We start from the raw sequence: 45852 nt of genomic DNA, 5'->3' as shown, positions 1-45852 counted from the left end.
GGTGGAGTTAGGGATTAGGGAGTTGGTTGCCTTAATCCCTAACCCTTAATCCCTAATCCCTATTTTCTTGTTTTCGCTTTGACTATTACCATCATACCGGCGGCAAGGCTGCTGTTGTCTTCTTTGGACAAATCGGTAAAGTCGATGCGGACCGGGATGCGTTGCTGTATCTTCACGAAGTTGCCGGCCGAATTATCCGTGGGCACCAGGGAATACTTGGAACCGGTGGCTCCGGAGATGGCGGTGATCTTTCCTTTGAATTCTCTGCCGCTGATGGCATCCACGGTGATGACTACCTCTTGTCCCAAATGCAGATTCTCAATCTGGGTTTCCTTGTAGTTGGCTATAATCCACTTTTGTGTGTCAGGCAGAATGTAGGTGATGGTTTGTCCGGCAGTGATGAATTGTCCCTCTTCAAGGGTGCGCCGTCCCAATTTTCCATCACAAGGAGCTACTACTACGGTGTAGGAGAGGTTCAGTCGTGCCATTTCGAGTGCGGCTGTTGCCCGTTGTATGGCAGCTTCGGTATTTTCACGGCGATGTGACACTTCGTTCACACCCGACAAGGCAGCTTTCTGCTGTCGTTTCACGGCTTCCAGCTTTTTGTGGGTAGCTGCATATTCGGTTTCTATCTGTTCCAGCTGAATGGGGGTAGCAGCGTTTCTCCTCACCAGGTTCTGGTATCGTTGGCGGTCTTTCTCCAGCTTGGTAAGGCGGATTTCTATCTCTGCGATGGAGGCGTCGTAGACGGATGCTGTGGTTTGCGTGGTTTGTAGTGTGGCACCGATGACTGTGGCGCCGGCTTGCGCATCCTTGAGCGCAGCTTCGGCTTCCATCACTCTAATCTTATATTCCCGGTCGTCCAATATAAGTAAGGTGTCTCCTTTGTGTACTTCCTGGTGTTCAGTGAAACAAATTTTCTTGATATAGCCCGATGCGCGCAGATTGACGGGGGATATGTATTGCTCAATCTGTGCATCGTTACTGGTTTCTGTCCGTTTATAGTCCAGAAAGAGGCAGACCACTTGAATCATGCCCCAGATAAGGATGGCTATTCCCAATAGGCTGACAACGATTTGCCAGCGGCGCAGCTTCTTCAGTTTCCGTGCTTTCTCTTGATGGGTACTTGCTGTTTTATTGTTCTCTGTTGTTTCCATATCATTATATTGTTTACTTATCTATTATATATACATCCGTCCGTCCTTGAATACGGTTTTTATTCATCTTCCCCTTTAAGGGATTGAGAGGCTCAACGTCTCCAACTGTCCCGTCAGCTTCAGCAATGTCAGGTTGGTTATCCGGTAATTGTAGTGGGCGCTGATGTAGTTGTTTTGTGCTTCGCTCATCCGCATTTCGTCCTGCAACACTTCGGTCATTGAGGCAATTCCTTCCCGATAACGGTCCATGGTGACGGTATATACATCTTCGGCAAGCAGGTAATTGTCCTTTTGCTTCTTGAAATTACGCTGGCTGTTCATCAGGTCATTGGTAGCATTCAAATATTGTGTTTGAAGATTCTTTCGTGTATTCTCTTGGGTGAGCTTGATGTTCTCTATATCAATGGTTGCTTTACGTATCTTGTAGCGTTTGTCCAGCCCGTCGAAAATGGGGATACGCAGGGAAAGTCCCACTCCATAGGAGCGATACCAATGGTTGGAAGGGCCGGAGTGGAACCAATGATAAGCTTTGTCCGTATAGGCGGAGAACATCCAGCTCCCCGTCAGGTTCAAGGAGGGGATGTAGCCGTTGCTGACTATTGTCTTTTGTTGTTCAGCGAGTTGTTTCTGTGATTGCAGCAGTTGGAGTTCATATAGTGTTTCGGATAGTCCGGTGAGTGCTGCAGGCGTAATCGTTTCTGTATTCACCGGTACCAGTGCTATCCTTTCTTCTGCCGGATAGTCGATGATGTATTTCAGCAGGTTCAGTTGCTGTTCCATCATGGCTTGTGCGTTGTCGTGTTGCACCTTGAGATTCTCCAGGTTGATGTTGACGCGTTTCACGTCTATTTCCATGGCCATACCATTGTCATAGAAGGCTTGAGTGATGTCTTTCAACTCTTCCAGGCGGGTGATGTTGGCTTTTATCAGGATAATCTGTTCTGCTGTAACTTGTCCTAGATAGTACATTTGACTAATTTGGAGAATGAGGTCTTCTCTTGCCTTTTCATAAGAAAGCCGATTCATCTCATCCATGGTTTTGGCTATGGACAGAGTGGTGTAGAGTGTTTGGTTATAAAGTGGTATCTGCAGCTGTAATCCGAAGTTGGCGTTGTATTGCAAGGTTTGGGTTACATTGTAGGGATTGCCATACGCTGAGCCGTCAGTGACGGAGACGGGTGGATCGATGTTGTCGTTATAGTTGGCAAAACCATTGATTTGGGGCAGCAGTTTGGCCCGGTTTTCAGAGATGCCGTATTTTCCTTTTTGTATTTCCTTCCGTTTGCTTTGCAAGGACAAATTGTTTTCGATACCTATTTCGAGGCAGTTCTCCAAGGTCAGGGTATCTTGTGCTCTTGTATTTAGTGCAAGCAAACAAAGAAAGGAAAATGTGAACAGTTGTCTTTTCATAATAGTCACTTGATATTTGCACACAAAGTTAGTGGCTTAAAATGCAAGAGGACTATCCATATATCAACTGTTTGTATTCATATTTTCCTTTTTTGTAAGCATGAACTCAAAGAATGAATATAAACTAATAAGGATTGCATTAACCTTAATATATTACTTGTAGGATTTTTTTGGTAATAGTGGAAACATCAAACTGGTATAATGGGCAATTGCCTATTATACTAGCTATGCCAGTACAATAGTGTTATCCTTTTTTAAGTTTTTTATATTCCTTAGGAGGCATTCCCATTATCTTATTGAATAACCGTGAAAAATAATAGGGGTCTTCAATACCTATTTTGTAACAAACCTGGTTGATTTTTATATTAGTAAAGTCCAATAATGAGCAGGCTTGTTGTATCTTAAGCATGTTGAAATACACTAAAGGGGCATATCCGGTCCGTTGGCTGAATAGTGCAGAAAAATAGGAAACAGAATATCCTGTATGTTTGGCGATTTCTTTTAGAGTGAGTTTCCTTTCGATATTTTCTTTCATATAGTGTATTGTTTCAGTGATTATGTCTGTAGTATTTGAATCTTGCTGAATCGCTTCCCTATATTGTTGGAGATATCTTAATGTGCCAAGATAGTGGTGAAAAATGGAACAAGCGTACAATAGGTTCTCATGACTATAACCCATTTCCAGAGTATGCAGAATCTCTTCAAACATATCTATCCGGTTGTTTATTCGTGAGTGTATTCCCGGTTTTATCTCCATTGGATATGAGCTTTGTATGGAAAAATAAGGGGCAAGCTTTCCTTTGAAATGAATCCAATAGATGGTCCATGGAGAATCATCTGCTGACCCATAGGAGTGGGGCGTTCCGGCAGGTAGAATGAAATATTCATTGGCATTTACGATGTACTTTTTGCCATTTAGCTGATACCATCCGGTTCCTTCATAACAATAGATAAATACATATTGTGAAATGGATTCTTTCCGTTCGATGAAATGAAACTTGGCTTTAGGGTAATAACCTATATCTGTAATATGCAAGCAAGCTGATATAGGATTTTCTTCCATTTCATGCACAATAAATTGTGGAAGGACTATTGCCCTCTCACCGCTGAATCCATCTTTTTTTTTAATCATAGTATTAATATTGAGAATTTTATTGTTGTCTGATTATTCTTCTGTATAAATGAAGTGTATATGGATTAATGATATAGCAAATATATATATTATATAAATACATCCTTTTGATTATTGCGATATTTTAACTAACTATAGGAGTGATGTTTTTCTTTTTTCATATTCGTTGATTGATGGAATTTTTATTTAAGTCATAAAATGGTCCAGGTTTATACTTTTTTTCTCTATTTTTTGCATAGGGATTATTTGCTTTCTTTGCAGCAACTTTTTAAGGTATAATATGAAAAAGAATAATGTTTATCTTTGGTTGATTTGCATGGTCTCGGCCATGGGGGGATTACTTTTTGGTTATGATTGGGTAGTAATTGGAGGTGCTAAGATTTTTTATGAGCCTTTTTTTAACTTGGAAGGGTCACCAGCACTTCGAGGCTGGGCAATGAGTAGTGCTTTGGTGGGGTGTTTGGTTGGAGCGTTGCTTTCTGGAAGTTGGAGCGATCGTTATGGCCGGAAAAAAATGTTGATTATCGCATCAGTCTTGTTTGTGTTGTCAGCTTATGGGACAGGTGCAGTCGATAATTTCAGTTGGTTCATTCTTTATAGGATTATAGGTGGATTGGGTATTGGAATTGCATCTAATATTTCTCCTGTATATATTGCGGAAGTGGCACCGGCTTCAGTTCGTGGAAAATTTGTTTCGTTGAATCAATTGACAATTGTATTGGGTATACTGATGGCCCAATTGGCTAATTGGCAAATCGGAGCATATTATACAGCAGGGGCGGAAACTCTTAGCGTTGAGAGTGTGTCATGGGCCTGGCGATGGATGTTTTGGGGAGAACTGATACCTGCCGGATTGTTTTTTATTCTTGCGTTTATGATACCTGAAAGTCCACGTTGGCTGGCAGCGAATAAGAGAATGGTTCAAGCTCAAACAATATTGTCGCGTATTGGCGGAAATCATTATGCTATGCAGACTTTGTCGGAGATGTCACAATTGGGTGTGGAGCAAAAAGAAAAAAAGTAGCTGGAAGCAGCTTTTTCATCCTTCAGTCAGGAAAGTCTTGATTATTGGTATAGTGTTAGCTGTCTTTCAACAATGGTGTGGTATTAATGTCATATTTAATTATGCGCACGAAATATTTTCTGCAGCCGGTTATGAGGTTTCTGATGTGTTGATGAATATTGTGGTGACGGGGGTAACTAATGTTATTTTTACATTTGTTGCTATATATACAGTTGACAGATGGGGAAGGAGGAGCCTTATGTTTGTAGGTTCCATTGGGCTAGCGCTTATTTATGTAATTTTAGGGATATGCTATCATTTAGAGATAAGTGGTTGGCCTATGTTACTACTTGTTGTATTGGCGATTGCGTGCTATGCCATGTCATTGGCGCCCGTTGTTTGGGTGGTACTCTCTGAAATATTTCCGGTAAAGATTCGTGGAATGGCAATGGCTCTTTCAACATTTTTCTTGTGGGTTGCGTGTTTTTTGCTTACGTATACATTTCCTATTTTTAATGATTGGGTAGGAGCGGCTGGTATATTCTGGTTGTATGGTGGTATTTGTTTGGCTGGTTTCTTGTTTATCCGGTCGAACTTGCCTGAAACTAAGGGGAAAACATTGGAAATGCTGGAAAAAGAATTAACAAAATAAAATACAAAAATATGACTGAAGATGTAAAGGTTTGGGAGGAAGATGTGATTCTCCCCACTTATGCTATTGGCAAAGCTGAAAAGAATCCTATGTTTCTGGAAAAACGTGTGTATCAGGGAAGTAGTGGAGTTGTTTATCCGTATCCGGTTATTGAAAAGATAGAAGATGTTTGTAGGGAACAAAGTTATCACGCTGTTTATTTGGAGAATGAATATATCAAAGTGATGATTCTGCCTGAATTGGGAGGACGTGTCCAAATGGCGTACGATAAGATTAAACAGCGTCATTTTATTTATTACAATCACGTAGTTAAGCCGGCTTTGGTAGGACTGACAGGGCCATGGATTTCTGGAGGTATTGAATTCAACTGGCCACAGCACCATCGTCCCAGCACTTTTTTGCCGGTTGACTATTCTATTGAGAAAAGGGAAGATGGTAGTGCTATAGTGTGGGTTAGTGAGAGGGAACGTATGTTTCATCAAAAAGGCATGGCTGGTTTTACATTGCGTCCGGGGTGTGCCAGACTCGAAATTCAGGGGAAAGTGTATAACCCAACTCCATTTCCTCAGACTTTTCTGTGGTGGGCTAATCCAGCAGTTGCCGTGAATGAATACTATCAGTCGGTATTCCCGGGAGATGTAAATGCGGTTTTTGACCATGGTAAACGTGACGTCTCCCGTTATCCCATTGCTACAGGGACTTATTACAAGATGGACTATTCTGCTGGAGTAGATATTTCTCGATACAAAAATATACCTGTACCTACTTCTTATATGGCTATACATTCTAAATATAATTTTGTAGGAGGATATGAGAATGATTCACGTGCAGGAGTATTGCATGTGGCTAATCATCATGTGTCACCGGGGAAGAAACAATGGACATGGGGTAATGGTGATTTTGGTCAAGCATGGGATCGTAATTTGACAGATGCGGATGGTCCGTATATTGAATTAATGGCTGGAGTTTATACAGACAACCAACCAGATTTCACATGGTTGCAGCCTTACGAAGAAAAGACGTTCGTCCAATATTTTATTCCATATCGGGAACTGGGAGTAGTAAAGAATGCTTCTGAAGAGGTAATGTTGAATATCGAAATAGAGGATGACTGTGCTTTTTTAAAGGTTTTTACAACGTCAACACAAACGAATCTTCATATAATTGTAGTCCAAGCAGAAAAAAATATTTTGGATATTGTTAGGGATGTTACTCCTGAAAAGGATTTGAAAGAGAAGGTTGAGATAGTATGTTTGAAAGATATATGTGTTACAATCTTTGATCGGAAAGGAAAAATGTTGCTAGAGTGGAAACCGGAATCTGAAGAAATAAAGGAACTTCCGGAAGCTGCTGAAGCTGCTTTGGAGCCTAAGGATATCCAAACTACAGAAGAATTGTATCTGACGGGGCTACACCTTGAGCAGTATCGCCATGCTACATATTTGGCTACGGATTATTATCAAGAAGCTTTGCGCAGAGATCCGAGCGATGTTCGCAATAATAATGCTCTAGGACTATGGTTACTGCGTAAGGGACAGTTTGCCAAAGCAGAACCTTATTTACGGGAGGCAGTGAAGACATTGACTGCAAAATCTCCGAATCCTTATGATGGAGAACCTTTGTATAATTGGGGACTTTCTCTGAAATATCAGGGTAGGTTTGCCGAGGCTTATGATTGTTTTTATAAAGCTTGTTGGAACGCGGCGTGGCAAGATGTAGGCTATTATTCGTTGGCTCAAATATCCGTGGCGCGGAGAGATTGGGAGAATGCCCTATACGAGATAGATAAATCCTTGATGAGAAATTGGTGCAATCTGAGGGGTAGACATTTGAAGACGATCGTTCTGCGTTATTTAGGAGAGAGAGAGAGGGCTTTGGCACTGATAGAAGAATCGCTCTCTTATGACCATTTTAACTTTGGATGCTGTTTTGAAAAATATCTAATGACTGAAGATGAAAAAGATTTGCATTCATTGCTGTTGCAGATGCGTCGTGAGGGGCATAATTATGAAGAGCTAGCTTTGGATTATGCTTCATGCGGTTGCTGGGAAGAAGCCATAAAGGTGGTGGATGTCGCTATTGATTTTTCAGTATTGCAACCTACTCTATTGTATTACTATAAAAGTTGGTTCTTGCACCAATTAGGCCGAAAAGAAGATGCTGTGGCGGTAGCAGTATGGCTGAACAGCAATCTCCAGATTATTGTTTCCCGAATGCATTGGAAGCTATATTGGCTCTTCAAGCTGTTGTTGGACTTATCGAGACAGCACCTAAGGCATTATATTATCTTGGTAATTTGTGGTATGATAAGCGTCAGTATGCAGAGGCTGTGGCTGCATGGGAAAAGTCGATTGAACAAGATTCGGAATTCCCTACTGTTTGCAGAAATCTATCATTAGCATATTTCAATAAGTTGGATAGGAAACAAGAAGCTGTAGGTTTGCTGGAAAAGGCTTTCTACTTGGATACCAATGATGCTCGTATATTGATGGAACTGGACCAGTTATATAAACGCTTGAATCGTCCTCATAAAGAACGTCTGGCTTTATTGGATGCTTATAAAGAGATTACATTTTCACGCGATGATCTTTATTTAGAATATGTGACTTTGCTGAATCAGTTGGGACGTTATGAAGAGGCTCTTCACTTGATTGATATTCGTCAATTTCATCCTTGGGAAGGAGGTGAAGGTAAGGTCCCGGCTCAATATCAGTTGTGTCGTGTACAATTGGTAAAAGAATATTTGAAATCTAAAGAGTATAACAAAGCTTTGCAGTTGATAGATGAATGTTTCATTTATCCTCATAATTTGGGTGAAGGCAAATTGCAAGGAGCACAAGAAAATGATTTTAATTATTATAAGGGATGTATATTGCAAGCGATGGGGCAAAATAATGAAGCACAGATTTTCTTTCAGAAGGCTTGTGTAGGAAATAATCAACCTGTTGCAGCAATGTATTACAATGACCAAAAGCCTGATAAAATATTCTATCAAGGGTTGGCATTATTAAAGTTAGGTAATGAAGGAAAGGCATGTGGGTGTTTCAACCGTTTGATTGATTTTGGTGAAAAACATCTGTTTGATATCTTTAAGATGGATTATTTTGCAGTTTCTCTCCCTGATTTGCAGATTTGGGAAGACGATATGAATAGAAAAAATCGTGTTCATTGTAACTATTTGATGGGCCTTGGTCATTTGGGCCTTGGTCATGTAGAGAAGGCGAAAACTTATTTTGGGATTGCATCTGAATTAGATAATAACCATCAAGGTGTACAGATACATAGTGAGATGATAAATGAATAGTAACTTTTTAAGATATGAATAAGATGGATAGGTTGAGAGTAGGTTTGTTGTTATTGTTTTTATGTCCTTTTTTAGTAGAGGCCAAAGAGGTTAAATTAGCTTCTCCTAATAAGGGGTTACATGCCGAGGTTTCCATAGATGAACATGTCTCTATACGTGTTCTGCAAAATAATGATATTCTGTTTGCTGTTCGTAATATTTATTTAAAAACGGATCAGGGCTACCTTCCTGGTAAGTTTCCGAAGATACGCTCTGTCAAGAAAAAAACTGTTGACAGGATGGTTGTTCCTGAGATAAAGGAGAAGCGTTCTGTTATTGCGGAGCATTACAATGAGGTATCTTTGTTGTTCGCTGATAAAACAAAATTGGAAATTCGTTTATATAATGAAGGAATGGCTTATCGCATGTCAACTAATCGTAAAGGAGAATTGACTATTGGAGATGAAGCGGCTGATTTTGTGTTTGATCCCTCTTCCACGGTGTTCTTTCAGCAGGATTCCAACATGAACAGTGATTATGAAGCTCCATATGTAGAACAAAAGATTCAAGATATAGAACAAGGCGTTGCGGGAAACTATCCAGCGTTAGTGAAGAATCCGTCGGGGACGAACATACTTTTGCTGGAATCTGATTTGCAGGATTATCCTTGTTTGTGGCTTGAAAAAGGAAGCCAGAATCTGAATGCGCACTTTTGGAATTATCCTAAGACATATAATGTCAATGGTGACTCAAAGGGCAGAAGGAGAATCATTTCTTGTGAGGATTATATAGCTAAAACAAGTGGAAAAAGAACTTTTCCCTGGCGTGTGTTTGCTGTAGCCCAAGAAGACAAGGATTTGATGAATAATCAGTTGGTTTATCTATTGGCACCTGAATGCCAGATAGAGGATCCTTCGTGGATTAAACCTGGATGGGTAACTTTTGATTGGTGGGCACGTCGTGGCTTGTATAATGTTGATTTCAAGGCGGGTATTAATACTGCGACTGCAAAATATATGATTGACTTTGCAGCAGATTTTGGGATTCGTTACTTCTTGTTTGATGACGGCTGGACTTATAAAGAAGATTTAACAAAGACTATTGCTGGCCTTGATATGAAAGAAGTAGTAGACTATGCAACCTCGAAAGGTGTAGATGTAATGCTTTGGGTGACTTATGATTTGTTTGATAATCAGATGGATGCAGCGTTGGCTCAATTCTCTGAGTGGGGAATTAAAGGGTTGAAGATTGATTTCATCAACCGTTCGGATCAAGAAGCTTCAAACTTTTATTGGAAAGCTGCGAAAAAGGCGGCTGAGTATAAAATGGTACTTGATTTTCATGGAGCCTATCGTCCAGATGGCTTACGAAGAGCTTATCCTAATGTTTTGACTAGAGAGGCTTTGGTCGAGTTTGAACAAAACGGTGGAACCTATAAGGACAATCCCGATAATCGTCTTATGCTTCCTTTCATTCGTAATGTTGCTGGTCCGATGGACTATATTCCCGGTACAATGAATAATGCGACGAAAAGATCGTTCCGTTTTAATCATGACACTCCGATGGGACAAGGAACTAGCTCATTTCATGGCAATGGCTGTCATTTCAGAGAGCCCTATGCAAATGCTGCCTGATCCCCAATCTGATTATTATCGGGAAGCGGAATGTACTAAGTTTTTGGTTGATATTCCAGTGGAGTGGGATGACTTAGTGACATTAGACAGTAAAATAGGTGATTATGTGGCCATGGCCCGTAGAAATGGAAATTCGTGGTATGTAGCGGCTGTTACAGACTGGACGTCAAGAGAGATGAGATTGGATTTGAGCTTCCTACCTAAAGGCAAAAAGTACAAGATGGAGGTATTCAAAGACGGTATCAACGCAGATATTCGTGCTATCGATTACAAACATGAGTTCTTGGAAGTCGAAGGAGGAGATGTATTGGATGTATCTTTGGCGTCTGGTGGCGGATGGGTGGCAAAAATATCAGCTTTATAATGGATTAATAGGTTTATTTGTAAGGATATGAATGGATTATATAGATGTGTGAAGTCTGTTTTTGTAGTTCTGTTGATAATGTTGTGTGCTACGGCTTGCTCGAAACAAGGACGGTCTCACCCGGAAAAGTGTGTATTTGCTTTCTATTATAATTGGTATGGCAATACTGAGTTTAATGGTAAAGAAATACATTGGGAGCATGGTGTAATAAAGAATGCCGATTATAAAGGCAATGCTGATGATATCAAGGGAAAAGATAACCTTGCAACCAATTTTTATCCGGAACTGAAAAATTATAGCAGTACTGATCCTAAGATTATTGCCCGTCATCTGGATATGATGCAAAGGCCAAGATTGATGTGGTGGTCGTTACATGGTGGGGAGTGGATGACTTTGGCTCTTCTGCTTTGCCTATTCTATTCGATGAGGCTGCAAAGCATGATATAAAAGTTTGTTTTCATATAGAACCCTATAATGGACGTGGTGCAGAGAGCCTTCGTGCAAATATTGCAGATTTGACAAAACAGTTTGGTTCGCATCCGGCACTCTACCGAATGGATGGACAGCCTTGTTTCTTTATTTACGATTCTTATTTAACTTCTGCTTCCGAATGGGCCCGGGTCTGTCTTCCGGAAGGCGACCTTACTATTCGTGGAACAGAGTTAGACTCTAAGATTATAGGTTTGTGGGTAAAGGATAAGGAACAAGATTACTTCTTGGATTCCGGTCTTGACGGCTTTTATACTTACTTTGCCGCAACCGGATTTACGTATGGTTCTACCCCTGTAAACTGGAAAGGGATGCAAGAATGGGCAACCCAAAATGGAAAGATTTTCATTCCATGTGTAGGCCCTGGTTATGTAGATACTAGAGTGCGACCTTGGAATACGGCTACCACTCGTGACCGTAAGGATGGGAAATATTATGCGGATATGTTTCAAGCAGCAGTAGAATCCGGAACTTCTTACATTGGCATTACGTCGTTTAATGAATGGCATGAGGGCACTCAGATAGAACCGGCGATGCCTTTCAAGAGTGATAAATTTGAGTATTTGGATTATTCTCCGTTTGAGCCAGATTATTATTTGACTCGTACGGCAGAATTGGTATCGGAATGGAAATGAGAAAAATGAGAAGATTTTTGTTTTTGATGGCTATTGTTACTTGCCATCTTAGTGTTGCCGTGAATAGAAATATTGACTATGTGGAATATGTAAATCCATTGATGGGTTCGCAATCAGTACATTCTTTCTCTACAGGCAATACTTATCCGGCAATTGCTACTCCGTGGGGAATGAATTTTTGGACTCCGCAGACGGGAAAAATGGGAAACGGATGGGCTTATACTTATACTGATACTAAAATTAGGGGATTTAAACAAACTCATCAGCCATCTCCTTGGATTAATGATTATGGGCAGTTTGCAGTGATGCCTATGGTGGGGCGACCGGAATTTGATGAAGAACGTCGTGCCAGTTGGTTCGGGCATAAGGCTGAAGTAGCAAAACCCTATTATTATAGTGTCTATTTGGCGGAACATGATGTGGTGACCGAGATAGCTCCTTCGGATAGGGCTGCTGCTTTTCGTTTTACATATCCCGAGAATGATTGCTCGTATGTGGTAGTTGATGCTTTCGATAAAGGGTCGTATATCAAGGTGGAACCGGATAAGAGAAGAATTGTTGGCTATTCTACTCGTAATAGTGGTGGCGTACCTGATAATTTTCGTAATTGGTTTGTGATAGAATTTGAACGTGATCTGGAGTTTGTGAACACTGTGGCTGAAAACAAATTTTCCAAGTCATTAGAGCAGAGTGGTAATCATGTCGGTGCTATCGTTGGCTTTAAGACTTCCAAGGGAGAGCAGGTTCAGATGAAAGTGGCCTCTTCATTTATCAGTCTGGAACAGGCGTTGCTAAATTTGCAAGAGGTAAAAGGATGTGCTTTTGACCAGGTCTGCAAATCTGCAAAGGACAAATGGAATGATGTGTTGGGACGTGTTGAAGTAAGTGGTGGCACGGATGATGAGTTAAAGACTTTTTATACTTGTCTGTATCGTTCTACTTTGTTTCCCCGGAAGTTCTATGAATTGAATGAGCGGGGAGAAGCTTATCATTATAGCCCCTATAATGGTAAAGTGTTGCCTGGGTATATGTATACAGATACCGGTTTCTGGGATACTTTTCGTTGCCTTTTTCCATTGTTGAATTTGATATATCCTTCAATCAACAAGGAAATCCAGGAAGGGTTGCTCAATGTTTATAAAGAGAGCGGTTTTTATCCTGAGTGGGCAAGTCCCGGGCATAGAGATTGCATGGTAGGTAATAACTCGGCTTCGGTGATTGTCGATGCTTATCTGAAAGGTGTAAGGGTTGATGATGTGGGGACTCTTTATGAAGGCTGATAGCTACTGCCAATAAAGAACATCCGACGGTAAAATCTACCGGACGTTGGGGATGCGGGTACTATAACCGTTTGGGGTATGTACCCTACGACGTCGGTATCCGGGAAAATGCAGCTCGTACACTTGAGTATGCTTATGATGACTGGTGTATTTACCGCTTGGCAAAAGCTTTAGGGCGACCTCAATCCGAGATTGATTTATACGCAAAGCGTTCTATGAATTACAAGAATCTTTTTGATGCGGAAACCTCTTTGATGCGGGGACGTAATGAGGACGGTAGTTTTGCAACCCCATTTTCTCCTTTCAAATGGGGCGATGCTTTCACGGAGGGGAATGCATGGCATTATACTTGGTCTGTGTTTCATGACCCTCAGGGTTGATAGAGCTTATGGGCGGTAAACATCGGTTTGTGGCCATGCTGGATTCTGTATTCATGGTTCCACCGTTGTTTGATGAAAGTTATTATGGTAGTGTTATTCATGAGATACGGGAGATGCAGGTTATGAACATGGGTAACTATGCTCATGGCAACCAGCCGGTACAGCATATGATTTATTTGTATAATTATGCCGGCACCCCCTGGAAAGCGCAAATGTGGCTTCGTCGAGTGATGGACAAGTTTTATGTGCCTACGCCTGACGGTTATTGTGGAGATGAAGATAACGGGCAGACTTCTGCTTGGTATGTTTTTTCGGCTCTTGGTTTTTATCCGGTATGTCCGGGTTCAGGTCAGTATGTATTGGGAACTCCGCTTTTCCGTAAGGCTGTGATTCATCTGGAGAATGGAGCCGACGTGACGATCAATGCTCCGGAAAATGATATGACCAACTGCTATATTGATGAACTGAAGATTGATGGGAGGAAATATGGGAAGAATTATCTGGAGCATGACAAGATGGTGCAAGGTATGAGGATGGACTATCGTATGTCTGCTCAGCCCAATATGAAGAGAGGTGCGATGGATTCGGATGTTCCCTATTCATTCTCATTAGAAAATAAATAAGGTTTAAAGGATAATATTGTTTTCAGAGTTGCATGTATTGAAATGATTTGGCTCTTTTTTTTTCTGTGTAGGAAAAGAAAGAGCCAATCTTTGATTTTGTATATTTTGAAATGCTTTTACTGTACTGATATAAATGTTGAATAGATGTTTTTTAATATCTTATAAGCATTCTGTTATAATTGCTTTTTAGTCTTCTTGTAAAATAGTGCTTGTTGAATATTAATGTTTATTATCGCTATGTTATAGATTGTTTGATTGTTCATAATAAGATTGTCTATCTTTAAAAAAAATAGTCTATTGTGTTGCGTATTATGTTTGTCTATTTTTGCACTTATTAAAAGAAGTCATTTCTAAACAATTTTAATGATATATAATTTGCTTAATTTTTAAATCTTATTTTATGAAATGTTTTAATTTTATAAAACAAAACAAATATAGATATTTGTTTTGTTTAGCATGGATTTTATCCGTTATGCCCATGTTTGCTCAAAATATGAGTGTAAAAGGGTATGTGTATGATAAAACAACTGGCGAACCTTTGATTGGAGCAACAGTCCTTCAGAAGGGAACGCAGAATGGTGTTGTAACTGATGTTGATGGTAATTTTGTACTGGCTCTTCCAGTAAATGGAACTTTGGTGGTGAATTACATTGGTTATGAATCAAAAGAGATTAAAGTGACCTCTGCTGTGAAAAAACTGAAAATAGCAATGGAAGAAAATTCTCTAGTTTTGGATGAAGTCGTTGCAATTGGATATGGTTCTGCGAAGAAGAAAGACTTGACGGGTTCTATTGCTTCTGTCAGATTGGAAGATTCTCCACGAATGACCCTTCCTAATATGAATGTACTGGATGCTTTGAAGGGGCAATTACCAGGTTTTGATATTGGTACAGTGACTAATGCAGGAGGAAATCCAAGTATTAATATTCGTGGACAAAATTCAATAAAAGCTTCAAATGATCCGTTGTTGGTTGTGGATGGTGTTGTTTTTGTTGGCAGTTGGAATGAATTAAATCCGAATGACATTGCTTCTGTTGATGTCTTGAAAGATGCAAGTTCAGCTGCTGTTTACGGCTCAAGAGCAGCTAATGGGGTGATTCTGGTAACAACAAAGCGGGGTAAATCAGGAAAACCTACTGTACGTTTTGGAGCAACTGTTGGTTTTCAGACTCCTACTGTCAAGCCTGATATGCTTTCTCCAGAGGGGTACCTTCGTTTGAAGAAGGATTTGAATATTTCCAATGGTGCTTCTGATGCAGACTTGACATTGGAGAATATGTTAACTCCATACGAGTATTCAGCTTATCAAGAGGGCAATATTATTGATTGGTATGATGAATGTGTTGATATGGGTTTGTCGCAGGATTATCAAGTGAGTGTATCAGGCGGAACGGAAAAAACGAACTATTATATATCAGGACAGTATTTGGACCAGAAAGGTGTAATGTATAATGATAAATTTAAGAAATTTTCTGTGACCTCTAAAGTTGAATCTCAGGTAACTGATTGGCTGAAAATAGGTTTGAACTTGTCTGTTATTAGCAAAAACGCTGATGGAGTAGCACCTGATATGAGAAATGCTATTAATAATACTCCTTATGGATATAAATATGTACGTTTTGAAGGATTTGAAAATCAGATGGAACGTTCACCTCAAGGGCATACTACTACAATAAATCCTTTGTGGCAGACTACACAATTCAATGAGGACCGGAATCAAAATTATCGTAGTTCCGCATTTGCACGTGTTGAATTGCCTTGGGTAAAAGGTTTGTCTTATACTTTTAATTATTCTTTAAATCGTTGGGAGGGGCATTCTGCAAATTTTCAGGATGAACGCTATTTTATGAATACCCTGAATGAAGGTGACTTATATGACCAAACTAAATATTTAGTAGATGCGAATGGTTATAAAAATCATTCTACTCGTACAGACTGGTTTTTGAATCATTTGATTAATTATAATCGTACTTTTGGCAATCACTCTATTGATGCTACGCTGTTGGCAGAACGTCAGAGGCAAACGACGACCTCATCTAAATTAAGTGCAAAAGACTTTGCGGCTGCTGGAACAACAGTATTGGGCATTCATGCTCTGGAATTGGGCAATCCGGAGAAAAGAGGGGTTGAATCAGGCAAAAGTGTACTTTCACAGCTGGCATATATGGCTCGTATGAATTATGCTTATAAACAACGTTATCATTTGTCTGCTTCTATACGCCGTGACGGTTATTCAGGTTTTGCTGAAGGAAATAAATATGGGAATTTCTTTTCAGCTGCTGGGGCATGGACAATCAGTAATGAAGACTTTTTTAAAGATAATGTTAAACTGATAAATTATCTGAAATTGAGATTGTCTTACGGACAAAATGGTAATCCGTCTGTAGGTTCTTATTCTACTTTTTCAAAGATGGGCTCGGGACTTTATCTGTTTGGTGATCAGACAGCGAATACTTCTGCTGCAAGTGGATTGGCTAACAAGGCTCTTGCATGGGAAAGAACTGGTGCATGGAATGTAGGTTTTGACTTTTCTATGTTGAATGACCGTTTGAGGGGTAATGTAGATTACTATAATTCTAAGACTGTGGATCTATTGTTGAACCGTGCAATTCCTATCATGAACGGTTTCCAGAATGTATCTGATAATATTGGTAAAGTTAAGAACTGGGGACTTGAGTTTTCTTTAAATTCAGTAAATATAGAAACGAAAGATTTTTCTTGGTCAACAGGTTTGAATTTTTGGATGAACCGTAATAAGATTGCCTCTCTCTATGGCCTTGACGGAAACGGGGATGGCAGAGAAGATGATGATATCGCTAATAATTTATTCATAGGTAAGTCATTAGGTGCTGTATATACTTTTGTTTTTGACGGCATTATTCAGGAAGATGACTTAGAATATATGGCGATTTATGGAGGTGTTCCAGGTGATGTCAAATTCAAAGATTTAAATAATGATGGAGTCATTGATGCAAATGGTGACCGTAAAATAATTGGTTATACGAAACCTAATTTTACAATGACGATGTCTAATACATTTACCTATAAGAATTTTGAACTCTATTTCTTGTTGAATTGGATTTCGGGTGGTGGTAAGGACAATTATTACATCGCTAATAATATTTATGCAAATTATGTAGGAACATTTGGTGGCGGTGGTACTGCAAACTGGTTGGATAAAGAATATTGGATGCCTGAGCATCCGTCTAATAAAGTGCCACGTCCTAATTACAAGAATCCTTATGGTTATCAATTCCCTCAACGTCATGATTTCTTGCGTTTGCAAGACCTTTCATTGGCATATAATTTTGATAAGGAATTGTTGAAAAAGACTCCGATTCAGAACTTGAAACTTTATATGGCTGCAAAGAATTTGTTGACATTTACTGGATGGGAAGGACAAGATCCGGAAACAGGTCAGGCTTACGCCCATGGTAACCCGGCCATGCGTAATATAACTGTGGGAGTGGAAGTAGTATTTTAATTTTAAAAAGTAGAAAGTATGAAAAAAGTTATATATTTGGCACTTGCACTATGTACATTGGGTGCTTGTAACGATGGCGAATTCTTGAAAGAAGATGCCGATGATTTCTTGACTGTTGACAATTCCTATTTGAATGCTGCTCAGTTTAGGACAGGTTTGAATGAATTTTATAGAATAGTTCGTCAGAATTATAATTTTAGGGATGATCCGGCGCACTTCTTCCAGTTTGGTTCTGGAACAGATGTTATGTTTAGACAGAATTCTGATACGGAACTTTTTACAGATTGGGGATATGTGAATTCGACAACAGATGTATTTCGTATTGTGTATGGCCGGCATTTTGGAATGCTTTATAATGTGAATATGTTGTTGAAGCAGACTGAAAATCCCAATGTACGTTGGAGCAACGAGGCTGAGAAATTGGCTATACAAGCAGAAGCTCGATTCTTCAGAGGATATTGTTATCGATATTTGGGATGCATGTTTGGGGGTGTTCCCATCTTGACAGAACCGGTTGGCACTCCTTCTCTTGCTTATACGCGTGATTCACGTGCCGATGTGTATCGTCAATGTGTTGAAGACTTTGAATTCGCATCTCAATATTTGCCGATTTCCGTATCAGAACCGGGAAGAGTAGTCAGAGCAGCAGCTTGCCATTATCTGGCAGAAATGTATATTGCTCTTGGAGATGAAACTGATGATAAAACCATGTATTCAAAGGCTGTTGATGCTGCTTCTATGGTGATAGACCAGAAGGTGGGAGAGTATCATTTGATGACAGAACGCTTTGGCTGGCGCAAAGATGTGGAAGGGAAGGATGCGTTTTGGGATTTGTTCCAAATGAAAAGTGTAGATGGATTTTCTAATTATAGTTACCAGACGGGCAATAAAGAATCAATTTGGGTAATTCAAGTTGATAAGTTTAAGCAAGGTGGTTTGAACGATGGATTGACAACACGTACGGATCAAGAACGTGTATTCTGGCCTGCTTTCTGGGGAAGTACCAAATTCGGTTATGATGGACAAGCACGTGATTGGACTGGACGTGGTATATCTTGGTTGCGTCCAACAAATTATTTCGTATATCAATTGTGGGGCAATTCTGGTGCAGAAGACCAACGTAATGCGGAATATAATATTAATCGTATTTATAGAGCTCCCAAGCCTATTCGCAATGGTGTTGAGGTGGATGATCCGACTCATGTGTATGAAACAGCGGTGACATTGGCTGATGGAACGGACATTGTGGTAAAACTACATCCCGGTGATATTATTAAAAAAGAGTGGTTGGTTACCAGAAATGATACCATGGAACGCTTCTTCCCCCGTATCATGAAATGTGGTTCCGATTGGCACTATGCTGCTGAACCTTCTAACGGTTTCGTTATGGAGTGGTATGCTATTCGTATGGCAGAAACTTATTTGTTGAGAGCGGAAGCTTATCTGAAAAATGATAATAAGGTTGCTGCTGCAGCTGACATAAATGTGGTAAGAGCACGTGCTAATGCTGCTCCTGTGCAAGCTAATAATGTGGATATAGATTATCTGTTGGATGAAAGGGCACGTGAACTTTATGCAGAAGAATTCCGTACTCTGACATTGTGCCGCATGGGCCTGCTTTATGACAGAACAAAGAGATTTGGTTATGAGGTTTCCAGCAGGACAGTTGGGGAAAAGAATAATTTATGCCCGATACCGCAGTCTGTTATTGATGCAAACTCTCAGGCTGAATTCCCTAATAACCCAGGATTTTAAATAGATATTTAATTATTAATTGGTATGTTGATATCGGAATTTATTGTGAAAGCAAGCTTTGTCTTCATACCAATTATTTCATACGACAATATTTTAGATATTATGAAAAAGAATATAAGTTTGCTATATGTTATATTGCTTTCGTTTTTAGTTGGAGCATGTAGTCATGATGATGATTACGTTAGTTATTTCATAGATTTGAAGGATACTCCAGAGCAATTTGAGTATTTGGAGGAGAATTGCGTATTGGAAATCCCTTTATACATCGATTCTGAGGTAGATGTAAAAAGTGCTTATTATAAAGTGGGCGTAAAAGGCAGTGATGGTAAAGTTAAAATAGGTGATAAGGTGGATATTCCGGTATTGGGTGATGCTGTATTGATAGCTAAGGTACCGGTCGTAAAGAATATGTCTCATGTCTTTTTTGCCGTGTTTGACCAAAATAATCAATTGTATAAGCGTACGGTGACTGTAACAGAAGTGAGAAATGCCCCGATTGTGAATTTTAAGAATGGGGTGGATACTAAAAAAACTGCCTGTGTTGGAATTCCTTTCAAGATTAGTGGAGAGGTAGAAAGCGAATATGAATTGGCTTCTGTTTGGGCTGTTCCGGTTGTGGATGGTGTTGAGCAAAAGGTTGTTCAAGGAACCTTGTCTTCAGGCAATTTTGAACTTACTATTCCGGTAGTAGCTGGTTTGAATTCTGTTTTAGTAAAAGTGGATAACGTGCATGGCGGTGTTGCTACAAAAGAATTTAAAGTGCTGAATGTGGTCAATGAAGATTTTATGGATGTTGCATTCACTAGTGATTTGGCAGAATTGACCAGAATATCCATCGGAAAAGAGAAAACGATTGAAGGAGTGATTGCCTCTGGTTCTGATATTGTTTCTGTAAAATATGCTTTGAAGGAGAATGGAGTATTGGGTGACTATACTGAATTGTCTTTGCAGGAGAATGAAGGTAATGAAGCTAAGTTCTCTTTCCAAATTAGAGGTGAAGAAGGTGTGGAAGCTGTGAATATTGTAGCTGTAAATCAAAGTGATGTGACTACATCCGAAGAGCGTAGAGTGAAAGTGTTCAGTGTATCTGCTATGTCTTCTTTGACTGACGTTGTGATGTCAACGGATCCGGCAGATAATGCTTGTTTCCTTGCTTTGTATGAAGAAAGCCCGGTTTTTGGGAAAGAAACAGCATTCTTGAATCAGAATAGAATAGATTTTTATTTGGCCAATGTAGATAATGGCAGGGCTCAGCCGCTGTCTCCTCATGCTTACGCTGCAGGTGCTAGTTACTATAATTCGTCTAAGCCTTATATTGCAGGTTTTACAGAGTTGACTTATTCTTTCTTGTCTAATTGGAGAGGAAAAATAACAAAAGAGGGATTCGATGCCATTCAATCGGAACAGGATTTGTTCGATTATTTGGAATCAACTATTATAGCTCCGAGTCCTGACGGTGAAAACTATAAAATTTATACAGCAAGTCGACGTGTTGGGCCTAATATGAATGATGTAAATAAGACTGGTGGTTTCCTTTTAGGTTGGGGCACCCATTCTCATCCTACGGTATCTCCGGCTACGGGTGTCAACAATGTTGCTTTTGCAATTTTCTGGGTGAAGAAAAATTGCAAAGAAGGATAATGGACATTGGACTGTTACATTTGATGTTAAGTATCCTTTGAGTGATGAACGTGCTTTTAACAACGACGCTTCTTTTGCACCGTATGCTCCTTATCCTTTATAAATGTATAGGAAGATAAGTGTATGGGAGGGGCTAGTTAAAAATGAAATTACTGTTTTAATTTTTTGTAGTTGTTTTTAGTTAGCCCTTTTTTCATTTTATGATACGGAAACATCACTGGTGTTAAGTGATAGTGTTTTGACTTTAAAATAAGGATAATATGATGATTTTAAAATACTTTCTTGCCTTCTTTTTCGCTGTTATGCCATTTCCTTTTTTTGCTCAGAAATCGGTTCAATTGAAGGTTATGACGTATAATTTGCGTTTTGGGGAATTAGCTTCCATAAAAGAAATTGCAGATTTTATTGTAACTTGTGAACCGAATTTTGTTGCTTTGCAAGAATTGGATTGTATGACTAAACGAAAAAGGACACCACATCAGCACAATGTAAATTTTGTAACAGAATTAGGTTATTATACAAAAATGTTTCCTTTGTATGGAAAAACAATCCCTTATGCAGGGGGGCTTTATGGTATTGGAATGCTGACAAGATTTCCATATATAAATGTGCAGAAGGTGATGTTACCTAAGCAAAAAGAGGAACATGAGGCTAGAGCATTGTTGATGGCTGAAATAGAATTATCTAGTGGAGATACAATTATAGTGGCTTCCACTCATTTGGATTATACATCGATGGCTTCACGTAGCAAGCAATTGGAGGTAATCACTCAGATTCTTAAAGAAAAACAGTTACCTGTTATATTAGGAGGAGATTTTAATGCTACTCCTGCTTCGATGGAGATTAGAACTTATTTTGAGGATTGGCAGCCGTTATCTATTAATTCTCAACTTACTTCTCCTGCAAAGGAGCCTAAAAATAAGATAGACTATTTATTTGGCTATCCTCAAAAAACTGGAAATTAATTTCTTCAAAGGTTTTAAAGACGTCTTTGTCCGACCACTTACCTATTGTTTCTGAAATAGAATTGATTTATTGATAATTGTTATGAGTAGTAGATCCGTTTTTTTATTAAATTTTTTGTTGATAGGTTTTTCTGCTTCCGCCCAAATAATAGAATTGTCTGATAAGGACTGGATGCTGGAGACAGAAATTATGTCTTATCGTATTGGAATACGTGGTGAGCGTTTGAACGCTTTTTATTATGGTCCTAAAGTGGAGGGTGAAGAGCGGAAAACTGTTCGTTGGAATGAATTTCCAGAAGTTCCTGTTCGTGGGGTAGGGGCTTGGAATAATCCGGTAGTTGAAGCTGTTTTTAAGGATAATGTACGAGACTTGGACTTGAAGTATCATTCATCGGAATTATTGAAAGATGGAGAATACGATGTTTTACGTGTTTTGTTGAAGGATTCTTACTATCCTTTATCTGTTTATGCTTGTTATAGGGTATTGCCAGAACATAATCTGATAGAAAAGTGGATTGAGGTAGCTAATATAGGAAAACGGGATGATATTTTGATTGAGAATTTGCAATCTGGGTCAATGTGGTTACCAGCAGCTTTATATGAGCTGACTCATTTATCTGGCTCTTTGGGTAATGAGTTTCAGCCTCAGACAACTTTATTAACTCAAGGAGTTAAAACCATCCAATCTAGAGACTTCAAGTCTTATGGTTCTTCCTATTTTGCAGTTCGTCCACAAGGAGAATATGATGAGTTTTCAGGAAGTGTGTGGTTTGGGCAATTGTTGTATAGCGGTACATGGAGAATGGACTTTGAACGATTGTCTGATGGTGCTTTGCAGATTGCCGGTGGTATTAGATTTTGGGATAGTTGGTTAAATCTTACTCCGGGAGAATCGTTTACTACACCTAAAATATGTTTTGGATATACTCAAAATGGAACTTCAGCAGTTTCTCAGATTTTTACATCTTATACAAGAGAGGTTCTTCAGCAAGGAAGTAAAGAACGTCCAATAATCTATAATAGCTGGTATGCTACAGGTTTTGATGTGAATGAAGAACAACAACTTGCCATAGCCAAGGTTGCTAAGGAAATAGGGGTTGAAATGTTTGTGATAGATGATGGTTGGTTTAAAGGCCGTGTGAATGATAGAGGTGGTTTAGGTGATTGGACTGTTGATAAAAACAAATTCCCCAATGGACTGAAGCCATTGATTAAAAAAATTAATGATATGGGTATGGACTTTGGTATTTGGGTAGAACCGGAAATGGTTAATCCGAACAGTGATTTATATCGTGCCCATCCTGATTGGATTTTCTATTTCCCTAACCGTCCTAAAACACTGGGACGTAGCCAGTCTATGTTGAATTTGGCACGTGAAGATGTTTATCAGTATTTATATAAATCGCTTTCTACTCTTTTGAAGGAGCATAACATAAAATATCTTAAATGGGATATGAACAGGCACTTGACTGAACCAGGATGGCCTTCTGTGCCTACTAAAAAACAACGTGAAGTTCGTATTCGCTATACTGAAAATTTGTATAGATTGGTTGATGAGCTGAAAAAGGAATTTCCTCATGTTTTATTTGAAACGTGTTCAAGTGGAGGAGGAAGAGTCGATTTAGGTATGCTTTCTCGTATGGATGTTGCTTGGGCTAGTGATAATATTGACCCATTGGATCGCATTTATATTCAATATGGCTATTTAAGTGCTTTTCCCGCCAATTCAATGGTTAGCTGGACGGGAGGTGAAAACTGGCATAATATGAATTATTCATTGGATTTCCGTTTTGATGTGGCTATGAGCGGAGTATTGGGTATTGGAAATAATATAACTTCTTGGAAATCGGATGAAATAGAAATCGCGAAGAAGAAAATAGCTTTATATAAGGGAATTCGTCCTTTGGTGCATAATGGGCTTCTGTATAGATTGTCATCTCCTTTTGAATCAACTCATTCGATATTGGAGTATGTGAGTCCTAAAGGAGAAGAAGCAGTTGTCTTTTGTTATAACGTTTCAGAGCAGATAGACGTGAGTACTCGTTGCCCTGTTGAGAGGAAGCGTTTACGATTTAAAGGACTTATTCCTGACGGTTTTTATCAGGTGGATGATAGTGATAAGAAATACAGTGGCAGTTATCTGATGAACACTGGTATTGATTATTCTTTGCATGGAATTTGTAAAAGCAAGATTATACGTGTGAAATTATTAAAATGATGATATTGTTATGAGAATATTGAGTAGTATTGTTTTCTGTTTTTTAAGTATATTATTGGCTCATGCCGGAAATGCTAAACAAGTTTTCTATTCTCCTGATAACTCCGTAGGTTTTTCGGTTTATGAGGTGGGTGGACAATTGAAATATGAAGTTTCCTATAAAGGGAAACCGGTCATTCTGGAATCATCTCTTGGTATAGACCGATGGAAGGGGAATATGGAAATAGAACGTATTGATTCTGTTTCTGTAAATCAAGACTGGCAACCGGTTTATGGAGAACGCGCGGTAGTAAATGACTGTTATAAAGGATATACTTATACATTAAAAGGGAAGGGACGTGGCGATAAACTTGCTTGATTGTCAGAATTTACAATTCGGGAGTCGGTTTCAGATACAAATACTTGCATGGTTCTTATTTACGCATTGCGGAAGAATTTACAACTTTTACCGTGCCGGAAAATACTTATTGCTGGTTTGCGCCTTTTGCTCAGGCAGAACATAAGCGTATGCTGGTTAAGGATTGGCCGGGTGAGGCGGAACGTCCATTGACTCTTCAGTTGGAAAATGGGCTTTATGCAAGTTTGGCCGAGGCAGAAATGTTGATTATAGCAGAACCAAATTTGTGGTACGTAAGGGCGAAAGCAACGTGATTCGTTGCAAGATGTATGATGCGGTTGAAGATATAGCTCCGTTTGAAACTCCTTGGCGGGTTGTGATGGTAGCTGAAAGTCCCAAAGACTTGATTAATAATAATGATTTGATTCTGAATTTGAATAAGCCTTGCCAGATAGAAGATACAAGCTGGATTAAGCCGGGACGTATTATTCGCACTGTTTCCCTTACTACCAGTGGAGCTAAAAAGGTGGTGGATTTTGCAGCTAAAAGAGGATTGAACTACATTCATTTTGATTCGGGTTGGTATGGCTCGGAAATCTCGAAGGAGTCAGACCCCAGAAAATCGGATGTAGATCCGCAACGTTGTCCGGTCAATGATCTGGATATGCCCGAAGTGGTAAGATATGCAAAGAGCAAAGGTGTAGGTGTCTGGGTATATGTCAATCAGCGTGCTTTGTCTGCCTATTTGGATGAGATATTACCCTTGTATGAATCTTGGGGGATAGCAGGTATTAAGTTTGGATTCGTACATGTGGTTCATTCAGGTGGACAACCTGGCTGCACGATGCGGTAAAAAAGTGTGCAAAGCATCATTTGATGGTGGATATTCACGATGAATATCGTCCTACAGGGTTTAGTCGTACTTATCCTAATCTTTTGACTCAGGAAGGTGTCAGGGGTAATGAGGAGTTTCCTGATGGTGTGAACAATACAACTTTACCCTTTACCCGATTCCTTTGCGGAGCAGCGGATGCTACGGTTTGCTATTATCATCGTAAGGAGTTGAAACCGGGCTTGGCGAAGAGTCTGAATGCACGTTCATTGCTGAACACGGCTTGTCATCAAATGGCATTATCTGTGATTAATTATAGTCCTTTGCAGTTCTTGTATTGGTATGATACTCCGGAAGATGTGAAAGATGAACCAGAGTTGTGTTTCTTTGACAATCTGCCTACTACTTGGGATGACTCTAAAACACTTGATGGTGCCATTGGTGAGTATATAACGATGGCTCGCAGAAAAGGCAATGTCTGGTATGTGGGTTGCCTGACTAACAATGATGCAAGAAAACTAAATGTTCCTCTTGACTTCTTAGAAGCAGGTAAGAAATATGAATTAACCATGTTTACCGATGGTGGAGAGAAAGTGAAAACCAGAACACATGTAGCTATTGATACCAAAAAGGTAACGGCGAAAACTAACTTGAAGTTGTCTCTTTTGCCTCGTGGTGGTGTGGCGATGATTATCAAAGAACTTAATGACTAGTTTCGTTATGAAAAGATATGTTTTAGGAGGTCTGCTTGTTCTGTTATGTTCGTGTACTTCTCATTCTAAGTTTGAGGTAGAGCCATTACTGGATTATTGTGAAGGGCAGGTAAAGAAAAGCTTGAACAGCTTGAATGATACAACTCGAATGCCACGCAATATATTATCAGGTAAAGAAGAGCATACATGGAATTGTACCTCTATTCATGATTGGACAAGTGGTTTTTGGCCCGGAATACTTTGGTATGCGTATGAGTATTCTCATGATGCAGAGATAAAGAGGCAGGCAGAACGTTATTCGTCTGCTTTATATCCGGTGCTTGACCGTAAACCGGGCAACCATGATTTGGGATTTATGATGTATTGCAGTTTGGGCAATGCTTATAGATTGACGGGTGAACAAAAATATAAGAAAATGTTGCTGCGAGCAGCCGATTCGTTGGCAACTTTGTATGATGAACGGGTAGGTACGATTCATTCATGGCCGGGAATGAGACAGCAAAAAGGATGGCCACACAACACAATCATTGATAATATGCTGAATCTGGAACTGCTGTTTTGGGCTGCTAAGAATGGAGGCAATAAAAAGTTGTATGATATTGCATTCAGCCATGCGGAAGTGACTGCGAACAATCAGTTCAGGGATGATTACAGTACATGCCACGTGGTGGTATATGATACGCTCAGCGGACAAAGAATCAGTCAATTGACTCATCAGGGATATGCGGATGAATCTTTATGGGCACGTGGGCAGGCATGGGCAATCTATGGTTTTACCATGTGCTATAGGGAAACGGGAAATGTTGCTTTTCTTGATGTAGCTCAAAAGGCTACGGATATTTACCTGCAAAGACTCCCGGTGGATTACATCCCTTATTGGGATTTTGATGCACCTGATATTCCAGAAGAGCCGAGAGATGCTTCGGCTGCTGCGGTGGTGGCTTCGGGATTGCTTGAATTGAGCTCATACATCAAGGATAAAAGGAAGGCTGGGCACTACTTTGATGCTGCCATAAAAATGCTGGAAGCTTTATCATCTCCAGCCTATTTGAGTGGAGAGGTGAACAATGCTTTTTTGCTGCATTCCACCGGGCATAAGCCTCATGGTTCAGAGATAGATGCTTCGATAATCTATGCCGATTATTATTATGTAGAGGCATTAATTAGATTGAATAGGATTAACAATAATTGCAAGGTCGTTGGATGATGAAGAACAGATTTCTTTTACTGATAAGTTTGTTTCTTGTGCAGTCGGTTGTTGCCCAACAAGATGCTGGTTTCTATTTTTATTCTCAAGAGGACATGAATAATATCAAGTCTTCTTCGAAAACAGAATGGGGGAAAAAAATCTTAAAAAGGCTTGATAAGACGATTGCGGAAAGAGAAAAACATTCTCTGGAAATACCGACTTTGGAAGGGGGACATGGTCATCACTATTTTTGTCCGGTTCATAATACTCAGTTTGTGTTTGACTGGGATAGCCCTAAAGAACACTATTGCACCGTGTGTAAAAAGAAATGGAGTGGAGTGGATAAATATGACTGGGCTTGGATAAATTTTGTTCATGCTGCTAATTTAGACTACTTGAAGGCTAATATGTATCTATATTTGGCAACAGATAAAAAACAATATGCCCGTAATATAGCATCAATGTTGTTGGACTTATCCCGGAAATATCCTGCTTATAAAATTCATGATAGGGAGAGGAAATATAATCCGGGCACAAGTGGTAAGCTGTTTTCTCAGAGCTTGGACGAGGCTGTTTGGGCCATAGATGCAGCTCGTGCTTATTTGGTGGCTTCTAAAGCAATGACCGCAGAGGAACAACGGCAGATAGAGAATGGTTTTCTGCGTCCTTGTGCGGAGTTACTGATGGCAAGTCGTGATAAAGGCAATTGGCAGGTATGGCACAACGGAGGAATCATGGCATTGGGAGTTGCTTTAAAAAGTGATTCCATAATTGATGTCGCTTTAAAGAAACCGGTACTGGGGTATTATGATATGCAGAAGTATCATGTATATGATGATGGCTGGTGGAATGAAGGTTCTGTGGTTTATCACTTTTATCCGTTGCGGGCTATTCTGTTGTCTGCTGAGGCGGTAAGGTGCCGCAATATTGATCTGTATGACCAGAAGGTTGTTAATATGTTCTTGTCGCCCGTGCAGTTACTTTATTCAGATTTGATGTTTCCTTCACAGAATGACGGTTGGTATGGGACTACTTTGTTTGATCAAACAGGTTTATACGAGATTGTGGCTTTGCGTACCGGCAATCGACAGATGACGGATATTCTGGCTGCATGTTATAAGAAAATAGAAAGGAAATCGCCGGAGGCATTGATAAATGGGATGGATTTGAAATCGCATGATGGATGCGTTTCCTTAGATAGTCATCTGTTTCCGGATTTGGGAGTTGGTGTATTGCGTTTCCGGGATAAAACGGTGGTGCTAAAAAACGGACCGAGTGGTGGATTGCATGGGCATCCGGACAAGTTGTCGATAAGCATTCATGACGGGCGTAAAGAGATTTTGCCCGATTTGGGTACTACGGCATACGGAGTCCCCGATTGCTATGCTTGGTATCAGAAGACAATTTCACACAATACGGTGACGGTTGATAGGAAGAATCAGAATGCTGTTGAGGAAAAGATTACCTTGTTTGAGCCTGCTCTCAATGGTGGAAGAATAGAGGCTTCTTCGGAGAATGCTTATCCGGGTGTGAGGATGTGCAGGAGTTTGTCATTGGATGGACTGAACTTGACCGATTACTTTATGTGCGAGTCGGAAGAAGAACACGTATATGATTATACTTTGATATTGCGTGATCCTGTAGCTTTGCCTGCTGCAATACATGATACATTACCTGAATATGAACGCATTTCTAATGTAAGAAAATGCTATGGAAATGGAAGCTGCGCTTTTGAATTGCATGACGGGACTAAGCTGACGTTGAATATTCCTGTATCTTACGAATTATATATAGGGGTAGCACCAGGCATTCCTCCCAAGGGATTGAAACCGGGTGAGGACGTTTATCCTTTAATTGTTCGGGTTAAGGGAAAGAATTTGAATATTGAGGCTATTTGGAAATTGGTTGAATAATTTTAATGATGTAGATTTATGCGACAAGGAGTATATATGAGGAAAGAAAAGTTTTTAAAAGCTTATGTTTTTATTTTGTTGCTTTTGGGGAGTGTATGGAACGTAAATGGGCAGAATACTGTTGCGATTGACACGTTGGCCAATGGGGTTTATCGTTTGTCTATAGGAACACCGGATAAATTCACCCCCTATGATTTTTGTCCGAAAAAGCCTAAGTATGGCGCACTGGACAAACTTGCAACCGGAGAGCTACCTTTTACATTAAAGGATATTGATATGAGAGTGACTGCACGTGGAAGCCGTGTGTCTATACCTTTGCAAGCTGGGGAACAACTTTATGGATTCGGGCTTCAGATAGGTTCGTTCCAGCAACGGGGGTTAAAGAAGAAACCCATTGTGAATGACCATCCTTTGAACACGTTGGGCTATACGCATGCTCCGCAGCCGTTCTATGTATCAAGCAAAGGGTATGGAATTCTGATCAATACGTTGCGATACACGACTTTTTATTGTGGCACTCATACTGAAAAAAACATCCAGAAAAAAACAGCTTTACCTACTGGAGAAGTGAAGACATCTACCGAAGAATTATATGCTAATAAGAAATCCGGAAGCTATGTATATGTTGATATTCCGAACTGTGATGGAGTGGAAGTGTTTATCTTTCAGGCTTCCGATTTGAAGGAAGTCGTTCAGAAATATAATTTGTTTTCCGGGGGTGGATGTTTGCCTCCTATGTGGGGACTTGGTTTTAAATACCGTACTAAGACTGATTTTACCCAAGAGGGAGTTATGAGGGTGCAGTCCTATTTCAGAGATAAGAAGATTCCTTGTGATGTGATTGGGCTGGAACCAGGTTGGCATACGGCTGCTTATTCTTGTTCTTATGTATGGAATAAGGAACGTTATCCGGATCATCATTCCATGTTGAAAACCTTGACTGAGAATCATTATAAAGTGAATTTATGGGAACATGCTTATGTGCACCCTACTTCACCGTTATGGAAACCGCTGAAAGATTATTCTGGTGATTTTCTGGTATGGGGTGGACTAGTGCCGGATTTTGCTTTGCCGGAGACGAGAACGCGCTTTGCTGATTATCATAAGCAGTTAATGCGTGAAGGTATATCAGGCTTCAAACTTGACGAATGTGATAATTCGGATATTTCTGTAGGGAATGCTACTTGGGGATTTCCTGAGATGAGTACTTTCCCCTCCGGAATGGATGGTGAACAAGTGCATCAGGCATTTGGTATGCTTTATTTGCGGACATTGAATGAGATGTATGCCAACGAAAATAAACGGACTTTTCAAGATTATCGTTCTTCGGGATTATTCGCTTCTTCCATTCCCGCTTCGTTGTATAGTGATATTTATGGGTATAAAGATTATATTGAGATGGTCTGTAATTCGGCTTTCGGAGGATTGTTGTGGTCACCCGAAGTAAGGCAATCCGGGTCAAAGGCTGAATTTTTCCGTCGTTTACAAGTAGTGCTTTTGTCTGCCCATGCAGTCGTTGACAGTTGGTTCTTGCAAAATCCGCCTTGGCTACAGTATGATAAAGATAAAAACAATGCTGGTATCTTTTTGACAGACAGTATTGAAATGGAGAATGTCACACGTAAACTGGTGAACCAGCGTATGCGTTTATTGCCTTATTTATATAATGCGTTTGCTCATTACTATATGGAAGGTATTCCTCCTTTCCGTCCTTTGTTAATGGATTTCTCTGGAGATGTTAAAGTACAGAATATTACGAATCAGTATATGATGGGAGATAACTTGATGGTGACTCCATTATTGGATGATACTGGCAAAAGGACTGTTTATTTCCCTAAGGGGACTTGGTATAACTTTAACACAAACGAACGCTATGAAGGTGGCGGTGAACATGAAGTGACCATAGCAATGGATGAGATGCCCTTGTTTGTAAAGGGAGGAACTATTTTGCCATTGGCTAAACCTTTGCAATATGTAGCCGACGATTCTGTTTTTGATATTGTATGCCATGTTTATGGAGATGCTTCGGAAACGGCTTTTACCTTGTTCGAGGATGATGGTGTGAGCTATGATTTCGAGAGAAAGAACAGTTATAACTGGTTATTGCTAGAGGTGAAAAATGGAAAGGGTAAATGCAAGCGTAAAGGTGCTTACAAAGGTAAACGATACAATGTGTCTGAATGGGTATTTGTAAAATAATGGGTGAAATGATATGGAACGTGTAATTACTCTTTGCAACCGTAATGGTTTGATGGCCCGTTTTACGAATTATGGAGCGCGTTGGTTGGCTATGCTTGTTCCTGATAGGCAGGGAAATTTAGAAGATGTTTTGCTGGGATTTGATGATTTGACTGGCTATAAAAATGCTCGCGAACAGTACTATGGAGCCACAATCGGTCGTGTTTGTGGACGTATAAAGAATGCCGGTTTCAATCTTGGGAACAATTATTATAAGTTAGCTGCCAATGATGTCTATGGTAAACCGATACCTAATCATCTGCATGGTGGTGTTGAAGGATTTCATTGTTGTTGTTGGGATGCTTCGGCGGGCATAAATCAGAAAGGGGAACAGATGGTTCTGTTTACTCGTTTGTCCCCTGATGGTGAAGAGGGTTATCCTGGTAATTTGAAGGTGTCTGTTCGTTATACATTGACCGATAGTGATTCGTTGGAAATAGAGTGTAGAGCAGTAACAGATTGTTTAACTCCTATAAATTTGACAAATCATGCTTTTTTTAATTTAGCTGGTGTACAGAGGTATACAAGTGTTTTATCTCATAGACTCCGGCTATGTTCTGCTCAGCTTATTGATTGTGATGATAGTTTGCTTCCTACCGGGAAAATAATTTCATTGGGAGGAACTGTACTTGATTTTAGAAATGGACGGACAATTTCAGATGCTTTGGCTACGGACTATCTGGGTATCAGACAACAGAAAGGTTTTTCGCTGGCTTACGTATTAAATAATGTAGGAGACTGCCCATTAGCTGTGGAATTATATGAAGAAAGTAGTGGGCGAAAATTGTCTATTTATACCAATCAGCCTCTTTGCAAGTATATACGGGGTATATGATGGATGGATCTGATGTGGGGAAGGATGGTACACCTTATTTCAGTAGTGCCGGAATTGCTTTGGAACCTCAAGGGTATCCTGACGCTGTACATTGGGCAAATTTTCCATCTATACTTTTGGATGTGGGCGAAGAATACACTTTTAGGGCTGTATATCAGTTTACAGTGGAGTAGAGTTATATAGAGGTTGGGTTTATTTTAATACTTGAGATATGCAATATTTACGTTTGTCTATTTTGTCTTATTTACTGTTTTTTTCTTATTTATATGGTTTGGCTGGAGAGAAAGACTATGCACAATATGTAAATCCATTGATTGGTACTCAAGGGGATGGTCACTGTTTCCCGGGAGCAGTAAGGCCGTTGGGTATGGTACAGCCTAGCCCGGAGACAACCACAGATCATTATCCGGGGTATGAAGGAGACCATATTTCCGGTTACCAATATAGTGATCCATATATTTGGGGGATTACACAAACACATTTAAATGGTGTGGGATGTCCTACATTGTCTGATATTTTGCTCTTGCCTTTTTGTGGTGATTTTAAGAATAAAGAGCTACGCTCAGATTTTCGTTCAGAATATAGAAAAGATACGGAACAAGCTTATCCTGGATATTATTCGGTTGAGTTGACTACTCATAAAGTAAAAATAGAATTGACTGCTTTGAAGCATGTTGCTTATCATCGTTATACTTATCGGCAAGGGGAAGAAGCTTATTTACTGATTGATTTGCAGTATGGAGTAAGCTGGAATGTGGGAAATATAAAAGATAATGTACTTGAAGCCAATCAAAAGTTTCTTGATAACTATACATTGTGTGGTTACCGAAAAGCGCGTGAGTGGACTCAGCGTAAATTGTTCTATGTGATAACATGGAATAAACCGATTTCACGTATTGTTGAAATGAAAAGTCCTGGTGGTGCGGATGAAAAAGCTCCACGATACGTTCTGTGTTTTGATATGCAAGGAGATGATATGTTGGAGGTATGTGTAGCTTTATCTACTGTGAGTGTAGAAAATGCTCAAGACAATTTGAATCGAGAATTCAGAGGGTGGGGGTCTTTTGAACAAGAGTGCAGTAATGCAAGACGTGAATGGAATGATTTGTTCCGGCTTATCGAAATCGAGGGAACTGATGAGCAAATGTGTAATTTCTATACGGCTTTTTATCGCTTTATACTCAACCTAATAATATTGCAGATTGTAATGGAGAATATCGTGCGGAGAATGATTCTGTTTATGTTTCACCAGATGGAAAATATTATTCAACTCTTTCGGTTTGGGATACATATAGGGCGGCAAATCCGTTGTATACAATATTGACCCCATCATTATCAGAGGAATTGCAGACTTCAATGATGCTGTCTTATAGTAAAAAAGAAACTTATGCTGATAGACCGTCTGAAGCAAATCCTTATTTGCCTCGTTGGGGATTATGGGGCAGGGAGGTACACACTATGATTGCCAATCATGCAGTTCCGGTTGTAGCAGATGCTTGGCTGAAAGGAATACGGACACCGTATTTTACAGATAATGAAATATTCAATGCTTTATGGACTACGGTGACGAAGATGCATCATGGAAATCATATAGATTTGATAAATCGTTATGGTTACATCCCTTATGATGATAAAATGACGGCTATTGACAATGGGCGCGAAACTGTGTCTAAACTTCTGGAAGGCATCTACGATGACTATTGTGTTGCGCAGATGGCCAAATCTTTAAATAAATGGAAGGAGTATGGCTTTCTTATGAATAGGGCTGGATATTACCGTAATGTATATGATGCTGGTTCTGGTTTTATGCGTGGTAAAAATAAAAAAGGTGAATTCAAGAAGGATGTCGATGTGAATGAGATTGTTGGAGAGTGGATTCCGGAATCTGACTTTACGGAAGCGAATGCCTATCATTATCGTTTTCATGTGCAACATGATATCCCAGGGCTTATGGAATTGAATGGAGGAAGTGAAAAGGTGGCAAATCGTTTGGATTCGATGTTTTTTGCAAAAACAAATCCAATAGTAAAAGGTAAATCTTGGCAGATTACAGGATGCTTGGGGCAGTATTGGCATGGCAATGAGCCTTGTCACCATTTACCATATCTGTATAAATATACAGGTGAAGGGGAGAAAACGGATTTGTTGATGCGCTATCTAACTTCAAGTTTTATAAAAATCGAGAGAATGGTCTTCCTGGCAGTGATGATTGCGGACAAATGTCTGCTTGGTATATGTTATCTTGTCTTGGTTTTTATCCGGTTAATCCTTGTGGTGGTGAGTATGTCTTGGGGGCACCTCAACTGGAACGCGCGACATTGCATCTTCCCGGTGGGAAAAAATTGACGATTATAGCCGATAACCTTTCAGAGGATAATTATGTCGTAGATAAGGTTACTCTGAATGGAAAATTTATAAAACGCATATTTGTCACTCATACGGAATTGATGGAAGGAGGTGTCTTGTCTTTTAAAATGAGGAAAGGGAGGGTTAAAATTAGTAATTCACTTTTTAAAATACAGTGATTGGACCTATGAAGAATATTTTTAGAATGAAGATTTCAGCGTTACAGTTTTTTTTATGTTTTCTTGTGTGTATCATTATCTGTTATGGCTGATGGAATAGAACAACCTGCGTGGCAAGTGATAAATAGAAAGTTTGGTGATTGCGGCAAGAATGTGCGTTTAAAATTAATGGACTGTCAGGATGGAAAGGATTATTTCTCAGTGAAAGCGTCAAAGGGAGTGTTGACAATCGAAGGTAGTAGTCAGGTTGCTTTATGTTATGCTTTTCGACGTTATATGCAAGAAGCTTGTGGCTCAATGGCCACTTGGGGAGGAAGCCATGTGGTGTTACCTAAAGTATGGCCGGATTATAGTTTACAACATCAGACTACACCCTATAACCTGCGTTATTTTTTGAATGTTTGTACTTATGGATATACAGCTCCTTTTTGGGGATGGGAACGTTGGGAACAAGAAATTGATTGGATGGCACTTCATGGGGTAAACTTTCCGTTGGCAACAGTGGCTGCTGAGGCTATAGCGGAACGTGTATGGTTGCGTTTGGGGTTGGAAAAGGAGGATGTGCAGTCTTTCTTTACTGCACCGGCTCATCTGCCTTGGCATCGTATGGGTAATCTGAATTCTTGGGATGGAGGACTGACTGATAATTGGCAAAAGGAGCAGATTGAGTTGCAGCATCGGATATTGGAGAGAATGCGCGAGTTGGATATGCATCCCATAGCTCCAGCTTTTGCTGGATTTGTGCCAATGGCTTTTGTTCAGAAACATCCAGAGATAAAGTTTAATCATTTGAAGTGGGGCGGTTTTGATGAAAACTATAATGCATACGTATTGCCTCCTGATTCTCCTTTTTTCGTAGAGATAGGCAAAATGTTCATTGAGGAGTGGGAAAAGGAGTTTGGCAAAAATAAATATTATTTGTCAGACAGCTTTAATGAAATGGAACTTCCTATTGACAAAAATGACAAAGAGGGAAAAAATAGATTGCTTGCCCAATATGGTGAAACGATATATAACTCTATTGTTGCAGGAAATCCGGATGCGGTATGGGTGACTCAGGGATGGACTTTCGGCTATCAACGGTCTTTCTGGGATCAGGCAGGTTTGAGCGCGCTGTTGAATCGTGTGCCTGATGATAAAATGATTATTATAGATTTAGGCAATGATTTTCCGAAATGGGTGTGGAAAACGGAACAAACATGGAAAAGGCATGGAGGGTTTTATGGTAAAAAGTGGATTTTTAGTTATGTACCCAATTTTGGTGGTAAGAATATATTGACTGGAGAATTGGATATGTATGCATCTGCGTCTGTGGAGGCTTTGCAGGCTGAGTGCGGAAAAGACTTGGTGGGGTTTGGATCTGCTCCAGAGGGACTTGAAAGTAATGAGGTTGTATATGAGTTGCTTGCTGATGCAGGCTGGAGTGATACTGTAATAAATTTGGATATGTGGTTGGAGCGTTATTGTAAGGCTCGTTACGGTGGATATCCGGATAATATGTCTGAAGCTTGGATTCTGTTGAGAAAAAGTACATATGGCTCTTTTTATGCCTATCCTCGCTTTACGTGGCAAACAGTTGTTCCTGATAGTATAAGAGAGACGAAGGTGGCTATGAACGATGATTTTTTCCGAGCGGTGGAACTTTTTCTGAATTGTTCGGAAAGTTTGCGACAATCTGAATTGTATAGGAACGATGCTATCGAATTTGCTGCGTTCTATTTGGGCGCTAAGGCTGATTTGCTATATGTCAAGGCACTTGAAATGAAAAAGATGGGGAATAAAACGGAGGCAGATAGAAAATTGGCGCAAACTGTTTCGTTGTTATTGAATGCCGATCGTTTGCTTTTGTCTCATCCTCTACATAGGTTGGATCGATGGATTGAGCAGGCAAGGGATTGTGGTGCGTCTGCTATGGACTGTGAACGTTATGAGATGAATGCTAAGCGCTTGATTACGACGTGGGGAGGAAGACAGGAAGACTATGCTGCTCGTGTGTGGTCAGGTTTGATAAAAGACTATTATATACCTCGTTTGCAACTTTATTTTTCGGATCAGAGCTTAGGGGAGTGGGAAGAAAACTGGATTGTGACTCCTTGGCATAATACGACTCGGACTTTTCGTAATCCGTTGAAAGCAGCGGTTCGGTTGGTAAAAGAGGCTTCTGTTTTATAATTTTGCATTGTTTCTGATTAAATTGTTTTGAAGAAAATGGTAAGGATGAAGAAAGGAATTTGTTTAATTGGGATATTGCTTTGGGGGGCAATAGCTATGCAGGCAGGAAATTGTAGGGATGTTGAAGTCGCGAAATCTATGTTAAAACGTTTAATTCCTGCTTATGCGGATAGTTTCTTGTTTAAGAAAGTAGATGGTAATGGAAAAGATCTTTTTAGAATTGAATCTACGGCTGATGCCAGAATTATGATTAGCGGAAATAATGCTAATTCAATGGCAACTGGCTTGAACTACTATTTGAAATATTATTGTTTGACTACAGTCTCTTGGTATACGGACCAACCGGTAGAGATGCCCGCGAAGTTGCCACAAGTACTTTCGCCTATAGAGATAACGGCAAAGGTAAAAAGACGCTTTTTCTTGAATTATTGCACTTTTGGTTATAGTATGGCTTTTTGGGATTGGGATGATTGGCAAAGGTTCATAGACTGGATGGCACTTAATGGCATAAATATGCCTTTAGCCATAACGGGACAAGAGGCTGTATGGTATAAAGTTTGGAAAGATATCGGTTTGAGAGATCAAGATATCCTTTCCTATTTTACAGGACCAGTTTATCTTCCTTGGCATAGAATGGCAAATATCGATTCATGGAATGGCCCTTTGCCAATGGAATGGCTCGAAAATCAGACAAGACTTCAGCAACAGATTTTGCTGCGTGAGCGTGAACTGAATATGAAACCCGTGCTGCCGGCTTTTAACGGACATGTTCCTGCAGCCTTAAAAAGGATTTATCCTGAGGCAGATATTCAGACTCTAGGGAAATGGGCTGGATTTACCAAGGAGTATCATTGTTCTTTTTTAAATCCGGAAGAACCTTTGTTTGCGCTGTTGCAAAAGAAATTTCTTAAAGAACAGAGAAAACTATTCGGAACAGAACATATCTATGGCATTGACCCTTTTAATGAAGGTGAGCCTCCTTCTTGGGAACCGGATTATTTGAATAAGGTTGCTTCTGATTTGTATCATACTTTAAAGGAAGCTGATTCAGAGGCTGAGTGGTTGCAGATGACTTGGATGTTTTACTTTGACCGGAAAAAATGGACAGCTCCCCGGATAGAGGCTTTTTTGAAAGGAGTCCCTGAAAACAAATTGTCTTTATTGGACTATCATTGTGAGAATGTGGAATTGTGGAAACAGACAAACTGTTTTCATGGTCAGCCTTATATCTGGTGTTATTTAGGAAATTTCGGTGGAAACACGGGTATTACGGGAAATGTAAAAGAAAGTGGGCGAAGATTGGATATTGCACTGAAGGAAGGAGGAGATAATTTGAAGGGAATCGGCTCCACACTGGAAGGTCTTGATGTCATCCAATTTCCGTATGAATATATTTTAGAAAAAGCCTGGACAATAGATAAAGGGGATGATACTTGGGTAAATGCTTTGGCAGATCGTCATGCAGGTAAGGTGATTCAACCGGTTCGTGAAGCTTGGAAGATTCTATTTAATGATATATATGTTCAAGTACCTAAAACTGTCGGGATTTTGCCTAATTATAGACCTGTGATGGGAGTGAACAGTGGACGTGTAAAAATAGATTATTCTAATCGGCAGCTTTTGAAAGCATGGAAAATGTTGTTGGAGGTTTCTGAATTGAATCGGAATGCGTTGCGCCTGGATGTGATATCCGTTGGCAGACAGTTATTGGGGAATTATTTTCTGGCAGTTAAAAATGAGTTCGACCGGGTGTATACGACTGGAGACCTATTGGCATTAAGAATGCGTGCTGCAGAGATGCGTGAGATTCTGCACGATATTGATGTGTTGACTTCTTACCATGAGTATACTTCTCTTGATAAGTGGATTGACGATGCCAGAGCTTATAGTCGCGATCCGGTTATCCAGGACTATTATGAGAAAAATGCACGTAATTTGATAACTACGTGGGGAGGAACATTGAACGATTATGCCAGTCGGACGTGGTCGGGGCTGGTAGCCGGATATTATGCTGTGCGTTGGGATATGTACATCGATGCAGTTTTGCAAGCGGTGGAAAATAACCAAGAATTTAATCAGAAAGAACTGGATAATAGATTGAAGAAGTTTGAGGAAGACTGGGTCGCTTCCAGAACAATGACAAAGCGTTTGACAAAGGGGGATTTGCAAGAGTGTGCCCGTCACTTGTTAAGAAAATATGAGATGAGAATAAATTAGTTTGTAGAAGAGTGGATATGCGGTGTTAATGCCGGATATGCGCTGTTTGTCAAGTGTATAATGAATAATTTAAGTGTTATGAAGAAAATCAGTTTTCTTGTTTCCCTTTTGGGGATGGCCTTGTTAGTGGGATGTGTTATGCGGACAAGGGAAGATATAGATACTGTGAAAAAACCGGTTGATTACGTTAATCCTTATATGGGTAATATTAGTCATTTGCTGGTGCCTACATTCCCGACAGTCCATCTTCCAATAGTATGCTTAGGGTGTATCCTGAACGTGCTGACTATACAAGTGATTTACTTAATGGGCTTCCTGTTGTGGTAACTAGTCACCGGGGAAGTTCGGCTTTTAATTTGAGTCCTTCATTGCGAGAAGAATATAAACCGGTTGTGGCTTATAGTTATGATAATGAAGTAATAAAACCATATTATTATAACGTTCGTCTAGAAGATGAACAAATAGATGTGGAATATGCTCCTTCACACCAGTCAGCTTTATATAGTATTAAGTTTGGCTGTCACGATAAACAGCCGAAATTGTTTGTTAATTCACGAAACGGTGCTATCCGCATTTGTGAAGGAAATGTAAGTGGTTACCAGCGTTTGGCAAATAATACTCAAGTCTATTTGTATATGGAAACTGATGTCCCTTTTCAGGAAGCAGGTGTTTTGAAACAAGGCAAGGTGGAAATTGCAGAGAAAGAAGTTGCCGGAGAGAATGCTTGTGCAGTATTGCGTTTTCCTGTGGGAACTGCAATGGTAAATGTCCGCTATGGCATTTCTTTTATCAGTGAAGAGCAGGCCGAGAAGAATTTGAAACGGGAAATAGAAGATTACGACATAGCCCGTTTGGCTGAGCATGGCAGAGATGTGTGGAATACGACTTTGGGAAAGATAGAGGTAGATGGAGGAAGTGAGGATGAGAAATCGGTTTTCTATACTTCACTTTATCGGGTATTTGAACGTCCGGTGTGTATTAGTGAGGATGGAAATTATTTTAGTGCATTTGATGGAAAGGTGCATGAGGATGACGGTACTCCTTTTTATACCGATGACTGGATTTGGGATACATACCGCGCTGCACATCCATTGCGTTTGCTTCTTGATGAAACAGTTGAAAAAGACATTATAGAATCTTATTTGCGGATGGCTGAGCAGATGGGTAACTTGTGGATGCCCACATTTCCTGAAATCACAGGTGACTCGCGTCGGATGAACTCCAATCATGCAGTGGCAACAGTAGCTGATGCGGCGGCTAAGGGCTTGCGATTTGACCTCGAAAAAGCTTATATGGCTTGTCGTAAGGGTATAGAGGAAAAGACACTGGCTCCATGGTCTGGAGCACCTGCCGGTTGGATAGATGATTTCTACAAGAAGAACGGATATATTCCGGCACTTCAAGAAGGGGAGCAGGAAACGGATCCGAATGTACACCCGTTTGAGAAACGGCAGCCGATTGCTGTGACATTGGGTACTTCGTATGATCAATGGTGTTTATCGAGGATTGCAGATATACTGGGCAAGAAAGAGGATGCTGCCCATTATCTGAAATGTGCTTATAATTATCGTAATGTATATAATGATAAAACGGCTTTCTTTCACCCGAAAGATAAAAATGGCAAATGGATTGAGCCATTCGATTATCGTTTTGCTGGAGGAATGGGAGCTCGTGAATATTATGGTGAGAACAACGGTTGGGTATATCGTTGGGACGTGCCTCATAATGTAGCTGATTTGATTGATTTAATGGGAGGGAGAGAGCAATTCATTGCTAATCTTGACCAGACGTTTAGTGAATCATTAGGGAGAAGTAAATACGCATTTTATGCGCAATTACCGGATCATACAGGTAATGTCGGCCAGTTCTCAATGGCGAATGAGCAAGTATGCATGTCCCTTATTTGTATAATTATGCGGGACAACCTTGGAAAACCCAGAAACGTATTAGGAAATTGCTTGGTATGTGGTTTCGCAATGATTTAATGGGAATGCCGGGAGATGAAGATGGAGGGGGCATGTCCGCTTTTGTCGCATTTTCTGCGTTGGGATTCTATCCTGTTACTCCAGGAATGCCTGCGTACAATATTGGAAGCCCGATATTCAACCGTGTTCGACTGACTTTAAGTAATGGTAAAATTTTTGAGATAGAAGCTCAGGGAGCATCAACCGAAAATAAATATATTCAATCGGCCATATTGAATGGAAGGAGTTGGAATAAATCTTGGTTTGAACATGATGATATAAAAGATGGTGGTAAGTTAGTTCTCGTAATGGGTAAATATCCTAATAAAGCATGGGGAATCGCTAAAGGGGATGTACCACCATCAGCTGAAGACGTTTTGAATAAAGAATGATTCTTGATTTATTATAAATATTTTACTGAAAATATGTTACGATTTTGTTATAGCTGTATCGTTGCTTGTATTTGTACATATTGTTGGAGCAATCCTTATAATATTGCTCCCAAAGCCCATGTAACGGCATCTTCTACTTTGTCAGAAGAATATTTGCCAGCAAATGTTGTTGATGGTGTGATTGGTGTTGACAATATAGGGGAATGGGCCGAAAAAGGTGAGAATAATTATTGGGGGCATTGCATATTGCCATGGATTAAATTGGAATGGAATGAAGAGCAATGGATTAACAAGATTATATTGTACGATAGGGTAAATAGGTACGATCATATAGCGGCAGTTAGAGTGGAAGGGTCAAATGGTTTTTCAAAAGTTTACCATGGACTTCCTAACCATGGGCTTCCCTATGTGATAAATATTCCTAAAATGAAAGTTTCATGGTTGAAGTTTTATGCAGTTGATGGAGATGGGAAAAATTTAGGCTTTTCGGAGATAGAAGTATATCCTTCTCCAGAGGATTATGCAGATTATGTTTCTTGGGTTGACCCTTACATTGAAACAGTTCCTACTCGTTTCTTTTATTTTATAACGGGTAATCAGCCGTATGGAATGATTGGGCTGCTCCTATTACTAGAAATAAAAATCAAGGTGGAGGTGGATATAATTATAACTCGAATCAAATTTTTGGATTTGGCAACTGCACTGTTGGATGCAATCTGGTTTGAATATCATCCTACGACAGGTGGGGTTGACCCAAGAAAAGGAATGCTGGGATGGGCATCAACTTTCAGTCATGATGATGAAATAGTACAACCTGGCTATCATAGGCTTTTTTTGCAAGATTATAAAATTTGGGTTGAACAAACAGCAACAGAACGTTCGAGTTTTTATAGGTACCGTTTTACAGAGAATGATAGTGCAGGAGTTATATTGAGTTTGGGAGGTAAACTTGGAAGTGTAGTCATGGCGGATTATGATGTGCGAGTCGTATCTAAAAATGAAATAGAAGGCAGCTTTATAACAAAGGACCGTTTATGGGGAGGACCTCAAAATGCTAAGGTTTTTTTTGTTGTTCAATTGGATAAGCCGTTTGAAGATGTAGAAGCGTGGAATCATGATATACTGCTTAGGGATAGTTCTTCATTTTCAGGAGAAGAAGGTGGACTTATCCTAAACTATAAAATGCGTGCAGGAGAACTATTGCAGTTGAAGGCTTCAATCTCTTTTACGAGCATTGAGAATGCGAGGGATAATCTGTTGAGTAGTTGCAAGCATTGGAATTTCGATGAAGTCCGTAAGAACTCTCAGGATGAGTGGAATGATTGGCTAGGAAAAATTGAAGTTAAGGGTGGAACAGATGCGCAAAAAATAAAATTTTATACAAATTTGTGGCATGTATTGTTGGGACGCCATAAAATTAATGATTTTAGTGGTGATTATCCTGATTTGACACATGGTAAGAAAGTTCTTTCTGGTCCCAGAGCCCAATTTAAATATATATCTGATTTTAATATAAAGACTTTGCCTAAGGATAAGTTGGGAAGGTCAAAGTTCAATATGTATAATTCGGATGCGTTTTGGGGAAGCCAATGGAATTTGAATATTTTGTGGGGGCTTGTATATCCGCATGTGCTTGATGATTTTGCAGCTTCGTTGATTCAATATGATACTAATGGAGGGTTATTGCCGAGAGGTCCTTCTATGGGCGGTTATTCATATATAATGGATGGATGTCCTGCTACTTTGTTGATAACAAGTGCATTCCAACGCTCGATAACAAAAAAATGGGATATTTGGAAAGGATATGAAGCTATGAAAAGGAATCATGGACAAGGGGGAATGCAGTCCTTTGAAATATCTCATCTACAACCTTTCTATGAGAAATGTGGCTATGTTCCAGGAAGAGCGGGATTTACCATACAATGGGCTTTGGAGGATTGGGCGTTGTCTCAAATGGCTAAGAGCTTAGGACAAAAAAGAGATGCAAAGCACTTTGCTAAGCGTTCCTTGGGGTGGAGGAAACTGTTTCATCCTCAGATAAAGTTGTTGTTCCCAAAAGATGAAAAAGGACAGTGGATGAGTTTGAATCCGTTTAATGGTCAAGGATTCGTTGAGGCTTCTTCTTGGCAAGCTTCTTTTGGGGTCTCGCATGACTTAAAAGGATTATCAGCTTGATGGGGGGAAAAGATTCTTTATGTGTGAAGTTGGATTATGCGTTTAAACAATCTGTTGTATCTAACTTTAGACACTCTTATGTTGATTATTCTAACCAGCCAGGACTCTCAGCAGGGCATGTGTTTTCGTATATGGGTCAACCTTGGAAAACACAATATTGGATTAGGCAGGTATGCGAGAAAACATTTGCCGGAATTACGCCTTATGAGGGTTATGGGGGCATGGATGAGGATCAAGGACAAATGGGGGCACTTCATGCGCTGATGCAGATGGGGCTTTTTTGCATTAATGGTGGGTCGGCTCAACATCCTTCTTACGAAATAACAAGTCCTATTTTTGACGAGATAATAATACATCTTGATTCTGATTATTACAAGGGAGATACGTTCAAAATAAAAACATATTCCAACTCGTCAGAAAACTGTTATATACAACACGCTTCTTTAAATGGGAAACCATATAATTCTTTTTTGATACCACATGATAAATTGACACAAGGGGGAGTCTTGGAGTTATGGATGGGTAAGAATCCCAATTTGAGTTGGGGCGTAGAGAGACTTGATTAATTAGGTCCTATTATGGGATGATTGAATAAGGAGTCTAATAAATAGATTTGTTTATAATGATGAATAGAATAGCATTAATTGTAACAGCTGCATGTTTGTTGGCAATAGGAAACCAAGCTGTAGCCCAAAAGAAAGCTGAAAGGTATGCGGTAACAGAAAGGGAGAAAGGGATATCGGAGGATGCCGATGGTGTGAATTATGGCATAGTATCCCCTGACGAGATAAAGAAAGATATGAAATGTGTATTGGAGTATTTGGAAAGGAATACTCCCTATGAAGTGATAGATGGGAAAAAAGGAAGGCATGTTCCGGCTGGTGCGGAACTTAACCGGGAAGCACAGCTTGAACGGGGGACTTTCAGCCTGGTAGATAATGGGGGTGGAATGACCTATTCTGCTATGTTTACCGCTGCTGAACTCCTTGGTGATGATGCCTATCGGGACTATGCGCATAATCGCCTTAGCTTTTTGGCAGAAGTGCTTCCTGCTTTCGGTAGGGTATACGAAAAATATGGTGTAACTGATAGTGAGGTGATTCAGTTGCTATCTCCACGTGATTTGGATGATTGCGGCACGATGTGCGCAGCTATGATAAAGGCTTGTTTGGCAGAAGAGATATCTGGTGCTTGTCCGTTGGTAGAAGGTTGGGTTAATACGGTGATGTATAGGACTACACGCTTGGCTGATGGTACTTTTTCGCGTGATTGCCCTTTTCGTCATACATTGTGGCTGGATGATATCTATAAAGGTGTTCCAGCTTTGGCTTTGATGGGAGCCCTTTCAAAATATAACCAAACTAAATATTATCGGGAGGCTCTTTTTCAGCTAGGTAATTTCGCTGATAGATTGTTCGTTTCGGAGAAAGGGCTTTTCCGGCATGGGTGGGTCGAAGGCATGAGGACGCATCCTGCTTATTATTGGGGACCCGCTAATGGAATGGCTATGCTTGCGTTGTGTGAGGTGCTTGATGCTCTGCCTTCTAATTACGAGGGAAGAAACGGTCTGATAGAGTTGTTGCGCAAGCATATTGAGGGAGTCGCAGCTTGTCAAAGCAAAGATGGCTTTTGGTATCGTTTACTCGACCGTTGCGATTCCGGTTATGAAACTTCTTCTACTGCCTTTTTTGTGTATGCGATAGCACGTGCCATCAATCGTGGATGGGTAGATGCAATAGCTTATGGTCCGGTAGCTTTACTTGGATGGCAGGCTCTTTCGTCTGCTATCGGGAATGATGGTAGATTGTCCGGTGTCAGTTCTTCTGCGTGCGTTGCTTATGATCCAGCTTATTATGTCCGGCGACCGATGGCTGATAATGTGCTGCAAGGATATGGTGCTGTGATTGGTGCAGGAGCTGAAATGTGTAAATTACTTGAGAGTAACTGTCTGAAAATGAATGGTGGCGCAGTATGCCTTTATCCGACTCTACAACAGAGTGATGCGTCTATATTTACATATTCGGAACCGGGAAATTTTCTCCAGTTTGTGGCTGGGGTCAGTCGTTTGAATTCAAAAGCACCAGTTGTATTTGTCATCGGGGACTCTACTGTGAAATATCGCTCGGACAAGGGGGAAGCTGACCGATGGGGATGGGGAGGTTTTTTACAAGATTATTTCGATTCTTCACGTATCACAGTTGAAAATTGTGCTGTGGAGGGACGAAGTAGTCGTACCCCTAAAGTC

General features: G+C 40.0%; 20 protein-coding genes and 8 pseudogenes. 25 read left to right on the top strand and 3 right to left on the bottom strand.

Annotation, left to right across the window (positions count from 1 at the left end):
• Positions 1 to 59 precede the first annotated feature (59 nt).
• From JCM16496_RS15615 to JCM16496_RS15605, 3 genes are all read right to left on the bottom strand, one after another.
• Positions 60 to 1157: an HlyD family secretion protein gene (locus tag JCM16496_RS15615; RefSeq protein ID WP_025835455.1), complete on the bottom strand. Its 1098-nt coding sequence runs from the start codon at positions 1155 to 1157 to the stop codon at positions 60 to 62.
• Between the two features lie 75 nt (positions 1158 to 1232).
• On the bottom strand, positions 1233 to 2567 hold the full coding sequence (locus JCM16496_RS15610; protein ID WP_025835453.1) for a TolC family protein: 1335 nt from the start codon (positions 2565 to 2567) through the stop codon (positions 1233 to 1235).
• Positions 2568 to 2811: 244 nt separating this feature from the next.
• Positions 2812 to 3699 carry an AraC family transcriptional regulator gene (locus JCM16496_RS15605; protein WP_025835450.1) on the bottom strand — a complete coding sequence of 296 codons (888 nt, stop codon included), beginning with the start codon at positions 3697 to 3699 and terminating at the stop codon, positions 2812 to 2814.
• 280 nt (positions 3700 to 3979) lie between these two features.
• Here JCM16496_RS15605 and JCM16496_RS15600 point away from each other — a divergent pair.
• The 25 genes and pseudogenes from JCM16496_RS15600 to JCM16496_RS15485 all read left to right on the top strand — a co-directional run.
• Positions 3980 to 5354 (top strand): annotated as a pseudogene (locus tag JCM16496_RS15600) (sugar porter family MFS transporter).
• A gap of 11 nt (positions 5355 to 5365) precedes the next feature.
• Positions 5366 to 8658: pseudogene (locus JCM16496_RS15595) on the top strand (DUF5107 domain-containing protein).
• A 14-nt stretch (positions 8659 to 8672) separates the two neighbouring features.
• Entirely contained in the window at positions 8673 to 10271 is a 1599-nt protein-coding gene (locus JCM16496_RS15590) for a glycoside hydrolase family 97 catalytic domain-containing protein (protein WP_128809666.1), read from the top strand.
• Positions 10225 to 10635 carry a glycoside hydrolase family 97 C-terminal domain-containing protein gene (locus tag JCM16496_RS22100; RefSeq protein ID WP_159102464.1) on the top strand — a complete coding sequence of 137 codons (411 nt, stop codon included), beginning with the start codon at positions 10225 to 10227 and terminating at the stop codon, positions 10633 to 10635. Before JCM16496_RS15590 ends, JCM16496_RS22100 begins: the two co-directional genes overlap by 47 nt.
• Positions 10636 to 10662: 27 nt before the next feature.
• A pseudogene (locus tag JCM16496_RS15585) lies at positions 10663 to 11759 on the top strand (glycoside hydrolase family 71/99 protein).
• Positions 11760 to 11764: 5 nt separating this feature from the next.
• Positions 11765 to 14042, top strand: a pseudogene (locus JCM16496_RS15580) (GH92 family glycosyl hydrolase).
• Positions 14043 to 14442: 400 nt separating this feature from the next.
• On the top strand, positions 14443 to 17526 hold the full coding sequence (locus JCM16496_RS15575) for a SusC/RagA family TonB-linked outer membrane protein (RefSeq protein ID WP_128809664.1): 3084 nt from the start codon (positions 14443 to 14445) through the stop codon (positions 17524 to 17526).
• Between the two features lie 18 nt (positions 17527 to 17544).
• Positions 17545 to 19281, top strand: coding sequence for a RagB/SusD family nutrient uptake outer membrane protein (locus JCM16496_RS15570; RefSeq protein ID WP_025835446.1), 1737 nt, complete (start codon positions 17545 to 17547; stop codon positions 19279 to 19281).
• A gap of 45 nt (positions 19282 to 19326) precedes the next feature.
• A complete protein-coding gene (locus tag JCM16496_RS15565) occupies positions 19327 to 20922 on the top strand; it encodes a hypothetical protein (RefSeq protein ID WP_128809663.1) in 1596 nt (531 codons plus the stop codon).
• 260 nt (positions 20923 to 21182) lie between these two features.
• Positions 21183 to 21887 (top strand): endonuclease/exonuclease/phosphatase family protein, encoded by a 705-nt coding sequence (locus tag JCM16496_RS15560; RefSeq protein ID WP_244440424.1) that lies wholly within the window; start codon positions 21183 to 21185, stop codon positions 21885 to 21887.
• An 82-nt stretch (positions 21888 to 21969) separates the two neighbouring features.
• Positions 21970 to 24105 (top strand): alpha-galactosidase, encoded by a 2136-nt coding sequence (locus JCM16496_RS15555; RefSeq protein WP_128809662.1) that lies wholly within the window; start codon positions 21970 to 21972, stop codon positions 24103 to 24105.
• Between the two features lie 10 nt (positions 24106 to 24115).
• Entirely contained in the window at positions 24116 to 24463 is a 348-nt protein-coding gene (locus tag JCM16496_RS24695; protein ID WP_128809661.1) for a glycoside hydrolase family 97 N-terminal domain-containing protein, read from the top strand.
• Positions 24460 to 24756: a glycoside hydrolase family 97 N-terminal domain-containing protein gene (locus JCM16496_RS24690; protein ID WP_025835439.1), complete on the top strand. Its 297-nt coding sequence runs from the start codon at positions 24460 to 24462 to the stop codon at positions 24754 to 24756. The genes JCM16496_RS24695 and JCM16496_RS24690 overlap by 4 nt, the downstream gene beginning before the upstream one ends.
• Positions 24729 to 25295: a glycoside hydrolase family 97 catalytic domain-containing protein gene (locus tag JCM16496_RS24685; protein ID WP_128809660.1), complete on the top strand. Its 567-nt coding sequence runs from the start codon at positions 24729 to 24731 to the stop codon at positions 25293 to 25295. Before JCM16496_RS24690 ends, JCM16496_RS24685 begins: the two co-directional genes overlap by 28 nt.
• Positions 25296 to 25318: 23 nt before the next feature.
• Positions 25319 to 25987 (top strand): glycoside hydrolase family 97 C-terminal domain-containing protein, encoded by a 669-nt coding sequence (locus tag JCM16496_RS24680; RefSeq protein ID WP_025835435.1) that lies wholly within the window; start codon positions 25319 to 25321, stop codon positions 25985 to 25987.
• A gap of 7 nt (positions 25988 to 25994) precedes the next feature.
• Entirely contained in the window at positions 25995 to 27194 is a 1200-nt protein-coding gene (locus JCM16496_RS15530) for a glycoside hydrolase family 88 protein (RefSeq protein ID WP_025835433.1), read from the top strand.
• Positions 27191 to 29089 (top strand): alginate lyase family protein, encoded by a 1899-nt coding sequence (locus tag JCM16496_RS15525; protein ID WP_128809659.1) that lies wholly within the window; start codon positions 27191 to 27193, stop codon positions 29087 to 29089. Before JCM16496_RS15530 ends, JCM16496_RS15525 begins: the two co-directional genes overlap by 4 nt.
• Positions 29090 to 29125: 36 nt before the next feature.
• Positions 29126 to 31288 carry a glycoside hydrolase family 31 protein gene (locus JCM16496_RS15520; protein ID WP_025835429.1) on the top strand — a complete coding sequence of 721 codons (2163 nt, stop codon included), beginning with the start codon at positions 29126 to 29128 and terminating at the stop codon, positions 31286 to 31288.
• Between the two features lie 13 nt (positions 31289 to 31301).
• Positions 31302 to 32335: pseudogene (locus tag JCM16496_RS15515) on the top strand (aldose epimerase family protein).
• Between the two features lie 38 nt (positions 32336 to 32373).
• Positions 32374 to 34687: pseudogene (locus tag JCM16496_RS25020) on the top strand (GH92 family glycosyl hydrolase).
• A gap of 84 nt (positions 34688 to 34771) precedes the next feature.
• Positions 34772 to 36859: an alpha-N-acetylglucosaminidase gene (locus JCM16496_RS15505; RefSeq protein WP_025835427.1), complete on the top strand. Its 2088-nt coding sequence runs from the start codon at positions 34772 to 34774 to the stop codon at positions 36857 to 36859.
• A gap of 45 nt (positions 36860 to 36904) precedes the next feature.
• On the top strand, positions 36905 to 39076 hold the full coding sequence (locus JCM16496_RS15500) for an alpha-N-acetylglucosaminidase (protein WP_128809653.1): 2172 nt from the start codon (positions 36905 to 36907) through the stop codon (positions 39074 to 39076).
• 114 nt (positions 39077 to 39190) lie between these two features.
• A pseudogene (locus tag JCM16496_RS15495) lies at positions 39191 to 41432 on the top strand (GH92 family glycosyl hydrolase).
• A 33-nt stretch (positions 41433 to 41465) separates the two neighbouring features.
• Positions 41466 to 44173, top strand: a pseudogene (locus tag JCM16496_RS15490) (glycoside hydrolase domain-containing protein).
• A 56-nt stretch (positions 44174 to 44229) separates the two neighbouring features.
• A partial coding sequence (locus tag JCM16496_RS15485) for a glycoside hydrolase family 88 protein (RefSeq protein WP_128809652.1) occupies positions 44230 to 45852 on the top strand: 1623 nt, incomplete at its 3' end.

The sequence above is a fragment of the Bacteroides rodentium JCM 16496 genome, from assembly GCF_000614125.1.
GTDB lineage: Bacteria > Bacteroidota > Bacteroidia > Bacteroidales > Bacteroidaceae > Bacteroides > Bacteroides rodentium.
Note: the sequence above shows the minus strand (reverse complement) of the source record. Positions and strands in the feature narration are given on the sequence as shown.

Excerpts from the sequence above, each read along its gene's own strand:
- JCM16496_RS15615 (WP_025835455.1), bottom strand. The coding sequence starts at position 1,157 with ATGGAAACAACAGAGAACAATAAAACAGCAAGTACCCATCAAGAGAAA.
- JCM16496_RS15610 (WP_025835453.1), bottom strand. The coding sequence starts at position 2,567 with ATGAAAAGACAACTGTTCACATTTTCCTTTCTTTGTTTGCTTGCACTA.
- JCM16496_RS15605 (WP_025835450.1), bottom strand. The coding sequence starts at position 3,699 with ATGATTAAAAAAAAAGATGGATTCAGCGGTGAGAGGGCAATAGTCCTT.
- JCM16496_RS15590 (WP_128809666.1), top strand. The coding sequence starts at position 8,673 with ATGAATAAGATGGATAGGTTGAGAGTAGGTTTGTTGTTATTGTTTTTA.
- JCM16496_RS22100 (WP_159102464.1), top strand. The coding sequence starts at position 10,225 with ATGGCAATGGCTGTCATTTCAGAGAGCCCTATGCAAATGCTGCCTGAT.
- JCM16496_RS15575 (WP_128809664.1), top strand. The coding sequence starts at position 14,443 with ATGAAATGTTTTAATTTTATAAAACAAAACAAATATAGATATTTGTTT.
- JCM16496_RS15570 (WP_025835446.1), top strand. The coding sequence starts at position 17,545 with ATGAAAAAAGTTATATATTTGGCACTTGCACTATGTACATTGGGTGCT.
- JCM16496_RS15560 (WP_244440424.1), top strand. The coding sequence starts at position 21,183 with ATGATGATTTTAAAATACTTTCTTGCCTTCTTTTTCGCTGTTATGCCA.
- JCM16496_RS15555 (WP_128809662.1), top strand. The coding sequence starts at position 21,970 with ATGAGTAGTAGATCCGTTTTTTTATTAAATTTTTTGTTGATAGGTTTT.
- JCM16496_RS24695 (WP_128809661.1), top strand. The coding sequence starts at position 24,116 with ATGAGAATATTGAGTAGTATTGTTTTCTGTTTTTTAAGTATATTATTG.
- JCM16496_RS24680 (WP_025835435.1), top strand. The coding sequence starts at position 25,319 with ATGGTGGATATTCACGATGAATATCGTCCTACAGGGTTTAGTCGTACT.
- JCM16496_RS15530 (WP_025835433.1), top strand. The coding sequence starts at position 25,995 with ATGAAAAGATATGTTTTAGGAGGTCTGCTTGTTCTGTTATGTTCGTGT.
- JCM16496_RS15525 (WP_128809659.1), top strand. The coding sequence starts at position 27,191 with ATGATGAAGAACAGATTTCTTTTACTGATAAGTTTGTTTCTTGTGCAG.
- JCM16496_RS15520 (WP_025835429.1), top strand. The coding sequence starts at position 29,126 with ATGAGGAAAGAAAAGTTTTTAAAAGCTTATGTTTTTATTTTGTTGCTT.
- JCM16496_RS15505 (WP_025835427.1), top strand. The coding sequence starts at position 34,772 with ATGGCTGATGGAATAGAACAACCTGCGTGGCAAGTGATAAATAGAAAG.
- JCM16496_RS15500 (WP_128809653.1), top strand. The coding sequence starts at position 36,905 with ATGAAGAAAGGAATTTGTTTAATTGGGATATTGCTTTGGGGGGCAATA.